This window comes from Mesorhizobium sp. M0276 (assembly GCF_040321755.1).
GTDB lineage: Bacteria > Pseudomonadota > Alphaproteobacteria > Rhizobiales > Rhizobiaceae > Mesorhizobium.
Genome location: NZ_JAMYSC010000038.1, coordinates 1 through 57,671, shown reverse-complemented (window position 1 = coordinate 57,671; position 57,671 = coordinate 1). Strand labels below are relative to the sequence as shown.

45 protein-coding genes and 2 pseudogenes (1 of these 47 running past the window's edge) are annotated in these 57,671 nt (G+C 60.7%); 16 read left to right on the top strand and 31 right to left on the bottom strand.

From position 1 onward, the window contains the following. A protein-coding gene (locus NKJ01_RS25715; protein WP_352732128.1) for a LysR family transcriptional regulator crosses the window boundary here: on the top strand, positions 1 to 475 show its final stretch. Its footprint begins 551 nt before the window's first position; only the last 475 of its 1,026 coding nucleotides appear in the window; the start codon falls outside the window, past its left edge; the stop codon is at positions 473 to 475. Positions 476 to 970: 495 nt separating this feature from the next. Here the strand turns inward: NKJ01_RS25715 and NKJ01_RS25710 are convergent, their stop codons facing one another. Further along, entirely contained in the window at positions 971 to 2,002 is a 1,032-nt protein-coding gene (locus NKJ01_RS25710; protein WP_352732125.1) for a LacI family DNA-binding transcriptional regulator, read from the bottom strand. A gap of 304 nt (positions 2,003 to 2,306) precedes the next feature. Continuing rightward, entirely contained in the window at positions 2,307 to 3,635 is a 1,329-nt protein-coding gene (locus tag NKJ01_RS25705) for a dicarboxylate/amino acid:cation symporter (protein ID WP_023770900.1), read from the bottom strand. A 1,267-nt stretch (positions 3,636 to 4,902) separates the two neighbouring features. Between NKJ01_RS25705 and nifA (NKJ01_RS25700) the strand changes: the two genes are divergently transcribed. The 3 genes from nifA (NKJ01_RS25700) to NKJ01_RS25690 all read left to right on the top strand — a co-directional run bounded on the left by nifA (NKJ01_RS25700) (position 4,903) and on the right by NKJ01_RS25690 (position 9,158). Beyond that, positions 4,903 to 6,669: a nif-specific transcriptional activator NifA gene (gene nifA, locus NKJ01_RS25700; RefSeq protein WP_352732122.1), complete on the top strand. Its 1,767-nt coding sequence runs from the start codon at positions 4,903 to 4,905 to the stop codon at positions 6,667 to 6,669. Positions 6,670 to 6,888: 219 nt separating this feature from the next. Then, complete coding sequence (hisC, locus tag NKJ01_RS25695) at positions 6,889 to 8,028, top strand: histidinol-phosphate transaminase (protein WP_352732119.1); 1,140 nt, start codon at positions 6,889 to 6,891, stop codon at positions 8,026 to 8,028. Between the two features lie 89 nt (positions 8,029 to 8,117). Then, positions 8,118 to 9,158, top strand: a complete 1,041-nt coding sequence (locus tag NKJ01_RS25690; RefSeq protein WP_352732117.1) for an LLM class flavin-dependent oxidoreductase — start codon at positions 8,118 to 8,120, stop codon at positions 9,156 to 9,158. 590 nt (positions 9,159 to 9,748) lie between these two features. On the opposite strand, the gene NKJ01_RS25685 is transcribed toward NKJ01_RS25690, so the two are convergent. From NKJ01_RS25685 to NKJ01_RS25610, 16 genes and pseudogenes are all read right to left on the bottom strand, one after another. Next, on the bottom strand, positions 9,749 to 11,641 hold the full coding sequence (locus NKJ01_RS25685) for an ABC transporter ATP-binding protein (protein ID WP_352732115.1): 1,893 nt from the start codon (positions 11,639 to 11,641) through the stop codon (positions 9,749 to 9,751). Beyond that, positions 11,641 to 13,509 (bottom strand): ABC transporter ATP-binding protein, encoded by a 1,869-nt coding sequence (locus NKJ01_RS25680; protein WP_352732112.1) that lies wholly within the window; start codon positions 13,507 to 13,509, stop codon positions 11,641 to 11,643. The genes NKJ01_RS25685 and NKJ01_RS25680 overlap by 1 nt, the downstream gene beginning before the upstream one ends. 72 nt (positions 13,510 to 13,581) lie before the next feature. Further along, a complete protein-coding gene (locus tag NKJ01_RS25675) occupies positions 13,582 to 14,487 on the bottom strand; it encodes an SIR2 family NAD-dependent protein deacylase (RefSeq protein WP_352732110.1) in 906 nt (301 codons plus the stop codon). 33 nt (positions 14,488 to 14,520) lie between these two features. Continuing rightward, positions 14,521 to 14,733 (bottom strand): putative nitrogen fixation protein NifT, encoded by a 213-nt coding sequence (gene nifT, locus NKJ01_RS25670; protein WP_023802030.1) that lies wholly within the window; start codon positions 14,731 to 14,733, stop codon positions 14,521 to 14,523. Next, positions 14,730 to 15,047 carry a nitrogen fixation protein NifZ gene (locus tag NKJ01_RS25665; RefSeq protein ID WP_352732107.1) on the bottom strand — a complete coding sequence of 106 codons (318 nt, stop codon included), beginning with the start codon at positions 15,045 to 15,047 and terminating at the stop codon, positions 14,730 to 14,732. The genes nifT and NKJ01_RS25665 overlap by 4 nt, the downstream gene beginning before the upstream one ends. A 96-nt stretch (positions 15,048 to 15,143) precedes the next feature. Continuing rightward, positions 15,144 to 15,338 carry a 4Fe-4S dicluster domain-containing protein gene (locus tag NKJ01_RS25660; RefSeq protein WP_023672218.1) on the bottom strand — a complete coding sequence of 65 codons (195 nt, stop codon included), beginning with the start codon at positions 15,336 to 15,338 and terminating at the stop codon, positions 15,144 to 15,146. A gap of 32 nt (positions 15,339 to 15,370) precedes the next feature. Next, positions 15,371 to 16,849, bottom strand: coding sequence for a nitrogenase cofactor biosynthesis protein NifB (gene nifB, locus NKJ01_RS25655; protein WP_352732105.1), 1,479 nt, complete (start codon positions 16,847 to 16,849; stop codon positions 15,371 to 15,373). 239 nt (positions 16,850 to 17,088) lie between these two features. Next, a pseudogene (gene nifA / locus NKJ01_RS25650) lies at positions 17,089 to 18,850 on the bottom strand (nif-specific transcriptional activator NifA). A gap of 179 nt (positions 18,851 to 19,029) precedes the next feature. Continuing rightward, positions 19,030 to 19,329, bottom strand: a complete 300-nt coding sequence (locus tag NKJ01_RS25645; RefSeq protein ID WP_023678245.1) for a ferredoxin family protein — start codon at positions 19,327 to 19,329, stop codon at positions 19,030 to 19,032. Positions 19,330 to 19,340: 11 nt separating this feature from the next. Further along, positions 19,341 to 20,648: an FAD-binding protein gene (locus NKJ01_RS25640; RefSeq protein ID WP_023766901.1), complete on the bottom strand. Its 1,308-nt coding sequence runs from the start codon at positions 20,646 to 20,648 to the stop codon at positions 19,341 to 19,343. 9 nt (positions 20,649 to 20,657) lie between these two features. Next, positions 20,658 to 21,767, bottom strand: a complete 1,110-nt coding sequence (locus NKJ01_RS25635) for an electron transfer flavoprotein subunit alpha/FixB family protein (RefSeq protein ID WP_352732103.1) — start codon at positions 21,765 to 21,767, stop codon at positions 20,658 to 20,660. Between the two features lie 17 nt (positions 21,768 to 21,784). Beyond that, the gene (locus NKJ01_RS25630) at positions 21,785 to 22,636 is read right to left on the bottom strand and encodes an electron transfer flavoprotein subunit beta/FixA family protein (RefSeq protein WP_352688699.1); all 852 of its coding nucleotides are present in this window, start codon (positions 22,634 to 22,636) and stop codon (positions 21,785 to 21,787) included. 188 nt (positions 22,637 to 22,824) lie between these two features. After that, a complete protein-coding gene (nifW, locus tag NKJ01_RS25625) occupies positions 22,825 to 23,205 on the bottom strand; it encodes a nitrogenase stabilizing/protective protein NifW (RefSeq protein ID WP_352732101.1) in 381 nt (126 codons plus the stop codon). Continuing rightward, positions 23,202 to 24,410: a homocitrate synthase gene (nifV, locus tag NKJ01_RS25620; RefSeq protein WP_352732099.1), complete on the bottom strand. Its 1,209-nt coding sequence runs from the start codon at positions 24,408 to 24,410 to the stop codon at positions 23,202 to 23,204. Before nifV ends, nifW begins: the two co-directional genes overlap by 4 nt. A gap of 25 nt (positions 24,411 to 24,435) precedes the next feature. Continuing rightward, a complete protein-coding gene (nifS, locus tag NKJ01_RS25615) occupies positions 24,436 to 25,602 on the bottom strand; it encodes a cysteine desulfurase NifS (protein WP_352732096.1) in 1,167 nt (388 codons plus the stop codon). 442 nt (positions 25,603 to 26,044) lie between these two features. Beyond that, a complete protein-coding gene (locus NKJ01_RS25610) occupies positions 26,045 to 26,365 on the bottom strand; it encodes a HesB/IscA family protein (protein WP_352581806.1) in 321 nt (106 codons plus the stop codon). 449 nt (positions 26,366 to 26,814) lie between these two features. On the opposite strand from NKJ01_RS25610, the gene hemP reads away from it, so the two are divergent. The 6 genes and pseudogenes from hemP to NKJ01_RS25575 all read left to right on the top strand — a co-directional run. After that, positions 26,815 to 27,057, top strand: a complete 243-nt coding sequence (hemP, locus tag NKJ01_RS25605; RefSeq protein WP_352581805.1) for a hemin uptake protein HemP — start codon at positions 26,815 to 26,817, stop codon at positions 27,055 to 27,057. A 27-nt stretch (positions 27,058 to 27,084) separates the two neighbouring features. Further along, positions 27,085 to 28,152 (top strand): hemin-degrading factor, encoded by a 1,068-nt coding sequence (locus tag NKJ01_RS25600; RefSeq protein WP_352732093.1) that lies wholly within the window; start codon positions 27,085 to 27,087, stop codon positions 28,150 to 28,152. An 860-nt stretch (positions 28,153 to 29,012) separates the two neighbouring features. Then, on the top strand, positions 29,013 to 30,230 hold the full coding sequence (locus tag NKJ01_RS25590) for a cytochrome P450 (RefSeq protein ID WP_352732091.1): 1,218 nt from the start codon (positions 29,013 to 29,015) through the stop codon (positions 30,228 to 30,230). A 39-nt stretch (positions 30,231 to 30,269) separates the two neighbouring features. Continuing rightward, positions 30,270 to 30,470: a ferredoxin gene (locus tag NKJ01_RS25585; RefSeq protein WP_023760380.1), complete on the top strand. Its 201-nt coding sequence runs from the start codon at positions 30,270 to 30,272 to the stop codon at positions 30,468 to 30,470. A gap of 332 nt (positions 30,471 to 30,802) precedes the next feature. Then, entirely contained in the window at positions 30,803 to 31,423 is a 621-nt protein-coding gene (locus tag NKJ01_RS25580) for a nitrogen fixation protein NifQ (RefSeq protein ID WP_352732151.1), read from the top strand. A 265-nt stretch (positions 31,424 to 31,688) separates the two neighbouring features. Continuing rightward, positions 31,689 to 31,796: pseudogene (locus NKJ01_RS25575) on the top strand (ABC transporter permease); the annotation flags it as partial. A 401-nt stretch (positions 31,797 to 32,197) separates the two neighbouring features. On the opposite strand, the gene NKJ01_RS25570 reads toward NKJ01_RS25575, so the two are convergent. Further along, the gene (locus NKJ01_RS25570; protein WP_352732087.1) at positions 32,198 to 33,079 is read right to left on the bottom strand and encodes a restriction endonuclease; all 882 of its coding nucleotides are present in this window, start codon (positions 33,077 to 33,079) and stop codon (positions 32,198 to 32,200) included. Positions 33,080 to 33,219: 140 nt separating this feature from the next. Then, the gene (locus NKJ01_RS25565) at positions 33,220 to 33,861 is read right to left on the bottom strand and encodes a hypothetical protein (protein ID WP_352732084.1); all 642 of its coding nucleotides are present in this window, start codon (positions 33,859 to 33,861) and stop codon (positions 33,220 to 33,222) included. Between the two features lie 215 nt (positions 33,862 to 34,076). Here NKJ01_RS25565 and NKJ01_RS25560 point away from each other — a divergent pair, with 215 nt between their 5' ends. Then, a complete protein-coding gene (locus NKJ01_RS25560; protein ID WP_352732081.1) occupies positions 34,077 to 34,427 on the top strand; it encodes a sunset domain-containing protein in 351 nt (116 codons plus the stop codon). Positions 34,428 to 34,808: 381 nt separating this feature from the next. Here NKJ01_RS25560 and NKJ01_RS25555 read toward each other — a convergent pair. Next, positions 34,809 to 35,752, bottom strand: a protein-coding gene (locus NKJ01_RS25555) for an IS630 family transposase (RefSeq protein ID WP_502905914.1) whose coding sequence is annotated in 2 segments (ribosomal slippage) — positions 34,809 to 35,434 and positions 35,434 to 35,752 — 945 coding nt in all. Because the reading frame shifts where the segments join, the coding sequence is not laid out codon by codon here. Between the two features lie 467 nt (positions 35,753 to 36,219). Continuing rightward, a complete protein-coding gene (locus NKJ01_RS25550) occupies positions 36,220 to 36,666 on the bottom strand; it encodes a Ros/MucR family transcriptional regulator (protein WP_352732079.1) in 447 nt (148 codons plus the stop codon). A 311-nt stretch (positions 36,667 to 36,977) separates the two neighbouring features. Between NKJ01_RS25550 and NKJ01_RS25545 the strand changes: the two genes are divergently transcribed. Together NKJ01_RS25545 and NKJ01_RS25540 are read left to right on the top strand one after the other, a co-directional pair. Further along, positions 36,978 to 37,442, top strand: coding sequence for a hypothetical protein (locus NKJ01_RS25545; protein ID WP_352732076.1), 465 nt, complete (start codon positions 36,978 to 36,980; stop codon positions 37,440 to 37,442). 92 nt (positions 37,443 to 37,534) lie between these two features. Further along, positions 37,535 to 37,681 (top strand): hypothetical protein, encoded by a 147-nt coding sequence (locus NKJ01_RS25540; protein WP_352732073.1) that lies wholly within the window; start codon positions 37,535 to 37,537, stop codon positions 37,679 to 37,681. A gap of 164 nt (positions 37,682 to 37,845) precedes the next feature. Here the strand turns inward: NKJ01_RS25540 and NKJ01_RS25535 are convergent, their stop codons facing one another. Further along, on the bottom strand, positions 37,846 to 38,451 hold the full coding sequence (locus tag NKJ01_RS25535; protein ID WP_352732071.1) for a hypothetical protein: 606 nt from the start codon (positions 38,449 to 38,451) through the stop codon (positions 37,846 to 37,848). 669 nt (positions 38,452 to 39,120) lie between these two features. Beyond that, complete coding sequence (locus NKJ01_RS25530) at positions 39,121 to 40,848, bottom strand: hypothetical protein (RefSeq protein WP_352732068.1); 1,728 nt, start codon at positions 40,846 to 40,848, stop codon at positions 39,121 to 39,123. 246 nt (positions 40,849 to 41,094) lie between these two features. On the opposite strand from NKJ01_RS25530, the gene NKJ01_RS25525 reads away from it, so the two are divergent. Both NKJ01_RS25525 and NKJ01_RS25520 read left to right on the top strand, forming a co-directional pair. Continuing rightward, the gene (locus NKJ01_RS25525; RefSeq protein ID WP_352732066.1) at positions 41,095 to 42,144 is read left to right on the top strand and encodes a DNA cytosine methyltransferase; all 1,050 of its coding nucleotides are present in this window, start codon (positions 41,095 to 41,097) and stop codon (positions 42,142 to 42,144) included. A gap of 59 nt (positions 42,145 to 42,203) precedes the next feature. Then, positions 42,204 to 42,758 carry a very short patch repair endonuclease gene (locus NKJ01_RS25520; RefSeq protein ID WP_352732064.1) on the top strand — a complete coding sequence of 185 codons (555 nt, stop codon included), beginning with the start codon at positions 42,204 to 42,206 and terminating at the stop codon, positions 42,756 to 42,758. On the opposite strand, the gene NKJ01_RS25515 is transcribed toward NKJ01_RS25520, so the two are convergent. The 5 genes from NKJ01_RS25515 to NKJ01_RS25495 all read right to left on the bottom strand — a co-directional run bounded on the left by NKJ01_RS25515 (position 42,679) and on the right by NKJ01_RS25495 (position 54,388). Next, on the bottom strand, positions 42,679 to 43,863 hold the full coding sequence (locus NKJ01_RS25515) for a PP_RS20740 family protein (protein WP_352732062.1): 1,185 nt from the start codon (positions 43,861 to 43,863) through the stop codon (positions 42,679 to 42,681). The two genes, NKJ01_RS25520 and NKJ01_RS25515, sit on opposite strands and share 80 nt — an antisense overlap. Further along, positions 43,863 to 45,770, bottom strand: a complete 1,908-nt coding sequence (locus tag NKJ01_RS25510; RefSeq protein WP_352732060.1) for an ATP-binding protein — start codon at positions 45,768 to 45,770, stop codon at positions 43,863 to 43,865. The genes NKJ01_RS25515 and NKJ01_RS25510 overlap by 1 nt, the downstream gene beginning before the upstream one ends. 90 nt (positions 45,771 to 45,860) lie before the next feature. Then, positions 45,861 to 51,362: a DEAD/DEAH box helicase gene (locus tag NKJ01_RS25505; RefSeq protein ID WP_352732058.1), complete on the bottom strand. Its 5,502-nt coding sequence runs from the start codon at positions 51,360 to 51,362 to the stop codon at positions 45,861 to 45,863. Beyond that, complete coding sequence (locus NKJ01_RS25500) at positions 51,363 to 52,247, bottom strand: hypothetical protein (protein ID WP_352732055.1); 885 nt, start codon at positions 52,245 to 52,247, stop codon at positions 51,363 to 51,365. It lies immediately after the preceding gene. After that, entirely contained in the window at positions 52,244 to 54,388 is a 2,145-nt protein-coding gene (locus NKJ01_RS25495; RefSeq protein ID WP_352732052.1) for a hypothetical protein, read from the bottom strand. Before NKJ01_RS25495 ends, NKJ01_RS25500 begins: the two co-directional genes overlap by 4 nt. Before the next feature lie 642 nt (positions 54,389 to 55,030). Between NKJ01_RS25495 and NKJ01_RS25490 the strand changes: the two genes are divergently transcribed. After that, positions 55,031 to 55,930, top strand: a complete 900-nt coding sequence (locus NKJ01_RS25490) for a DUF6615 family protein (protein ID WP_352732145.1) — start codon at positions 55,031 to 55,033, stop codon at positions 55,928 to 55,930. 184 nt (positions 55,931 to 56,114) lie between these two features. Here the strand turns inward: NKJ01_RS25490 and NKJ01_RS25485 are convergent, their stop codons facing one another. Beyond that, positions 56,115 to 56,912 carry a DUF2971 domain-containing protein gene (locus NKJ01_RS25485; RefSeq protein WP_352732049.1) on the bottom strand — a complete coding sequence of 266 codons (798 nt, stop codon included), beginning with the start codon at positions 56,910 to 56,912 and terminating at the stop codon, positions 56,115 to 56,117. Positions 56,913 to 57,286: 374 nt separating this feature from the next. After that, the coding region (locus NKJ01_RS25480; protein ID WP_352732047.1) for a hypothetical protein at positions 57,287 to 57,671 on the bottom strand (385 nt) is incomplete at its 5' end.

Below are 57,671 nucleotides of genomic sequence, written 5' to 3'. Positions count from 1 at the left end.
TACATTCGACCGATACTTGTCCATGGGGCATGTCGTGCTCAAATTCAGGCACACCCGGCAGCCCACCATGGAGGAATGGTATTTGCTCGAGCACGGTTTCGAGAGACGTGTCGAGGTCGTCGTACAGGGCTTTAGCCTGATCGCGCCCGTCCTGTCAGGCACCAACCGCATCGGGACCATGCCCTTACGGCTGGCGCAGCATTTCGCAAAAACAACACCCCTCCGGATTGTCCAACTTCCGCCGCCACTTCCTCCTCCCGCATTCACGGAGGCCGTCCAATGGCCTGAGCTTCACAATACTGATCCGGCAAGCATGTGGATGCGGGAAATGATGTTGCAGGAGGCATCTTGCCTGGCGCCTTTGCCTGAAATCATTGAGTGTGTCGGGCACGCCGATCCGACCTTGCGGTTGTTGGTACCGACTGCCACCGCGATTTCGCGTGCGAAGTCCCGGAAGATGTTAAGCCCCACTTAAACACCGGGCCTTTGACCAGCAGAGCGGCGCAGTTGCTTGTCAAGTACGAGGGCCAGGAACGAGCAGAACACACGCCCGGGGTTGCTACTGAATGACTGCCGCCTCCGATTTTGCTTGCGGAGTCCCAGAAGATGCTCAGCCCCACTTAAATGCCAACGTCGCAGGCCTTGCCGCGGCTTTTCACGCGCGGCCAGGCGAGGAGATGGCGCCGATCCAATCTGTGCCAGCCTCGCTCGGCTACTGGCGTTGACGACAGTGCCCTGCACCGAGAAAGTCGGGCACTTGGCAATGAAGCCGGTGGAGCTTGACGCTGCGGACCCAGGCAATTGACCCCGCGCTTCTGCCTGAACCCGTGGCCGATCCGTTCATCTAATCGGCGCTTCATCCTGCCCGGCTGAGGCCCGTGGGTGCGGCCACCCCGCGGGATGGGATCATCATTCAACTTTCTCTCGTTTATGAAAGGAAACTCCCCGCTCACGATAGAGTCCATGAGTTTCATATATTTTCCGGCAGATGGATGTCGAACGGGAGAAATGTCTGTCCGGGTGTTTCAGCGGTGCCGGTCTCGATAGCCCGCGTCATCAGCGTTATCAGCTCCTGGCAAAGTCGGCGCATTGGCGTGGCGACCGCCATCGTGACAATATTATCTGCGAGCGCGGCCCGAGACTCCGGCGTGATTTCATTCACGATCGCGACGAGATCGCGACTTTTGCCCTCTTCTCGGAGCGCGGAGATGGCGCCCTCCATGCCGCCGCCGGCGACATAGAAGCCGACGAGCTCGGCCTCTCGCTGCATGAGATCAAGCGTTGCCTCGTAGGTGATCTGCCGTTTCTCGAGGTTCATGACAGGATCCAGCACCTCGAACGTGGGCGCGTTCTCACGGCAATAGGAGCGAAAGCCGACGTCACGGAGCTCGTGCCCCTGGAAACGATGGCTGCCGACAAAAACCGCCACTTTGCCGGGCCGTTTTGCGACCTTCGACACCATCCAAGCGGCCGTGCGCCCCACCTTGCGGTTGTTAAGGCCGATATACCCCTGTCGCACGCCGGCGGCGAAGTCGGAAAGCAGCGAGAAAACCGGAATGCCTTTGGCCTTGAGGTCCTCAACCGCTGCTGTAATTTTCGGGTGGTCCGGTGCCACCATCGCGATCGCATGGCAGCGTGCGCCCAAATCCTTGAGCGGCGCGATCAGGTCGCTCGGCATATGTGACCGGGCGAATTCGACGAGCGGAATTCCGTGGAAGGACTGGGCCAAATTGACCGATGCTTCGACCTCGCGCGCAAAATCTTGGTAGAAATGCTGGGCCGGTTTTCTCAAGATGAAGCCCAGACGGTAGTGCGGTAGGTCTCGCCGCAAGCGCTGCTTGATTAGCCCGGCAGCATGATAGCCGATCGCGTGGGCGGCGTCGTGGACCCGCCGCGCGGTCTCCTCGCGCACCGGATGGCGGGCGTTCAGAACCCGATCGATCGTTGCTACGCTGACTCGGGCTTCGCGGGCGAGATCGGCAATTGTGGGGCGCTTGGTCATAGGTCCTATTCTGATCGGTTTTTGACGCGGGCCGGCTCTCTGTCGCCTAACGCGTTTCGGTTTCGGGTGGCAAAGTGAAGACGTCCCATACGAATGGCCAACAGCGTGTTGGACGAACATCATTCCAGACGTAAACCGGCCGGGTATACTGAAAGGCTCATTCGCTTAAAGGGCGGTGACGGTTTGCACTCACACATTTAGCGCTTCTGCTACATGGTCCGTGAGGAGCCGTTTAGAGGCTGCGGGTCGGTCGTTCAGTTCATGTGACCAGCTAGGCGACTTAACAGGTCGTGGGCCGCCCACCTTATTGGGAGGAGGGTAGCCGGTTTGATGCCTCGGCAAGCTGATGACCGCAGAAGGCGGCTTTCATCTGTGCTCGGTCCAATTCTCCTTCCCAGCGGGCGACGACGAGGGATGCCACTGCGTTGCCGACGCAATTCGTCAGCGCCCGGCATTCGGACATGAAGCGGTCGATGCCGAGTATCAGTGCCATCCCAGCAACGGGAACACTCGGAACTACGGCGAGCGTAGCCGCTAGGGTGATGAAGCCCGCGCCTGTGACACCTGCAGCGCCCTTGGAGGAAAGCATTGCTACGAGCAGCAGCAGCACCTGATCGCCGATGGACAGATCCGTGTTCGTCGCCTGCGCGATGAAGAGGGCCGCCAGCGTCATGTAGATATTCGTGCCGTCCAGATTGAATGAATATCCGGCCGGGATGACGAGACCCACAACCGAACGCCTGGCGCCCGCCTTCTCCATTTTCTGCATCAGCGAAGGGAGCGCCGCCTCCGAGGAGGACGTTGCGAGGACAAGCAGCAGCTCTTCCTTGATGTAGCGAATGAGAGAACAGATCGAGAAGCCGTTGTAGCGGCAGACCGCGCCGAGAACCCCGAACACGAAGAGGAAGGCGGTGAAATAGAACGTCGCGACCAGCATCGCGAGGTTGACCACCGAACCGATGCCATATCTGCCGATAGTGAAGGCCATTGCGCCAAAAGCGCCGATCGGCGCGGCCTTCATCAGAATTCCAACGAGCTTGAAGACAGGCGCGATGAGCGCCTGAAGGAAGCAAACGACAGGCTTGCCCGGCTCTCCGGCCATCGCAAGCGCCATGCCGAACAGAACCGAGAAGAACAGCACCTGCAGGATGTCGCCTTCCGCGAAGGCACCGACGATCGTTGGCGGGATGATGTTCATCAGAAAGCCGGTGACCGACTGCTCGCTGGCTTTTGCGGCATAGGTATTCACGGCCTGGACATCGAGCGAGGCCGGATCAATGTTGAGGCCGGCGCCAGGCTGGACGACATTGGCGACGATGAGGCCGACGATCAGCGCGAGCGTCGAGAAGGTGAGGAAATAGACCATTGCTTTACCAGCGACCCGGCCGACCTTATGAAGATCGTTCATGCCGGCAATGCCGGTGGCAATTGTCAGGAAGATGACAGGCGCGATGATCATCTTGACCAGCTTGATGAAGGCATCGCCCAGCGGCTTCAGGCTCTCGCCGGTCTCCGGATAAAAATAGCCAATTGCGACGCCGAGCGCGATGGCGGCAAGCACCTGGGCGTAGAGCTTGGTGTAGAAGGGTTTGCGGGGCGCGGGACTCGCGCCGCGGACTTGTGCAGCTGACACTGGTTCTCTCTCCCTGACCGGATCGAGGTGGCGTGACTTCTCCCTATCGCGGCGCTCCGGTCGAACGCTGCACCAACGCCGCCGCAATACCCATGCCAGATGAATCCGCATGACCTGAACTGACGTGGGCTCGCCAATGATGGAGGAATGCGGTGTCAGACCAGCGGGATAGGCCGCGGTCCGGCACGCCCTTGATGTCTCTGGCAGAGTGCTGCCGGTCGATCCCTCTGGCTAGCGGTTTGCTGCACAGAGCGTGGTGGGTTCCTCGTTTTAGCCGGCTTTGGACCGGGCCGCATCGCTGGCGCCAGCGCGTACCAAATAGGTCGCCTGTTCATAAGCCCGTCCAGATGACAGGCTAACTTACCCCTGTTCGGAAGCGCTGTGACAGGCGAGTTCCTCTCGCCGGAACGCCTGCGCCACATGACGAAATCCGTTGGTCTAGAGGAGGCCGAGAGCTTCGCTTTCCCTGACTAGCCGTGGCACCCATGATGGAATGAATGCGCTGGCACAAGGCGGGAACGACGAGGGTCCAGCACGACCCGTTGATGTTCACTGACAGAGTGCTGCCGGTCGATCCCTCTGGCTCGCGGTTCATCGGTGGCATCAGAGCCGAGAATGGCTGTGCTCTTTGCAGCGCTCCCGCTGCATGAAAGCCACGTCGAGACGTAGAGATTGACGCCGTTGGCGCTGACCACGACGATGCGATCTGGAAATTGCGAGCACCGCCTACCAAGCCGTACTCGACGCCAGCTTCGCGCCTTCACACGCGACACCGCCGCCGCATGATCAACTCGAGCAAAATGGCGGTTGCCGCAAACGACCAGTGCCGTTGGCGGTTATTATCACTTCCGCCCCTCCTTCGAGGGCGCTGGTGAATGGCACGGCCCGGCTTTTACACTCGGCGCGGTCAGCCGCTCGGGCACCGCATCGCCGGCGCAAGTATTTCCACGTTCAACGGCAAAAACAGAATTGATGAATTCTATCATATGCCGCGAGGTTTCCTTTCACGAATGAAAGAAAGCTCGATTGACTATCCCGCCTCGCTCCAGTCTGTTGAAAACAACGTCTGGTTGCCTTGGTGCAAGCCGAGACCATGGCCAAGCTTCGTGGAGGGGAGAGCCAAGCGATGCATCAGGGTTCGATCCGCTTTGCACTCGACCAAACGGCGGCGGCACGAGTTCACGTCGGAGTATTTTCGCGCTTGCTCGCGACGTCGCGGGCGCACATGTCGCCGGCCTACGTTTGATGGCGCGAGATCGAGGATCACATGCACCACAACATTCGCAAATCAGAACAAAATGCCAGCGAGTGCGGCATATCGCTGCCGGATGCGATAAGAGGTTGTCCAACGTCCGAGACGAATCCTGCGAATGGGGTATTGCACGAGCGCGCCCTCACCGGAATATTTGAAATATCGAAAATACTCACCGGTCCCGCCCGGCTCGAACTCACGTTGGCCAAGGTCGTTGATCTCCTGCACTCGTTAGTGCAGATGCGGCACGGCATCATCACTCTCTGCGATGCCGAGGCCGGACTGGACATCACCGTGGCCAGCGACTGCGACACGAACAGCAATGAGCCCTCCCGGTCGCGCGTGCCGCGCAACGCCATCGATCAGATTGTGACGACGGACACGCCGCTCATCGCCGAGGACATAGCGATGCATCCGGCCTTCACTGCCGCTGACATCGAGGTGCTTGGGGCCTCCGACACCGTGTCCTTCATCGGCGTTCCCATTCGTGTTGATGGGAACGCCGTAGGCGCGCTGACTATGGACAGGGCTTTGGAAAGCAGGTCAAGCTATCGGCTCGATTACGATGTCCGACTGCTCACCATGATTGCCAACATGGTGGGACAGACAGTCAAGTTGCACCGCTTCTCCGCGGGGGACCGCGAGCGACCGCCGGAGTTGGAAGATCGGCTGCAAACGAAATTTTCAGATGTTAAGCACCCTGCACCCCGGCGCAAAAAAGTTCATGTCGAGGGGATGATTGGTGACAGTCCGGCGATAAGCGCGCTGCTGGAGAAGATCGCGATCGTAGCCAAGGCAAAAACCACGGTTCTGTTGCGAGGCGAGTCCGGTACCGGGAAGGAGCTGGCTGCCAAGGCAATTCACGAGTTGTCGCCGCGCGCCAAGCGGCCCTTCGTTAAACTCAATTGTGCAGCGCTCCCAGAGACAGTCCTGGAATCCGAATTGTTCGGTCATGAGAAGGGTGCCTTCACAAGCGCATTCAATTCCCGCAAGGGGCGCTTTGAGCTCGCTGACAAGGGGACGTTGTTTCTGGATGAGATTGGCGAGATCTCGGCCTCGTTCCAGGCAAAGCTACTGCGCGTGCTGCAGGAGCAGGAGTTTGAGCGCGTCGGCAGCAATCAGACCATTAAGGTCGATGTTCGCGTGATTGCCGCCACGAACAGGAACCTGGAAGAGGCGGTTGCAAGGAATGAGTTCCGCGCCGACCTATACTACCGCATCAACGTGGTTCCCTTGCTGGTACCAGCATTGCGCCAGAGGCGCAGCGATATTCCGCTGCTCGCAGCTGAGTTTCTCAAGAAGTTCAACGACGAGAACGGCTGTACGCTTACCTTCGATCCGTGTGCGATTGAAGTGCTGATGAAATGTGAGTTTCCCGGCAACATTCGCGAGCTTGAAAATTGCGTGCACCGGACAGCGATCCTGGCCGAGGGACTATCAATCGGGAGAAACGACTTTGCCTGCTCCCAAGGCCAATGCTTTGCCGAGGCGCTGTGGAAGTGCAGATCGGGCAAGGCCGCGCTGCAACCAGCGCCGATCCTGCCGGAGTCAGTGAATCCGGCCACGCCGCCGGATGCGGCAGCCTGTTCGGCCGCGACCACAGTCCCGCGTGCCGGCGCAACACACCCAATTGGTGCGAGGACCCCCGACATAGAGCGCGTCATTGCTGCCATGGAAAGATGTGGCTGGGTGCAGGCAAAGGCAGCGCGCCTCCTTGGACTGACCCCGCGCCAGATTGGCTACGTGCTAAGGAAATACGGCGTCGAGATCAAGCGTATCTGAAACCGAGGAGATGAGCTGAGCTGCTTAGCGCCTTGCGGCAGCGATGCAGATCCGCGTCCGCGTCCACTCAATTCACCGAGGACAGCCTGGCCGAATTCCCGTGTCTGCGTTGCGACCATCGTGTGAGAGGCAACGCTTCCATCGTCAATCCCGTCCGCCATGTTGCTCTCGTTGCGAGCTCATACGGATGCCCCCTGTGTGACTGAAACGGAGTTAAATATGTCCGATGCAAAACTGCAAACTGTGCTTTCGGCTCTTCCGCCAGTGACGCGACAGTTAGATGCTCTGCCGTCCAACGGACCAGCGCCGGACGGAAATTTTGTCAAGCTGAATACGAATGAGAACCCGTTTCCGTTGCCGCCAATCATAATGCAAAGTGCAGTGGCGGCCCTCAAGTGCCAGTATCTATATCCGGATGACGATAACATCAGCTTGAGGGAAGCGGCGTCCAGCACCTATGGCGTTTCCAGGGATCAGGTCATCGCAGGCAACGGGTCGTCTGAACTGCTCGGACTCATCTACAGAGCTTTCCTCGCGCCTGGCGACAAGGTTGCGATGATGTCGCCAGGGTTTTCGTTCAACCGCAAACTTGCCATGATTCAGGGCGCCGAGTTTCTCGAAATCGGATGTCAAGCTCATTCCCTGCCAATGGAGCAATTGCTTTCCGGTCCGGCAAAAGACGCCAAGTTCATTATGTTGGCCAATCCAAACAATCCGACCGGAACATTCCTCCCGATAAGCGATATCGAACGCCTCGTAGCACAATCGGACCGCTTGGTTGTCCTTGATGAAGCCTACGTCGACTTTGCACCCGATCATGGCCTGCGCCTCATCAACCGGTATCCGAACGTTCTGATCTTGAGGTCATTCTCGAAAAGCTATGCCGCCGCCGGCATTCGCGTCGGTTTCGGTTTCGGTCACCCTGAAATTATTGGCAGGCTGCGAAACATCCAGAACGTCTTCAACATGAACGTCATCGGGCATGCCGTTGGTATCAGCGTGCTTGCGCATCGCGGCGCCTACGCAGAGAACCACAAGCACATCAAGGATGAACGAGAGCGAGTGACAGTCGCGCTGTCGCAACTCGGATTTTCCATAACGCCCTCCCGCGCAAATTTCTTGCTGGCCCGTGTGCCCGCGGGACAGGACGGCTCATGGTGGCAAGCAGCATTGGAAAGGCAAAAGATACTTGTCGCGTTTTTTCCGGACAAAGGCTTGGAACACTGCATCCGCGTCAGCATCGGCACAAAAGAGCAGATGGATGCATTTCTTGCTGCCGCTGGCGACATTGCTGGAAGCTTAACGGTGCCAAGCTCCAAGGGCAGGGAAGCGTCAGGCTCTGCTTCTTCGTTACGCTGACGCTAATCGGCGATCACACACATCTCTTCCGACTTGCTTGGTCATCCCAGCAAGAGAACAGCCTGCTTTTAAAATCGGGGACTTATCGAGTGACAAACGTCTTTCCTTCAAACTTAGCGTTCGGCATCTTCGATCATCTGGACGAGGATGGCCGCGACATCGGTCGGCAATACGAAGATCGCCTGATGTTAGCAGAGGCGTGCGATCAGCTAGGGTTCTATGCCTATCATCTCGCAGAACACCACTGTACTCCCCATGGGAGAGGTCCATCGCCGAATCTGTTCTTATCGAGCGTCGCCCAGCGCACCCGGCGCTTGCGTCTCGGACCCTTGGTGATGCTGCTTGCGCTTTATCATCCGCTGCGTGCGTTCGAAGAGATCTGTATGCTGGACCAGTTGAGCGGTGGCAGGCTCGAACTGGGCATAGGGCGCGGTGCTCTCCCGATCGAATTGGGCTACTTCGGGATTGGTGCGGACGCGGTGCCGGGCCGTTATGCCGAAGCCAGCGAAATCCTCATGGAAATACTTGTTAATCCGATGAAGGTCGGCACGCTATGCTATCAAGGCCGCCATTTTGATCTCAATGACGTTCCTTTGACGCTAAGACCTCATCAGCGTCCACATCCGCCGACATGGGTCGCTGCCAATCGACCCGAGTCCGCAGCTTGGGCGGCTGCGAATGGAACAAATATCGCGTGTGTAGGACCTTCCTCTTCTGTTCGCAAAACTACTGATGCGTTCCGCGCCTATCGAGAGGACAACGCTGGCGCGGGGGATCAGGCGCAATTTATCGGATTGCTCCGCATGGTCGTGGTTGGGCGTTGTGACACACATGCCTATTCGCTCGCGGCACCTGCTTACGAACGCTGGCTCAAGAGCTTCCAATTCCTTTACGAGCTTAACGCTATCCCCACTCCACCAAACCTGCCGCTGACCTTCGATGCGGCAGTCGAGAGTGAATTGTGCGTGGTAGGATCAGCAGAATCTGTGCGAAAAGCTCTGTTAGGTCAGTTGGAAGTGGCAGGTGCCAACTACCTGCTTTGTCAACTGGCATTTGGAAATCTGCCGCTAGATGCTTCCCTGTACACCGCGACGACCATTCAATCCGAAATCATGGCTCGACTTGGCTGACCATGAAATTCGCGGTCACAGCGCTCCCTCACATCCACGTGCTCGAGCGTGCACGTGATGGGGACGGGCAATCGGGAGGGAGGCCAAACTGACGACGAGCCGGCGGCACAGAATACCAGGTTTGTGCGTTGGCTGGCGTCTGGGCCATCGTGTGAACCTGCACGATCCTAAGGAGATGATGGCCGAGCGCGTCACGATGCAGGCACGCGTCTGCTCGTCGCGCTCGCGCTAGCCGTTGCCCATAGCCCGCCGCAGAGGTTCTTCTCGCCTGGGGCGGCGTCGGTGCGGCGCCCCCCATCCAGCTTCATCAGCGGCCCGGCGGTAGCAAAGCCGCCACTCGCTACGGCGCTGTTGAGGGCGCGCTCGCGAGCGGCTTTGCTGCGCCCAGCCACCAACGGGAGCGAGCTCGCCCGATGATGGGGGTGCACCGCGGTCGGGATACGATGCTGGAGGAAATCGTTCGCAGCCGGTCTTCACGAACTGCGAGGAGTGCTTGTCCTTGAATGCTGCCTGCTGGCCGTCTGCGGTGGCCTGAGTGGTCCGCCGACACGCCCGAAAGTCAACGCCACTACCACAAGGCCGCCAAAAACTCAGGTCTGGGAGCCAGCTTGGACGGTGGTCTCGTGTTCGGGAATGTCGTCGAAGGAGGCGTAGTTGAGATAGTAGAGTTTGGAATACAGGCCGCCCATAGCTATTAGCTCATCGTGGTTGCCAGTCGCAACAACTTGGCCATTCTGAAGCACGATGATGCGGTCGGCCCCCCGGATCGTGGCGAGACGGTGGGCGATGACGAGGCCAGTCCGCCCTTCAAGCAGCTTGATCAGAGCCTTCTGAATCTGCAATTCCGTGTAGCTGTCGATGTTGGCGGTCGCTTCGTCGAGCACGAGGATCTTGGCGTCAGCGACGAGGGCGCGGGCGAAACTGATAAGCTGGCGCTGGCCGAGAGATAAGTTGTCGCCGCGTTCGCCAAGTTGGGTCTCATACCCGTCGGCGAGGCTCATGACGAAGTCATGCGCGCCGACCGCCTTCGCCGCCTCGATCACCTTGTCGCGCGTGGCTTCCGCCTTCTGGTATCGAATGTTCTCGAAGACCGTCCCGGTGAACAGGAATGGCTCCTGCAGCACCATGGCGACCTGGCGGCCGAGCGATTCCTGGGTGAGGTCGCGCACATCATGCCCGCCGACCAGCACCTGACCCTGCTGAACATCATAGAAGCGGTGGACCAGGGCCATCGCACTCGATTTGCCAGAACCGCTCGGTCCGACCAGCGCGACCGTCTCGCCGGGATTGACCCTGAAGGAGACATTTTTCAGAACCGAACGGTTCGGATCGTAGCCGAAGGTGACGTCCCTAAACTCGACCGAGCCGTCCATTTCGGGCGAAAGTACCTCGGCATTGGGTTTGTCCTGAACATCGATCTTGACATCGAGCACATCGGTCAGGCGCTTGCCTGAGGCCATGGCGCGCTGCATGATCGAATATTGCAGGGTGAGTGAGCGGATCGGGTCAAAGAAGCGCTGGATGTAAAACAGGTAGGCTACCAACACGCCCACATCTATACGGCTATTCACGACCATCGAGCCGCCGACCACAATAACGGCGGCCAAGGCGAGGCCCGTGAGGCCATCGACGATAGGCACCATGACCAGTGCATATCTGGCAGCGATCAGTTGGGTCCTGAGGTTGGCATGGGCCCGGTCGTCGAAAAGAATGAAATTCACCTGCTGGCGATCCATCGACTGTATGGTCCGCACGCCGTGAATGGCTTCGGCCAGCGCGCCATTGACGACGGAATTGGTTTCGTGTGCAGCCATGAAGGCGTCGCGGGCACGCGGCAGCCAGACAATGCGGACGATCACCAGGATCGGCAGAACCGACAGCGTCAGGAGGCCGAGGCGAAAGTCGAGCCACAGCATTACGAAAACGATGCCGAAGAGAAGCGCAACATCGCCTAGGGAATATACCGAGGTTTCCAGGAACTCCTGTATGGAGTTAACGTCGCCTTGCAGGCGCGACATCAGGCGTCCGACCTCAGTCTTGTCCATGAAAGAGAGCGAAACCTTTTGCAGATGACCAAACATGGCGCGGCGGATGTCGAACAGGACAGTTTCGGCAATCTTCCCATCCAAGGTTTCCTGCATGTAACCGGCGGCGAAATTGACCAAAATCGCCAAAAGGAACGCGCCGACGGCCGCAAGCTGGGCTGAGCGATCGCTCCCTGCCGGGTTCATGCCGTGGTCGATCGCGTAGCGGATGATCAAGGGGATGAGAAGCTGCGTCCCGGTGAAGATCAGCATCGCGACAATCGTGACAACTACCTTTGCCCGATAGGGACGGACGAAGCCCCAGATCCGGCGGAGGATGCTCTTGTCGAAAGCCCGGCCGAACATCTCCTCCTCGATCCGGTGCGAGCCGACGACCGCGCGCGGAGGGCGTCTGCCGTCGTCAGGTTCGGCTTCGAGTTCGCCGGGGCCCTGGTCCATCAGCGGGCGCCCCCATACCGGGTCATAATGCTATCACCTGGGCGCGTCTGGAGATCGTAAAGGGCCCTGTAGCGTCCCCGCTTCGCCAGAAGCTCTTCATGCGTGCCGCGTTCTACGATTTCGCCGTTATCGACAAAAAGGATCTGATCGGCATGCATAAGCGCACTCAGCCGGTGCGCGATGATGATCGTCACCCGATCCTTGGCGAAGCGCCGCATCGCCGCGCGAATGCGCTGCTCGGTGCCGGCATCGATCGCGGCCATTGAGTCGTCGAAAACGACGACAGAGGGGCGCAGCATCATGGTGCGAGCAATCGTGAGACGCTGGCGCTGGCCGCCAGAGAGAGAAACGCCGCGTTCGCCCACGACCGTCTCATACCCTGCTGGGAGCCCTAGAATGTAGTCGTGGAGCTGGGCGAATACGCCAGCATGTTCAATTCGCTGTCTCTTCGCCCAAGGATCGCCATAAGCGATGTTGTTCTCGATCGTGGTGGTGAACAGGAACGCATCCTGCTGTACAACCGCGACCGCCTTGCGAAGGCTCTCGAGGGTGACATTGCGTATGTCCTGGCCGTCCAAAGTGATGGCGCCACCGGTCACGTCGTAAAAGCGGGGGACCAGATGAGCCATCGTCGATTTGCCGGAACCCGGCGGACCGACGATCGCGATCGTTTCGCCTCTCCGGGCCTCAAAGCTGAGGTTCTTCAAAATGGCGCGGTTTTCGGCGTTGGGGTACGCAAATGAGACATTGTGGAAGCGCAGAGTGCCGTCGCTTATCTCAAGCGGTCTGGCATTGAGAGCATCCCTGATTGTGATCTCCTGATCGAGGAGACCGAAAAGCCGCGAACCGCAGCTAGAAGCGCGGGCAAAGGCATTGACCATGAGGCCGATCTGGCGGACTGGCATTTGCAGGATGGTCATGAAGGTTAGGAAGGTCGCCATGGTTCCGACGCTGATCTCGCCAGCGACGAGCTTGTTGCCACCGATCCAAAGCACCAATCCCATTGCGAAAAAGAAGGACAAGGTCATCGCCGACGTGCTGGGTACGTAGATGTCAACGAGATCCTTGGCGAGGCCGAGCGCGTTCTTGGAAGCGCGGTCGAACTTCAGCATCTCATAGGATTGAGCCGCAAAAGCGCGGACCACGCGGATGCCTGCGAGATTTTCCTTCATCACGCGGCTTAGTACCGAAAGGCGCTCATAGAGGTCGAGCCAGGTGGCGCGCAGCCTAAGCTGTGTGGTCGATGAGCGCCAGGCGACAAAAGGCACGAAGCTCAGTGCGACCAGGCCGAGCATGGGATCGGTCGATATCATCATGTAGGCGCCGATCCCGATCAGCATGGTGAGCAGGACCACGCGAACGAGCGCGGTGGAAAAATACATCCGCACGCCTTGGAGATCGAGCATTCCGATGGTGATCAGATCGCCTGAATGGACCCGGTCGTGAAAGGAAAAGCTGAGACGCTGGATCTTGTCGTAGTAGGCGAGCCGCAGTTCGTACGCGACATGATGCCCGACGGCTTCGGCAAAATAGTTCTGCACCATCGTGAAAAGGCCGCGCAGCGCGCTGACGGCGAGCAGCAGGAGAGCCGGGGTCCAGAGCGCTTGCCCTGCCGCGCTCCCGGCGACACCGCCCCCGATGGCTGTCTGGGCCTGGTCGACAGCCCGGCCGAGAAGCTGGGGAATGAGCAACTGGAGGATTGCCGCCATGATCGTCGAGCCCATAGCGAAGGCGACCTGCCAGGGATGCCGAAAATTCATACGCGTTATGCGCAACAGCGTACTCAAATCCCGGCCCCAGCGGGCCGCTTCAACATGGGTCAACGAATTCAGAGCGTTCGTTGCGCTGCCGACAGCATCACTGTTCACGGGTGTATTCCCGACTGCATTTTGCGCCTTCGAGGAAAGCCGAAGGACGCATCATCAAAGGCGACCGCCATTTTAATCCTGTCCACAACCTGCAGCCTTGCCCGTTCCCAGAAGCCGAGCCGCCGCTTGACTAAGTGGCATGTCGATCACCGTGATTCCGCTTGCCGCAAGGAAACGCGCTTCGTTTCTGGTCAGGGTTTCCGCGTCCATTACAGTGCAGTAGGGACCGCGGGAGCGCTTCATGATCTGTCTGGCGTAGGTGCGCAGCATCTGATCGTTGAAGCGGCAGCCAACGAAGAAAAATCCACGGGTGATGCGCCGTTCCTTCACCACGTCTGGGATCGGTGTCTGGATATCAATTTCGGTCAGGACTTCGACGTAGTCGGAATCTGCGACGAGAAAGTTTTGCGAGGGCCTACTACTCCCGTGAGGTGCATAGAGGACCGTCTTTGCCCCCGATCGAGCATCGAGCTCCCTCCCGGACAAATCGTAGGTTTTTGTCCAAATGTTGCCGATTTCGTTCGCCCGCGTGACGCCTTGTATCTCAACGACGTCCGTTCGGCCGGTCTCCACGAGAGCGGTGCGCATCGCGCTGTCATACCAGCTGTCGATGATGAGGGAGAGCGGCAGCCTTGCGAGCCAGGCGTGGAGGAGGGTTGGCCTCACCGGCGCTGCGAATATCTCGGTCATCCAAGCTTGAAGCGTCCGGCGATGCCGGCGCTGTTCGATGAACTGCGCAACCGACCACATATTGGTGCGGATCCTGGAAGGGGCGGGCGCCCGTGCATTGAGTGCCGCGGCAACGACCTCCGGAGTATGCGGCACAGGCGGTTCCGCACAGTTCAACCCAAGAAGACCCGGACCGAGATAGGGGATCACCTCATCGGCGGCGAGCGCTTCCTTCGCCAAGTCAAGCAGCTTATCGGCAAAACTGTCCCGCACTATGACGAGGTGGTCCGATGTCAGGATCGTGTTCATGCTCGTTTCCTCGCGACGCACCTAGGGGCAGCATCAGTCCTCTTCGGAAACCTTCCTTGCCTCGACAGTGATCGGCAGACGCGTATCCCGTGGAAGATCGGGTAGGAGGAGCCGCCACCCGTTCCTGAGCGTGACCGTTCCGCCCCACAACTCTTCCTTCTCGAGCTTGACGATCGGCTCTTCGAGGTCTTTTTTGGGGACATACGCCGACAAGCCAGCATCGGTCCTGCGGATCATGACTTTCATCTGGCCGTCCCTTCATTGGTATTGCTTTCAGCACTGCAGGACTCGGCTTTGTCGAGACTCATCAGTTCACGCGCTCGCATGCCGACGACGGTGCCACGGTCGATCCACTCGACCGCATAGATGAAGAACTGCTGGAGAAAGGTGCCGATGTCGCGCACATATCCCTCGTCTCCCTTCCGCACGAGATTTTCCCCGATCTCCCTGCCGGGATATGTGCCGTCATTCTTTATGTGGCGAGTGGCACGTACCCGCTCTCCCGGCATGAATCGTGGAGGCCTGCGGATTTCGATCTCCTCTTCGCGTCCGAGCGACATGTCCGTTCCCTGATTTCTCGTGGGGCTGCAGATTGTGAACAAGGCGTTCCAGGCGTCTTGCGTAGGCAGCCCCAACCATGTCGGCAGCCCATGTGGTCACGCAGGAACGCAGGTCTTCGGCACCGGGCATACCGAGGCACATTGCTGCGCATCGAAGACCCCCTCGCATTCGGTGCACTTCTGTGACTCGATCACGTAGCTCTCGCCTTTGAACTTGATCGCGCCGGAAGGACATTCGAATTCGCAGGCGCCGCATTGGGTGCATTGGGATGCGATGATCTTGAAAGCCATTTTAACTCCTGGTCCGAATGAAATGAGACAGCTCAGGCCGTCGCCGCGAGTGCGGGAGTTCCAGATGCGGCGGCGCAAATCGCACTGATTGCGGTCTCGATATAGTCATGGGCATAAGCATCGGTGGCTCTGATTCCAGCCTCCGCGAGCTGATCCTGCGGGCAATTTCCAATCTTGGCGCACAGCACGACATCTATGCCTTCCAGCGCTGCGATGACGCCATCGAGGGTGGCCTCTGCGCTCCAGCCGCCGAGACAATACTGCTCGACCTTGCGATGCCCGACAAAGCTGATGCCTCTCGGCGAGGCTTCGTAAACCTGGAATTCCTTCGCATGGCCGAAATGTTCGTTGACGCGGCCGCCGCCCTTGGTCGCCACCGCGAAGAGGACGGATTTGCCGGGCCTCGCTGCCTTGACCAATCCGATCGCTTCACTTCTGGCCGCCACGTGATCACGGCGCTCCTGCGCGACCAGCTCCCGATAGGCGTTACGCTTGCTGGCATCGTAGGTGACCTCGCCGGGAATCCGGTCGGCCGTGAATTCCTGGCCACGATCCTCGCCAAGCATGCCGACGGCATCTGCCCGGCACTGCCGGCAGTGGCGCATCAACTGGGCGCCGCCTTCGAGACGATCCTGAAGAGCCTTCAGCTCCTTTGCGTTTGGGCCGCGCTGCCCACTCAGTCCGTAGTGCGTGCCGTGCGCCGGGTCCGAAATCAGCGGCATGAGGTTGTGCAGGAACGCGCCTCGCTCCTTGACGCATCTATTCACCTCGATCAGATGCTCATCGTTCACGCCAGGAATCATCACCGAATTGATTTTGGTGAGTATGCCGCGCGCGGTCAGCATCTCCAGGCCCAAGATCTGCCGCTCGTGCAGCATCCGGGCGGCTTCGATGCCGACGTAGCGGCGATGGTCGTAAAAGATCCAAGGATAGATCTTTGCACCGACCTCAGGGTCGACCATGTTGATGGTGATCGTCACGTGATCGACATTCATGTCGGCAAGCTCATCGACATGGTCCGGTAGCGCGAGCCCATTCGTGGAGATGCAAAACTTGATGTCTGGGATTTCCCTGGCGACCCTGGCGAAGGTCGCCTTCGTCTTCTTCCAGTCGTAGCAGGCGTCGCCCGGTCCGGCGATGCCGAGCACGGAAAGCTGCGGCACCTCGCTGGCGACCGCTATCACCTTGCGTAGCGCCTGGTCGGGCGTCAGCTTTTCAGAGGCCACCCCAGGCCGGCTTTCGTTGGCGCAGTCATATTTGCGATTGCAGTAGTTGCACTGGATGTTGCAGCCCGGCGCGACCGCGACGTGCATGCGCGCGAAATAGTGATGCGCCTCTTCTGAAAAGCAGGGGTGATCCTTGATCTTCTCCCAGACAGCCGGATCCGTGTCGTCGGGCTTTGTCGACGAGCCGCAGGACGAAGAGGCGCAGCCACCAGCTTTCATGGTGCCAAGCAACTGGTCACCGAATGTCGTGCTGAGGCTCTCAAGCGAAATTGCCGGTGCGGACATGAACGGCTCCGTTGCTGCGTGATGTCGCAGTCCAAAGCGCAAGAGCTATGCCAGCTCAAAGAGCTGTTTCGGTTCACGAATAGGCTTGTCGTGTCAGATTCCTTCGGATTGCTCCGACAAACCTTTGTCGGGCTTACGACAGTGGACAAGCAAATAGGGTCGCGAGGCTAGCAGCCTCGGGCGCGCAGAGTGTGAGCGAGACCACTCCGGGCTGCTTACGGTTGACGTCATCACGACGTCTAGAATTTCTTCACCACGATACCATGCCGGCGCAGGGCGTAGCCGACTTGCCGCGGCGTGAGGCCGAGGATACGAGCCGCCCTGGCCTGAACCCAACCGGCCTTGTCCATCGCGTCGATCACCCGGTCGCGTTCCGCCAGACGCGGGGGACAAGCGGGATCGTTCGGATCGCCGGCCGTAAGGGGAGATATCTTGCCTGCGGAGGCACCGATGCAACTGGCCGGCAGCCGCAATCCGACCGGCACTGCGTTGACCCGTGCGAGATCGTCGATGGCATTGCCGCCATTCGAGCGGTCGGCTCGCTTCCAGAGGAGCCAGGAAAGGCACTGGCCCTTCTTACAGGCGAAATCGGATGGAGTGATCGTCCTTGAGCGCGCAAGTGTGGCCGTCCTTTGGACGCAGTTCTCCAGCTCGCGGACGTTACCAGGGAAGTAACATTGCGAGATCAGGTCAAGCGCCGGCGCCGCGAAGGCTAGTGCGCGATCGTTCTCCTTGTTGAACCGGTTGAGGAAGGCGTTCGCAAGGCGTGGAATATCGCCGGGTCGCTCTCTGAGCGGCGGCAGGATAATTGGCACGACATTGATGCGGTAATAAAGGTCGGCCCTGAACTCCCCTTTATGACGGCCGTCTCGAGGTCATTGTTGGTGGCGCATATGAGCGCACGTCGACCTGTAGCGTTTTGGTGCCGCCGACTCGCTCCAACTCGCCTTCCTGCAAGACACGCAACAGCTTGGCTTGAAAGGCCGGCGAAATCTCGCCGATTTCATTAAGTAGCAGCGTTCCCTCATTTGCCAATTCAAAACGACCGGCGCGCTGGGAGATAGCACCCGTGAAAGCGCCCTTTTCATGCCCAAACAGTTCTGACTCCAGAACGCTTTCAGACAGTGCGGCGCAGTTCAATTTGACGAAAGACTTCTTCCTCTGGCGTGAGAGCTTATGGATGGCCTGCGCAAAGAATTCCTTGCCAGTGCCGCTTTCACCCCGCAGAAGCACGGTGGAATTGGTCCCTGCTACGACCGAGACGGTTTCGAGCACCTGCTTGAGTGCGGGGCTTTCCCCGATGATCCCGTCGATTTTGGCATCCGCATGCCGGGCAGGGTCGTAGGTCCTCCCCTCGTTGGGCGATTTCTCCGGTCCCGATTGCTCATTGCCACACCGCTGACGATCTGTACTCAGGGCGCGATGGAGGCGGATGGTCCGGCCGACAAGGTTGGCGACCATCGTCAGGAAATAAATGTCCTCGTCGTCGCGAAAGTCGGTGGCGCCGTCTCCGGCGCGGTCGATCGACAATGTCCCAAGGATATCATGATCAGCCTTTAGCGGGATTCCGATAAAGGCAATTGGGATGGTTCCGATGCTCGAAGACGTTTGAAGGTCAGCCTGAAATAGTTGGGACTTGCGCACGTCCGGTATGAAGAGCGGCGTCCCCGTAGCGACGATTTTATCTGTCACGGCCTGTGGTATGACGCGGCGAGTGCCTGATTGACGTACGTGGGTATTGCCGGCAGTCGCGGCAATCTCCAGCTCTCCTTCAGCGTCCAGGACGACGATTGCTCCGTGACCCATCTGCAGAAATGAAGGCAGGACGTTCACGACATTGGCGAGCGTAATCTCCAGCTCGCTGGGGGCGGTCAGCACCTTCGATATCTCGTAGAGTCCTCTGAGCGCGATATCTGATTGGGACATGCTTTTGATGGGCGGTTCAGGGCGGGTCTCCCGAGGTCCAACCTCGTCGACCCGATCTTGCGGTCCGTGGGTCATGGAAACACCTCAGGGGTTGTCGTCCAGAGTGCTCCTCCTTTTTTATCTGAATTCTGAAAGCACAGTATTCACGAGCTTCTCTTCGTCAAAGCGACGATCGAAGCAAAGAAAATAGACTTGGCGTTGGGCGAGACCTAAACTGTATCAAGATCAACCCTCTTAATACGTGCGTGCGTCGGTCATCCGAATTTGAAGAGGACTCCGAAACCGCCGCGTGGATAGTTCCACTCGATCTCGCCACTGGTCTCACACAAAATCCGGCAGGTGCCGCACTCCATGCAGCCGTCGGCAGTGATCTCCACTTGACCTTTGTCGTTCAACTCATAACATTTCGCCGGGCAGACGTGGGTAAGCGCGAGCAAGTTCGCGCTTGGCCTCTCGTGCGGTCGCACTTTGATATGCGGACGGCCGGAATCCACCAAGTAGCGGTTCTGGTAAAGCTTGTCCTCGACACGTGACTTTGTCACTGCGATCGTCATTTCGTCTCCCTTCAGCGCCACGCCAATGCAAGGCGGACCGCGTCGCTGAGCAGCCCCCAACGCGAGCGCGCCTTGATGAAGGCCGCCGTGGTCGCCTTTTCCTTCTCGATCTTCGGCGTGCCGTCGACACGCATGAAGTTCTGCGCGGCTTGCGACATCAACCGCGGATAAGTTGTGAAGTAATTGCAGGAATTGGTGTGGAGCAAGGCCGGCATATCTTTGTATTTCTTTAGGTCCTTGACCACGAAGGACTTGTCCAGCATGGCTTTGTAAAGAGCGAGATTTCGTTTGGTCATAGGAGCGTTGCGGCTGTTGACCTCGATGATTGCCTCAGCCGCGATGCGGCCGGAGGTCATGGCGAGGTTCGAACCCTCGCGGTGAATGGCGTTGTTCAGTTGCGCGGCATCGCCGACCACGACCCAACCATCGCCAAACAGCTGCGGAATAGCCTTGTAGCCGCCTTCGGGAATGAGGTGTGCGGAATATTCTTTCACTTCCGAGCCGGCGATCAGCGGCCGGATCGAAGGATGGCTCTTTAAGGCGTCGAGGAGAACGTAGGGGCTCTCGACCATCGCGGCGAAATCGGAGACGAGGCAGCCAATGCCCAGTGAGATCGACTCCTTGTTGGTGTAGAGGAAGCCGAGCCCGGCCATGCTGCGGGAGGTCGTGCCCACCGCCTCGATCACGCAGCCTTCATCGCCCTTGACGCCGAACCGCTGCTCAATGACCTCTTCGGGCAGGAAATGCATTTCCTTAACGGCGAGCGCCACGGTTTGTGGCTTCGGCATCTGCCGCAGGCCGGCTCGCGTGCCAAGCAGTCCGCAGACACCTTCTGCGAGAACGACCACGTCCGCGTAGATGGCTCCGCCGGCCCGGTCTGTGCGCACGCCAATCACCCTGTCCTTGGCGTCACGGATGAGCTCCGTCACGGTCGTCTCGCACAGAACCGTCGCGCCGGCCTCGCGCACCTTACGCGAAAACCATTTGTCGAACTGGGCACGGATGATTGTGTATCGGTTGGGCTTGGCCTCATTGAAGTCGTCCGACCGATAGTGAATCCCGGTATGGGATGTGTCGTCCATCACCCAAAGCCGCTGTTCAACCAAATGCCGCTCGAGAGGCGCATCGTCCCTGAAATCCGGGATGATCTTCTCCAGCATGTTCGCGTACATGATGGCACCTTGGACATTCTTGGAGCCCGGATATTCACCGCGCTCCAACTGCAGCACCTTTAGGCCATGGCTGGCCATGGTGTAAGCAGCTGCGTTTCCGGACATGCCTGCCCCAACAACAATGGCGTCGAAGTTTTCCTCGATCATGTCCGTCCCTTAGCTCGCAAGCTTATCGCGACTGTGGGGCGACAGCCGCCGGGTGAAGGCTTCCGTCAGTGCGGGCAGGAAGCGGATCGCGTCGGTGACGATTCCGAGGTGAGCGAAATCGAAAATCGGCGCGTTCGGGTCGGTGTTGATGGCCACGATGAGATCCGCCCCCTCGACGCCAACCCGATGCTGGACGGCGCCGGAAATCCCGGCCGCTATGTAAAGCTTCGGCCGGATGGTCTTGCCAGTTTGGCCGATCTGCCGATCAGCTGGCATCCAGCTCTTCTGGACCAACGGGCGCGAACAGCCGTGCTCGGCGCCGATTGCTCGCGCGAGGTTCTTCACAAGCTGCAGGTTCTCCGCCGCGCCAAGACCAAGGCCTCCCGCAACCACGACGTCGGCATAGGCAAGGTTTGCCTTTGCCGACTGATTGTCCGGCAGGAAGCCGAGGACTTTGGTAGCGATCTCGTCCTCGGCAAGCGAGAGCTTGTGCCGGATGACACGCCCGACCGGTTTATCCGTCCGCTGCGGCATGGGCATGACCCTTGGCCGCACTGTCGCCATCTGAGGGCGGAAATTGAGCGTATAGATCGTGCACAACAAGGAACCGCCGAAAGTCGGACGCGTGGCGGCGAGCGAACTGTCGGTATCCACATCGAGTTCGGTGCAGTCGGCCGTGAGCCCTGTCTGCAAGGTCGTCGCCACGGAGCCGGCAAGATCCCTGCCGAGTGTGGTGGCACCGAGAAGAAGGATTTCGGGTTTGTGGGTATCGACCAGATCCGTCATCGCCTTGGTGAAAGGCTCGTTCCGATAGTCGGCGAGCAGGGGCGCCTCGGCGATGTAGACAAGGTCAGCACCATAAGCGAATGCTTCGGCAACGGCGTTCCCGATGGCCTCTCCCGGCGGTCCGAGCACGACGCCTGCAAGCTGGACCTCAAGCTTGTCTGCTAATTTGCGGCCTTCGCCGAGCAGTTCGAATGATACGGGATGGACCTGGCCGCGTTCGAGCTCGATGAAGACCCAGACGTGCCGGTAGTCCTTGAAATGGGCGGGCAGCTCCTTCTTTATGCCGGCGCGGCCGGCGGCAGGGCGAGGGGTTTCTCGGTTCGGGGTCGACATCGTTTTACTCCTTGCCGTCACGCGCCGCCGTTGAAGGCGAGCTCATGTTCCAGCGCCGGCTGGCGGGTGAAGATTGCGGTGATGAGTTCGTCAGCGACATCGCGCAAGGCCTTCTCGGCGGTGTCGATTAGTGCCGCCTTTTCAGACCGCGCAGGGGGGGCGAAAACACGCTTGACGACGGTCGGTGAGCCGCGCAGGCCGCATTTGGTGAGATCCTCAATGCCGGCGTCGGCCGCACTCCATTTCAAGACCTGGCTACGCGCGGCGCACAAGGCGTCGTGGATCGAGCCCCGGCGGATCTCGTTTGTGCCTTCCAGCATGGTGATGAGACAAGGCAGCCTGCTCTTCAGCATCTGTGTGCCGCCTTCGGAGCGGCGCTCGACCTTGATCTCGCCTGCAGCAAGGTCAATAGAGGGGATCTTCGCAACATAGGTCAGTTGCAGGAGTCCGAGGCGCTTGGCGATGCCGGGCCCGACCTGGGCGGTGTCGCCATCGATCGTCTGCTTGCCGGTGAAGACGAGGTCTGGCGTGCCGAACGTCTCGCCGACCTTCGCGATTGCCTGGGAAAGGGCGAACGAGGTCGCCAGCGTGTCGGAGCCGGCAAAATAGCGGTCGGTCAAGAGCACCGCTCGGTCGGCGCCGTAGCCGAGTGCCTTGCGCAGCGCGTCCTCTGCCATGGGCGGACCCATGGTGAGCACAGTGACTTCGCCGCCATAGGCATCGCGCAGTCTGAGCGCTTCTTCGAGGGCGAACAGGTCGTAAGGGTTGATGATGGTCGGAACACCCTGGCGCATGATTGTGTTCGTCACCGGATGGACCCTTATCTGTGCCGAGTCCGGCACCTGCTTGATGCAGATTACGATGTGCATTGGCGGTTTCTCTAGGCTCCTGTCCGGGTGCGGGCATTGCGGTTATCTCCTTGATCCGCATAATTCGTGCCAAGTCTCTTGCGCTGCCCCCTTTCCTACAACTTCGGCTGTTTGCTTCTGACGGCGCTGTGGTGATGACCGGATTTGTCGGCTGCTCGACATTGTCGCGTCGCAACCCTTGTCGCCGCTCATTCCCGTCCGAACCGCTTCACTACCGAGTCGAACGGGACAAAGGTGTGACCCGGCGCGGCAGGTTTGTTCGGATCGTGGTCTTTGAGCACCTTGAAGACCCGATGCGTGAGCGGCGAGGAAATCGCAAAGTCCTCGTAAGCGCGTTCGAGCGTCGCGCGCACCCTCGCGGCAATCACCTGGTCGGGCAGACCGGAGAAATCTTCTTCGGCAAGGTATTGGCCCACGCGCTTCATTATATGGAGCCGCGAGACATTCAGCACCTTGGGGTCATAGGAGACGCCAAGGACTGAGAAGAACTCCTCCGCGGCCGACAGGCGCTTCAGTCGTGCGAGGATGTCTGTGACATCGATGGGGCGGCTGTCAGCGGAACAATTCATTGCATTCTCCCTGGTCGCAAAACTGTGGCCTTTGCGCGCGCGCGCACGGCTGACCTGGACCCGCACAGCTCGAAGAGGGACGCCTCGCTGCACATTTTATCGTAGAGCTCGACCAGTTGAGTTGCAGTGAGCGTCGATTTGGTCTCGGCCGCCTCGCGCCGGACGCGGGCCACCATCGCGGCTGCCAGATCCGGGTCGAGATCGCGACCGCTTTCGCTCAGCACATGGGCAATCGCAGTGGCGCCGGAATGCTTGCCGATGACGATCCGCCGGCAGCGGCCCACGAGAGCCGGATCAAGCCCCTGATAAGTACGCGAGTCCTTCAGCAGCCCTGCGACGTGAATGCCGGATTCGTGGGTGAAAACATCGGCGCCGACGACCGGCTTAGTGGCCGCGGTCTGCCGGCGGGCGGCCCAGGCCACCTCGGCGGCGAGGCCGGGCAATGCGGTCAGCTCGATGCCGGTATCTGCGCCGCCGAAGACCGCCATCGCGGCGGCCACCTCTTCCAGCGCGGCATTGCCCGCACGCTCGCCGAGCCCCAGGACGGTGACGGAGGCATGGCGCGCGCCTGCGCGGATCGCGGCTAGCGTGTTGGCGCCAGCAAGTCCGAGATCGTTGTGCGCATGAAATTCAAGGTCGATTGGAGACTGCGCCACGAGCTGGGCGACAAGTTCAAAGGCCGAAAACGGGTCGAGAACACCGACCGTGTCGGCTAGCCTGACGCGGCTTGCGCCGGCGCGTGCAGCCGTCTCGATGACGCGGGCGAGATGATCCCGATTGGCCCGCGAGGCATCCTCGCAGCCCACCGCGACAAAGAAGCCGGCGGCGGCGGCGCGCCTGACCATATGATCGATGACCTGGAGCGCCCCCGCCTTGTCGAGGCCGAGCTTGGCGGCAAGTTGGATGTCCGACCCTGGCAGCGATAGATTGACGGCGTGGACGCCGCTCTCGATCGCTGCATCGAGATCCAGCGACGTCATCCGGCACCAGGCCATGAGCCGAACCGGGAGACGCCGCGCGACCACGGCGCGAATTGTTTCGATCTCGTCGGCGCCCATGACCGGCGTGCCGATCTCGATCTCTGTGACGCCGGCCGCCGCAAGAGACTCGGCGATCTCCAGCTTTTCCGTCGTGGTAAAGGCGACGCCCGGCGCCTGCTCGCCATCGCGCAAGGTCGTATCGTTGAGAGAGACATGACGGGTCATGACCGGTAGCCTGTTCTTCTGCCGCTCACGCATAGACCGGATTACCCGGCCCAGAACCGAAAAAGCTGCGCAGCTTCCCCACGATTGCCGGCATGACCTCGAGCACCCGGTCGATATCCTCTTCGCTGTTGTCCCGCGCCAAGGAGAAGCGGACTGCCGCGTGCGGCGTTTTCATCGCGCTTAGGACATGGCTTGGTTCCAGAGAGCCGGAGGTGCAGGCCGAGCCAGAGGAACACGCGATGCCAATGCGGCTGAGGAGAAGTGGAATTCCATCACTGTCGACATGTTCGAAGGAGATGTTTGCGGTATTGGGCAACCGTTGCAGGGGATCACCAGTGACACAGGTGCTTGGGATGCACTGGAGGATCCCGCCCTCCAGGCGATCGCGGAGCGACTTCACCCGAGTGGTCTCGTCGTCCATGAATTTCAAGGCGAGTTCGGCCGCCGTCCCGAGCCCGGCTATGCCGGGCGTATTCTCGGTGCCGGCACGCCGGTTGTGTTCTTGGTGGCCCCCCTTGATCAGCGAATGGAAGTTCACGCCACGTTTTACGAAAAGCGCACCGATCCCTTTCGGCCCGTGCAGCTTGTGGCCGGAGAGCGACAGCATGTCGATTGAGGTCGACTTCAGGTCCATCGGAAGCTTGCCGACCGCCTGCACAGCATCGGTATGGAATAGGGCGCCCACTTCCTTGGCCAACTCGGCAAGCCTGGCCACGGGGAAGATCACACCAGTCTCGTTGTTCGCCCACATTATGGAAACGATTGCCACCTGTGGGGTGAGGGCGGCCATATAGGCGTCGAGGTCGAGCCGGCCACGGCAATCCACCGGGATCCTGTGCACCTTGACGCGGCGGGTCTTCTCAAGATGCGCGCAAAGCGTCAGCACGGCGGGATGCTCGACCGCGGACGTAACGATCTCGGTTCGGTTGGGCGCCGCCTCGAGCGCTGAAAGAAGCGCTGCATTGTCGCTTTCTGTCCCACCCGAGGTGAAGGTGATCTCATCGTCGAACTCCGCGCCGATCAGCGCTTGCAACTGCCTCCGCGCCTTTCTCACCGCCGCACTGATTGAGGCGCCAAGAGCGTGCGCCGACGAAGGGTTGGCGAATTGATCCCTAAAGAACGGCAACATCGCTTGCAGGACCGCAGGATCGACCCGTGTGGTTGCGTTGTTGTCGAGGTAGACAGGCTTCATAGGTGCGATCCTCAGTTGACCAGAATGACGCGGCGCGGACCGACTCGTTGAGCCTCTGGCGCATGCCGTTGATGATAATGGGCCTGAACTGGCAGCCCGCGCAGACGCCCGGAGTGTTTGACGCAGACCGGATCTCCGTCGAGATGGACATGTTCGCAGTGGCCGCCGTCAGCCCGCAGGTAAGGACGCCCGAACGCGACAACGTTATCGATGAGCCGAATTTGGCACAGCAGCGCGATTTGTCCGCAAGCAGCTCGGGTGACACCAGGACCCGAGCTGTTTCGGGAGGCAACGTTCTTTGCATCCTAGGGAAGCGAATGGCTGTCCCGAAATCGGCTTTGACCTTACCTTGTTCTTTAGGACGGGGACATCTGTCGTGCCGGCCATATAAGTCTCCTCTGCCGCAAAATGAGTCCGACGGCCGCATAGGCGCTTCGGGCGTTTAACTGAAGGACTTGCCGCAACCGCACTTCTCGCGCGCATTGGGGTTATCGAAGACAAAGCCGGAAGATTCGAGCCCGGTGAGGAAGTCAACGGTCATGCCGGCGACATGTGGTTGGGAGCCCGCGTCCACGAACAGCTTGATCCCATTTGTGTCAGTGATCGCGTCGCCCTCGCGCGACACGCTCTCCAGGCCCATTAAGTATTTGAAGCCGGCGCAGCCGCCGGCCTCGACCATAATGCGAAAGCCTTCCGCCGGCTCGCTGGCGCGGGAAAGAGCAGTCTTGAAGGCGGCAACAGCGTTGTCGGTGAGCGTAATCATGGCTCCATTCTCCTCAGTCCGGGACCTGCTTGCGCATCACGTCGCATGCACCGTGCCAAAGCGAAGAAACGTTTCAACACAGCGCGGCATCTCTCACACTGCCGTGCTTCTTGAGAGTGCATTGCTGCGAAGGTGTCGGCCAACGGACACGTTGTCGGGTTTGTCGGGTCCGCCCCACGGGGTGTGAGGCCCTGAGTTCTGGGCTGAATTCACATCAAACCAATGACCATCGTACAGAAGACTTCTTCTGAGCTTGCTTCGGCGCAATTGGCACGGTTTTTGAACCTCCATTTAGCGAGGCGGCAACGGACTGCCGATCCACAATCATGCCGTGGGTGCCCTCGCGATCGATGGGGCGAAGCAAGGGAGCAACATGTCAGGACTGGGTCAGATGCGCTTTGTTTGGCAAAGCAGCGGAGCCCGTGGCATCCGAATGCCGGATTGGCCGAGTGCGACGACACCCACAATCGCTCACCAGCGCCCAGTGGCCGCCGACCGGCTCGATTTCCATCGGCATGTGCCTGCTGGTGTCACTCGGGTCTCACCGCTCCGGCAGCACCCCCCGGTCTTCGCGCGGGTGCGACGACGCGCGCATGCTGTCCAGCGACACTTTGTTCACGGGCCAGCAGCAGATCAGGATCGAGCATTTCGGCGCGCCTTATCGGCTGAAGATTCCCGGGCAGGGCAGATGATCCTCTCGGTGGAAGCAGGGGTAAGACATGGACCAGCGCGAGAAACCGTCGCCCGACGAAATTCGGCGGGCGAGCAAAGACAATCCGAAAATCCGGGAGCATGATCTCGCAGCTCGATTGGGCATTTCGGAAGCCGAATTGGTCGCGGCGCATTGTGGTCACGGCGCGGTGCGCATCGAGCCGCGCGTCGATGATCTGCTGACCGGCCTCGAAGCGGTCGGCGAGGTGATGGCGCTCACCCGCAACGAAAGTGCCGTGCACCAAAAGATCGGCGTCTACGACAAAGTGGTCACCGGCAACCAGCATGCCATGGTGCTCGGCGACGAGATCGACCTGCGCATCTTCCCGAAAGCGTGGGCGTATGGCTTCGCCGTCGAGAAGCGCGAGGGAGCCGAGATCCGCCGCAGCCTGCAATTCTTTGATGCCGCTGGCGAGGCGATGCACAAAGTACATCTCAGGCCCGCCTCGAACCTGCACGCCTATCAGGATCTGACGGCAGAGCTCGTATCCTCCGACCAGGAGCCGATCATATCGGTCGAAGCGGGCGGTGCGCGCGATAACGCAGCGATTCCAGACCAAGCCGCCACGGCCGACGACCTACGCGAGCACTGGAGCCGGCTGAGCGACGTGCATCAGTTCTACCATATGTTGAAGACACTGAAGCTCAGCCGCTGCCAGGCAATGCGTATGGCCGACGAAGATTACGCTTGGCTGCTCAACAATGATGCCGTTGGCGCCCTGTTCCAACAGGCGGCCGAAGACGAGATGCCTATCATGTGCTTTGTCGGCAATCGTGGTTGCATCCAGATCCATTCCGGCCCGATCAAGTCGGTCAAGCAGATCGGGCCGCGGATCAATGTGCTCGACGAGACCTTCCATCTGCATCTGAGGACCCATCACATCCGCGAGGTCTGGGCCGTGCGCAAGCCGACGAGGGACGGTCACGTCACGTCCATTGAAGCCTATGGCGCCGACGGCAAGATGATCATCCAGTTCTTCGGCACGCGCAAGGAAGGCGAACGCGAGCGCAGCGACTGGCGGTTTCTGGCCGAGAGTCTGCCACGCATTCCCGGTCCGAGCGACAGGGATGTATAGAGTGCCGACAGGCCCTCGGATTGAACCGGCCGCCATAGGACTCGGCACCACGTTCCGACAGCGGCTCGCGAGGTCGTAGCGCATACGCGCGGTCAGGTGATGCACGCCGGAACGGACCGCATCGATACAGTCAAGGTCGTCGCCGGCCGGACTGCTGCGCACGAGTGCATCGCCGTCTGACCGAAAATCCTTGCAGCGCCTGCGAGCGATAAAACGCATACGCCATCAACGCCGAACCGAAGCGCGGCTCGACCTTGTTGATATTCCGATCATCGCGCGCAAGCGCCGTCGGGTCTTGTCGGACCGCAGCCGATCCTTGCGCTGGATCGCGTCGTTGCTCAATCCGGGCCGTACGAGCGATCTCCTCGCTTGTCGACCGGAACGCTGTGCAGCAGCAGCCAGGCCGAACAGCTTGATGTCGCGGACTCGACAAAACCGATCACGGATGTCGGTTGTCGGACGTTGTCCTAAGAATGATGGACAGGTGATCCCAGCGGCGGGCCCAGTGCAGGCTGGCATCGCTTGGTGCAGCGCCATCGGTACGCCTATCCGGCACGCGACTTGCTTCGACAATTTGGTCAGCGGGGCGTCAGCAGTGCGTCACGGAGCTCAGCGGTGATTGACCACCTCTCAACCCTATCGGGGATAAGCGGCGGCTTTGCTTCATGACCGCAGAGCGGCGGAGATGCCCCTTCTGATCGACTTCGCAACCGATCTCATCCGCGCTGGTGCAGGTGGGCTGTATCAGGCGACAGAATCTAGAAGGCGCCCGACAAGAGACGTGCCCATGCTGGAAATCGACTTTATGAACAGCCGTGCAATCTCAATCGAGCCATGAACGCCAATGTAGAGAAAACAATATGGCGACCAACCCCGTTCCAGATCATGTCCCACCCGAAATGGTGAGGGACTTCAGCCTGTTTACATCGCCAGGGATGCCACCAACACCCAACGGGGATCCACACGCAGCTGTCGCTTGCGTACATGACGGGCCTCCGATCTTTTACTCCCGCTACAACACGCAAGATGGCCGGGGTACCTGGGTCATCACCCGTGCCGCGGACCAGCGGAGGGTGCTGCAGGACGCAGAGACTTTTTCCAGCCATCGCAGCATCTTCTCCTCCATACTGGGTGAAAACTGGCCGACGATCCCGCTTGAGCTCGATCCACCGGCCCATAGCGTCTTTCGCTCACTGCTCAGTCCGCTGCTTTCGCCAAAGCGGGTGTTGGCTTTGGAACCGGCTGTCCGCGAACGGGCGGTCGAGCTGATCGAAAGGATCGCCGCGTCGGGCACAAGCTGCGACGTGATGAAGGATTTTGCATTTCCTTTCGCGGTGAGCACCTTTCTTCGCTTTCTGGGGTTGCCTGATGACCGACTCGATACATTCGTCGGCTGGGGGAAAGATCTGCTCCACGGCGACGATAAGGAACGACCTGTGGCTGCCCGGACGATCGTGGCATTCATCGACGAACTTGCAGCCATGCGCCGCCAGGAGGCGGTTGACGATTTCATGACCTTTATCGTGCAGGCACAGGTCGAGGGCCGCCGGCTGACGGACACCCAAGTCCGCGGCATCGGCGTGCTTGTCTTCGTCGCTGGGCTCGATACGGTCGCAGCAGCTATAGGCTTTGACTTGGCCTACCTCGCACGCAACCTCAAAGATCAGCAATTGCTGCGGAGCGAACCGGACCGCATCCCGCTCGCAACCGAAGAATTGCTGCGGGCCTATCCGCCCATTCAGTTGATCCGCGTGGCCACGAAAGATATCGACTTCGAAGGCGCGCCGATCCGGAAGGGGGACTATGTTTCCTGCGCCACTATGATTGCCAATCGTGACCCGGCGGAATTCGCATGCCCCAACACGATTGATTTGGAGCGGGAGGACAACCGCCACGCAGCGTTTGGCTATGGTCCCCACCGTTGCCTTGGCTCACACCTTGCCCGGCGGGAGATTGTCATTGGCCTGGAGGAGTGGCTGGCGCGCATCCCGGCTTTCAGGATCAAGCAGGGTACGGCGCCGATAACTTCTGGCGGCCATGTGTTCGGGATCGAAAATTTGATCCTGGACTGGTCTTAGGCCCGCCCCGAGCCGGGCACAAACAATGGAGGCACTGCCATGCGCATCATCGTCCAAAAGGCCAAATGCCAGGGCCACGCGCGATGCGCGGCGCAAGCGCCTGACATCTTCAAACTCGATGATGACGGTTACATCCTGCTTGGTGACATTGAAGTTGCGGAAGGGGAGGAACTGCCTGCATCACGAGCCGTGCGATCCTGTCCTGAACGTGCGCTGGAACTCACCCGCTGCGCGCTTTGAGGACTCATTCAACCGAGAGTCTGGCGGGCTTGAACCATGTGGCCGCACTCAGCACGCGACCTCTGTCCCGCACGGTTCACGTCCAACTCTGCAGGGGCATTTCCGGCGCCTGTGTTCCCCGTGAGGCGCAAACGGCAGGGCCCCGCGGTTCGCGAAAAGCCTCCTTCCAATCACAGAATTTGCGACAGAGCCGAGTGGACCAGACGAGAATTGCCGAACTACTCGACCGCGAGGCGATCCGCGACTGCGTACACCCGAAGAACTGCCCGACCCATGTTGCGGCAGGCCGGGTCTCTGCATGAATTGATAGGGACAAACCAGGAGAACGCACCATATTTGCTCAACATTGTGCCCGGCTCAGCACCGGCCAATGGCCGCAGATCGAGCTGGAGAGGAGGTTCGACCAGCATGTGCTTGCTTGTGTGCTTTCACGTGCGCTCGAGGAGATCGAGGCCGGCGAGGCGACGGCGACGGAGGCAACCGGACTCTCGCTCGCCGAGCTGCGCGATGTCCTGGCCCGCTGTTTCCCTGCTATTCCTATCAACGCGTTTGCCTTGAAAGAGGTAAGCGAGCCCGAGCCGGATCCGGAGGAAGAACTTCTGCATGGACTGCTGCTGGCGCATGCCCGACCTGGCGACCCGACGAGCGCCCGCTTCGCCAGGATCATCGCCCGGCGTGCCATGCGCAATGACCACCTCTGGCAGGACCTTGGCCTTGTTAATCGAACCGACCTCGGCCGCCTGCTCGCCTCGCATTTTCCGACGCTGGCGGCCGGCAACACCCAAAACATGAAATGGAAGAAATACTTTTACCGCAAGCTCTGCGAGGCCGAAGGTTTTTCGCTGTGCAGCGCGCCCAGTTGCCGGGAATGCGATGATTTCGAAAGCTGCTTCGGCCCGGAGGAAGGCGAAAGCCGCCTCACACGGATCAAGAACGGCGTCGCCTCGGATTGAGAGCCGCTTTCGTCAATTGTACAGCGCCAGCGCTCGCGCCGCGCCATATGTCTCTTGTCGAATGTCGACTGCCCCCTTCGGGGATTGAATGCTGTGCATGCTGTCCGATTACTCGCCATGCTCGCTTCGGCGGCCGCCGTCATGATGGCGGTGCAGGATGCGACCCGCACCGTCGCCGCCGAGCAACTGGTGTTCTCCGGGCCGTTGCTGCTCGCCTGCCTGGCGGTTGCGGCGCCTGGGCGGCCGCGGTTCACCGCCGTCATTGTTCGCACTGGTGCACAGTTTCGCCTCGATCACCCATTGGGGCGGCCAGATTGTCTCCGGCGTTGCCATCAATTTCGTTGCTGCCGGCTCCGCCATCATTCTCGGCCAGGTTCCGGCGGCGCGCGCTGGGGTTCCTGGAAGCTTTTCGAACTTTCTGGATCACGCCTCAACCCGAATTGCGTGGAGGAGGCTTCGAATTTCTAACGCTCGCGACCTCGCAGGTCGTTCACGTCAGCACGAAGGGCGTTTAACTCTACGTGTCGTATTGGCAGCTATGCGCCTTCTATCGGCCATTCAGTTGGCTTTTGGGGATCCCTCGAGCGGACACTCAAGTGAACAGGTCAGGTGGCGAGTCGGTCCCAACAAGCGATGGGTCGCTGACCACGTTCGCATTGCGTGGCTACCCGGCATTTCGTCCTGCTCCCAGCAGTCTGCGACTGACTCGTCCCGTTCCGGTCCGATTTGCGAAGCCGGCAGGGACGGCGCGACGATCGTGTCGATGAGCATCCGTCATGGGAACAGCTCGCGCACGGATACGTTCGGCCGCCGCTCTTCGATAGCGATGCGAAGCTTTTTGGCCACGATCTTTTCGAGCGAAATCCGGCGACGCAACGCCTCGACGACGTCCATGCCATCCATCATGACGATGCGCCTGGCGACGAAAGCTTGCAGGCCGTCCGAGGTGAATCCCGAATATGAAACGAAGAGGCCACGCGCGCCTTCGAAGTGTTGCCCGATCAACTCTTGGAACGACCGGAGTTCAGCAGCGCCGGTTTGGGCATTGCGCCATTTCGCTTCGAGAAAATAGACGGTGTTGCCGTGCAGAAAGCTGCCGTCGATCTGCTCGCCTTTGAGCTTGAAGGCTTTCCGCGGTTCTAGCCCCCATGCATCGAACCAGCGCTTCAGAAACCTCTCAAAGGCGTAGCCACGCGCCTGTGCTGCATCGTCCATCCCATGCAGGCCCATGAACTCGTTCTCAAGATCGGCTTGTGTAGATTCGGCCGGTCCGCAGCGTAGCGGCGCACTCGGCTCCGGGGTCTGGGTGGTCGTGCCGGGGAGAGGCCTGCCGCCCAGTCGCTCGATTAGTGTGCTCAGTCTCTCGCGGCTCCGGGGCACGCTATCTTCGTTTCCCGCAAGATAAGCCATCCGATATTCCCAAAGGCCATTTAGCGCCTTCACTATAGCGCCCTTCTGAGCCTTCTGCATGAATGCGCGTAAGCGCTTGCCCTTGCTGCTAGCGTTGTCGATGAGATAGGCGTCGTCGTAGATGTCGACGCCCACCTCGTCCCGGAAGAATTCTTGGTAGGTGCGGTTAGTGAAATCCATCACGTAGCCGTCGCCGAACAGATCGCCGACTAGCTTCAGATCCACCGCCTTGATTTCGCCGGCCATCGATTCGCCTGCGCTCCTGTTGCCGCTCTTGTAATTGCTCGCGAATGTACAAGGCAGCGATGCAACCCAACTTTTGGGAGCCATTTCGCATGGCCCTTCCGAATATGGCCTCCAGAACGAATTCTACCGCAGCGAGTAGGTCAGATCGACGGTCGGCCCTGCTCAGCTTCGCTGATCGAAGTGGAGCTCAGCAGCCCATCGAAAAGTTGATTGCTCCAAGCTCGGCGCTCGCTGAGCAGGGCCTCATACCGCTGGCACTTCCAGGAGATAAGGTCGCGACACATCTCGTCGAGCGACAAAGCGTCTCTCAATCCAAATTCCTGAATTGCGCTCATGCGGCCTGAAGGCGACACCGCGCCCCAGATCAGAATTGCGCCAGCGATCGGCATCTTCTGTTTGCGAACCCATACCTGCAAGTCTTCCGATGGTCGAGCTGACCGCAGGAAAACGTCGAAAGCCGACTTTCTGTGATGCTTGAGCTGCTCAGTGTTCGTCAGAATGAAGTATCGGAAACTTTGGTATTCGATCTCGCACTTCATTTCGGCAACGTACAGCGCACCGGTCTTCCGTTCTCGCAGGGTGAAGTCCAGCGTGTAACCCCGATCGGTCGTGCTAGTTTTTATCGTAGGGCGGCCGATGTCTTGATAAGGCGATCGCTCGTCATCACACCAAAGCGAGACAATCTTCTCGGAGAATATGCCGAAGATTCGCGACAGAAACTTCGCTCGTTCAGCTTCCGCCCGGCTATCGGGCTTGAAGATCGCGCTCAGCAGTTGGCTCATGAATGCAAGGCCGATCTAACGGATTGTGACCAAGCGAAAGCAAGAGCATCATTCCGTGCCCTGCTCAAGTTCATAGTGACCTGGCCGTTCACAAGTAGATCGCCGCAACGAATGTCGGGCACGCACACCAACTTCATAACCCAATAGACTTGTAGGTGTCCCGGCTGGACTTCAACCGGCGTTAGTCGCATTCTTCCCTCGAGGGGGGGAGGGGTATGGGCCTCCAAGGGCAAAAGGCTTCTCAGCCTAGAAGGCGGCGCAGACGTTCGTTGTTGGAGCAGCGGGCGCTAATCCCGGTTCTATTGTGCAGTGTTGCCGCTGCGAGCTACTTCGTCCCGCAGAGCGAGCAGCATCCCCTCCCGACTGTGCATCGGCTAGGCGGCTCCAGCGCGTCGGAAGGCTGCAACATCAAAGGCAACATCAGCGTCGAGACCGGCGAGCGCATCTATCACATGCCTGGTCAGCGATATTACAACGAGACGGTCGTCAATCCGGCCAAAGGCGAGCGCTGGTTTTGCTCTCAATGGGCAGCTTGGTGGGCCGGCTGGCGAAAATCAAAGGTGTAGGCATTCCCAAGGCTGGCGTGCTTGAATTTGGAAACAGGGCGGTCGTCGGCTGGCCCTCATCGGTGGAATGTCGCGTAGGAGAGTGCACGTTGTTACCGCCCAAGGCGCAATCCCGAGTTTGGAGCTACGCCTTCGCCTTCCGGTTAGCCGGTGCCTTCTTAGCTGGAGCAGCCTTGCGGCCAAGGCTGGTGACTCGTCGGATGAACGTGTTTGAGAATGTGATGGTCGGCTTCTCCCCCACGCGCCCAATTGAGTAGAAGTACACCTTAATTCTCCGAGCATCGAGCGCGGCTGCCATCTGCGGCCTGAGCGATGGCCGATCCGGAATTAGAATTATGGGCTCAAGGTCGTCAGGCAGCTTTATCAACGATGGGTAGAGCGCTAGAGCGGGATGAATTTAGGTGGGGCATAGCCGGCCTCAGTGAAGTAATTTCTGCATTCGGTTGAAGTGACGGTGCCGAGGATTTGGCCGATGGCGTCACAGACGGTCTCAACCGTTCGGCTTGCAGCCTTGCGCAGCCAATGCTTGAGCTTGGCGAAGAGCTTCTCGATGGGGTTCAGGTCGGGCGAGTATTTGGGCAGCAAGAACAGCCTGGCGCCGGCCGAGCGGATGGCGCGGCGCACGGCCTTGCCCTTATGCGAGCCGAGATTGTCCATGATGACGATGTCGCCGGGCTTGAGGATTGGGACAAGAACCTCATCGACATAGAGCTGGAAGCGCTCGCCGTTGATCGGTCCGTCGATCAGCCATGGCGCTTCGACACGGTCGTGGCGCAGCGCTGCCAGGAAGGTCATTGTCTTCCAATGGCCATGCGGCACCTTGGCTTTGATCCTCTCGCCGCGCGGCGCCCATCCCCTGAGCGGGGCCATGTTGGTTTTGGTCCAGGTCTCGTCGATGAACACCAGACGAGAAGCATCGATGCGATCCTGATACTTTGCCCACTGTGCCCGCCGGCGTGCTACATCCGGGCTATCCTGCTCGGCCGCGATCAGCGTCTTTTTTTCTGGCTGAGCTTCTCGGCGTGGACGAACTCCCACACCGAACGGTAATCGACCTTCAGGCCGCGATCGCCAAGTTCGGCCACAAGACCGCGTAGCGTGAAGTCCGCAGCCCGGCAGCGCAGCAGCAACCATTCCCGATGGCCTCCGGCAATCTTCTTCGGCCTGTGCCCACCCATCTTACCGGGCGCAAGACTGTTCGTTTCGCGCAACCGGCTTACCCATCTGATGACGGTGCTGATCCCAACCTCAAAGCGTACTGCCGCCTGCCGCCGCGACAGGCCACCCTGCTCAACTGACGCAACAACCCGTTCGCGAAGATCCATCGAATAAGGCTTGCTTAGCTGCCCCACAGCCTCGTAGATGTCATGAGCGAAAACTCCTGTCTTGATCTCAATCAGAGCCTTGGCCGTCTCAATCATCGCGTCGACCGTATACCCACAGTTGGTAGGCTTTGTCAGGGACTTCCCGACAAGTCTCTTTAGCTGAGCCCAAACATGCCCTTGCATGTCTTCGACCTCCTTGGTTCCACCTGTGATCGTCACCTTCTTCGTGCGCCCCTTTTCGTCCAGCCCAAACCGATATGTCTCAGGTTCGGCGACTACAAGAGTCCCGCCGCCAGCCATCGACCGGGCCATCGAACAGGCATTTACGAAGGCGGCCGCGGATTTTAGCCTGTTCTAATGTATCTTTGCTTTCCTGGGGGTGTTGGGCCAGGGGCTGGGCCGTCGTTTGTGGGAAAACGACGGCCTTTCTTTTCGAGCGCCACCGACGGGGCGAACCGTGTTTGGAACTACGCTTTCGCCTTCCGTTTAGCCGACGCCTTCTTAGCTGGAACAGGCTTGCGGCCAAGACCGATGGACTTCGCCAAAGCTGACCGCGTCGCGGCATAGGTCGCTGCCACCATTGGGTAGTCGTGCGGCAACCCCCATTTGGCGCGATATTGATCTGGCGTCATGCCAAGCAGGCCTAAATGGCGTTTAATCGACTTGAATTTTCGACCGTCTTCAAGGCTGACGATATAGTCAGGAAACACGGACTTCTTCGGATTAACCGCAGGCATCTGTGGCTCTACTACTGGCGTCGGGGGCTCTCTGAGGCCGGACAGCGACTGATGAACCGACCCGATCAGTTCGGGCAGACTCGATACAGGTACCGAATTATTGCTCACGAATGCCGATACTATATCGGCGGTCAATTCGGCCAAGTCTGCTGCGCGGTCATCAGTTTCGTCAATCATATATCGGTTCTCCAATGCCCGGTGCCCGCTTCGTTATCCACCGCCGGTGGTTTCAGCACAATATACTGGGGCCGGCTAATTGAGTATCCTTTGCCAATCGTATGGCTCAAGCCTTGTCTGGTCGGCAGAGTGCGATCATTGAAGCGGGAAAAACACCTGCGCCATGCGATGTCTGCATGAGATGCGCGACGACTATCTGGCGCTCCATCGTCGATCTTGAACCTACCCCACAATTCGCCCGCCACTTACTACGGATTTGGCCGAGCCCGACGAAGTTCCCCCAGCGGTGCCGTCGGCAGGGTGTCTTTGGATTGCGCGTATTACTGATCGATGTCAGCATTTCTCCATCAGCTAAGTCGGCCAGCAAACAAGGCGTGACCAGGCACACCGACATAGAAAGCGTAATGAATCGCAACGCAAGGCGTGCTGCGCAAGCGCAGGCACGGACGAGAACGATTGACCGTATCACGGCAGTGCACGAGGCGGGCCATGCAGTTGGCCGACTTCTTACCGCCGAGGACATGGGCGTTCCTTTCGATCAGGCAGTGCACAGCATCGAAATCGGAGCCGGGCCCAGTTGGCGCAGTGCAGATGGTAGAATCGTGCTGGACTCCGAGGCGATCTGCTATGGGCCAGCCGTATCGCGAGAACTGCAAGTGGCCTACCGACAGGCGTATCCGGGCTGCGAGCCGATCTCGGTGGATGAACTCAACGCGCGTCTGTTGAACATCGGTACCGCCCCGAACAGCGAGCCGTTTCAGCGCGTGCAAAGATGATCATAGCAGCCATGGGCGCAGCTGCCGAATCTCGGCTGAGCGGTGCCATGTAGGGGGATGTTTTCTTAAGCGATGCCTGCCTTGCCGATCGAATGGATTTCAATCGCGCAACGCGGCTTCACGGCCTTGGTGATGACGACATGGGCAATGCGCTGCGCGATGTAGGCTCCAAGGTGGTCGAACTCGTCTGGGGGTCGGACGTCTGGAGCGCCATTGGAGCGATAGCAGCCGCACCATGAAGGGAAGCCTTTCGGGAAAGCAGGTCGCGCTGCTGGCGGCAGCCTTTTTGGCAAGGACAGCCGATAATCAGCATCTCGCATGAGTGTATAGGTTGAAGGCTGATCGGCAGTAGGCGACCCACGCGAGACGCGAGAAAGTCGCCACACTGGCCCTCGATAAGGCGTTATTCGTGCAATCCCCAGTTCCGCTCGGGGTCGTTCCGGCGGTTGTCGGCCTCCGGCGGCACTTTCTCGATCAACCGCTTCTGGCCGTCACTGGCCGTCCATGAGAACGAAACCCGCCATCCGGTCGTCTTGCCAGAATTGCTCGAGTAGCCAACTAGGCTCTTGGTCACAATAATCCCTGCGAGGACGAGGGTGCCGTCGCCGGAGCCCTTGAGGGCAAAGAACAGGCGATCGAGGAGGCGATAATTATCGAGGTCTGACTCCCGGAGGACTGATGGATCCCTGACGGCCCTCTCGAGGCGTTGCCGTTCCGCGATCTCGGCGCGGTATCGAGGTGCGTCTGCCAGATAGGCTTCGGCCTCCGGAACCGCGGCAGGACGGAACGAGGCCTTTTGCATCGGCAGCTTGCCTGCCTTGTAGATTTCCACGATTGCGGCCGCGGCATCGGGGCCCACCTCCAGCAAGGTGTCGAAGACGTTGAGATCGCGCATGCGGATGTCCTGGCGCTGCTCGTCGGTCAGCAACGATCCCTCGAGGATCAACTGGCGGGCTTTCAACGGCTTGATGTCAGGGAGGAGATTCAGAAAAACTGTGAGGCTGAGCATAGGGCATCCAGATTTCGGGGTGGATCGTGAAGAATCCCGGTCTCAACCGCCTGATCGCAATTTGCAAGGGGTCATGAGTAATGCTGCGCGACATCACGATCTGGGTTCGTTGTCTCACATTCCCGGATCGTGATGTGCCGCCATTCGCTGCAAATATTTGCTTTCCAGTCATCTGACCCGTTCTTAAGGTCATTCAGCAAATCCGACAGTGCCTGGGCATTCCCATTCTGCATTCCTGTCGGTGCCTTTCAACCGTCCGATATACCGTTCCCTCGATGTCTCCTGGCCACAGCGTCCCGGGCTTTCCCGATGATCGCGTTCAGTCGTCCCGGAATCGCTACTTTTGAAGCATCCGCTGTGAAGGCTCGCTGGCCTCGAAGGGGTCAAAGCTTGTTAGCTGGGAAACTGGGAAACCCGTGCGGCGACCTTTGAAGTCAACCTGTCGTTTCCGCTTTCCGTATAACCGCAATCTCGGTTAGAGGCAGGATCGTCGCAGGGTTGGCGACCCAGCTCTGTGCCCCATCTCGGCCATTTGGCTAGGTTCAATTTCACCTCGACGACCGCGAATGCACGCTGTGGCCTCCCGCCGCACCACCTCCGAGCTGCCGTGTAACCTCGTCGTCAGTTGCTTGAGGCAGTCATATGCCCTCAGTAGTTCTGAGATAACGCTCAATTCCGCTCCTGTTCGATCGTGAAGCGCAAGCTTCCAACGGTCCAGTCGCTGGGAGGCTCGGGGAGATAGTCTTCCTCCTCAAGAAGGCTCAAGCCTCTCAACTCCTTGATAAGATCATCCATCGCGAGAACAGAACCTTTCCGCTCTCGCAGTCGTGCAACCGCCGTGACCAACTGAGTCCAATTGGAAAAAGCCGCATCGTCGCCGCCGACGACCGGGCGGAGCGAATGCGCGTAGTGGCGCGTCAGGACCAAAAGGCTAACCGTCGGCCTATTCACGGAGGATGGGAGCCGTAGGGTCGCTCGGACTTCGGAGGTGTCCGCGGCAGCAAGCCATGAGCGCACTTTGGACAGCCAGTCTCCGACCTGCTGATTCAGCCGCCCAGTCCTTGCCTGCTTCGTGGCGAGATCATCACCGTACGGGTCTTGGTGCTTTAGCTGAATGAGGATCACGCGACCTGTGCGCTGCTCCGCAAGCACCAAGTCGATATCCGTCAAGACCTTCCGGCCACGCCTCAACTTAATGTTTCCTCGATACTCCAGCTCGGGGAGCACGGACCGGAGAGCTCTCTCGACCGCGCGCTGCATGACACCCTCGCGCGCCCGCTGAGCCCGATCGTAGTCCGTCGGGAAATTGTACTGAAGCGAGGTGAGGAGGAACAGCATCACGTTGTCGGCGGTCGCGCCGGCCAAGGGTCTTATCACATGGTGATCGGAGCACCGGATCAGGGGAGGTATCGGCGCGCCGGGCCGATCCAACAGTGCCAGGTTGCGTCGACTAACAGACAGGACAGCGAAGATTATGCCAACGCCTTCTTCCGTCACCGGCACGTGGGCTTCAAATTTCTCGCCGACCTGGTTGATGAATTCTCGAAGGCCCTCGAGGAAGCTATGCGTGGTGACTGACACCGTGAGGACATCCTCGATCCGGATCGTAGGCACCTTCTCCATTAGCGCTTGCACGTAGGCCCGATGCTTCATTCCCACCGACACTATGAACATGGCTGCCAGTTGATAGTGCTGGAAGGTCATGTTGCCGAACGTTGTGGCGAAGTGGAAAGTGTCGAAGCCTTTGGAAATCTGGATCTCGTTATAGGCATGTCCAAAGAAGTATAAGTCGAGCGTAGGGTCGGCTTCGTAACCTATGAAGTGCGTGTGAAACGGATAGACGAGCGCGGTGAGCAGCGACCTCACCTCGTCGCCCACCTGCACATCCACGAGCGCCTCGTATCCTTGCGCAAAAATTTCTCGTTGCCGCCTGACATGGTATCGATCTAGCTCACGCTCATGCAGCTCGAGATCGATTAGATTGGCCGGAAGGACGATGCGGAAGCAGTCCGGCCGCCTCTCTATCTTGCCGGCTTCCGCGGCAAGGCTCTGCGCCACCCGTCGGCCGTGCTCAATGGTTCCGACCTTGTTGATCAATGAAAGCACAGGAAGCGAATATGCCAAGTCGCGCTGGAACGTCAGCGTGGGAGCCTCGAACTGTGGATGCGCCTGCATCGCCAGCTTGATAATGCGGATCACGCCCATCCGCATGAGATAGGCGCGCTCATCATCGGCATCACCAACCGTCCCGCCCCTTTTCATTGCCTCGAAGTCGAGATCAAGCTCGTTGATCGCGACGCGCATCAGAAGACCTAATCCATCGGTCGCGATCTCGGTCGCGAGTTCTGCCTCCTCGCGGTTGAGACAGTCGTAGAACTCTCGCAGATCACTGGCCACGAATCGCTAACCTCTCAAGCATTGCATGCAGGGTAGTGTATCCACGGTTCAGCCGTAGGCGATTGTCATGTTGCCCAGTCTCGGAGGGAGGCGACCCAGCCCGACTCCAGTTGTGCGTACACTGGGACTGAGAACGCTTTCTCCTCGACATTCTGGTCGCAATGAGCGATGACGGGCAGTGTCGGCGCGCGCATGCTTGCGCGGGGGTGCTGTTGACGATTGCTGCCATTTCCGAGGAGGCATTTTATGCTACTCAGCCTCTTCTGCGGGGCAGGTGGACTTGATTTGGGATTCGAGGCTGCGGACTACGAAATCGGATTGGCTTTCGACCTTCGTACCGACAGCGTCGCGTCCTACAATCATAACCGCAAAGGGGCGCACCGCGGCCACGTCGGTGATGTCTCGAAGCTGACGCTGGCCGAGCTCGACCGACTGCATGGGGCGACCTTCGAGCCTGAGGGCATCATCGGCGGACCTCCGTGCCAGAGTTTCAGCCGCGCCAATACCGTGTACCTTGAAGCCGATCCGCGGCATTCTCTGCCGTTGGCATACGCCCAACTCCTGAAGTCGCTCAATCAGCGCAAGCCGGTGAAGTTCTTCGTCATGGAGAACGTGACCGGCTTGATGAGCGACCGGCACGCGCATCGGCTCCGACAAATTGAGAAGGCTTTCGAAGATGCCGGCTTCTCGCTCAGCCGTGCCGTCCTGCTGGCGACCGACTACGCCACGCCCCAAATACGCGAGCGCCTCTTCGTGGTCGGCCTTAACCGGGATCTATACGGCGACGCTGTCTGGTCGCCACCGGCCAAGGTTGTCAGCGCAGAGGGGCGACGTCCGGATGTCCGGGGTGCCATCGGCGATCTCCCCGATGCTACGTTCTTCGACCGCGACCTCAAGCCGTTCGACATTGCACACCATCCCAACCATTGGTGCATGCGCCCGAAATCACCGAAGTTCACGACACCGGGAGCGCTTCGGCAAGGCGACGGACGCCACCGCAGCTTCAAGACGCTACACTGGGAATTACCAAGCCCAACGGTCGCATACGGACACCGGGAGGTCCACATCCATCCGGATTGCCGCCGTCGGCTGAGCGTTTACGAGGCGATGCTGCTTCAGGGTTTCCCCAAAAAATACGAGCTCCTCGGCAGCCTCTCCTCTCAGATCATCCAGGTGAGCGAGGCGGTGCCTCCGCCAGTGGCCAGCGCAGTCGCAACCTCTGTACAAGTGCAGGTCGCAGACCTAGATGCCCACATTGGAGCCGCGCACGCGGAGAAGCAGCGCGCACGCGGTTGAGCGCTCCGATAATTGCCTCACGACTTGACGATTTCAAGCTCGGTGCAGAGCTTAGGGTAATGCAGGTAACGAAGAACGTGCTCGACGATGCAGCCCGTCGCAAGATGATGGCGCAATTCCGATCGAAGGACACCAAGCCCGAAATCACGGTGCGCCGCGCGCTCCATAGGCTCGGGTACCGCTTCCGGCTGCATCGCCGTGATCTTCCCGGCACGCCGGACATCGTGCTCCGAAGGCATCGGACCATCATACTCGTCCATGGGTGCTTCTGGCACCAGCACGATGGCTGCCGGGATGCGCGAATGCCCCGCACCCGGCAGGACTACTGGTCAGCGAAGTTCCAGCGCAACAGCGAGCGCGACGCGAAGATCACCGCTGCCCTCACGGCGCTGGGATGGCGGGTCTTGGTCATTTGGGAGTGCGATGCAAGGAAACCGGAGCTGGCAAGCCATCTCGCCTCCGTGCTGGGACACGCCCCAGGCCACGCAGGACTACCGAGCGTGAAGAGACCGCGACGGCCTGACGGGCCGCGCGCTACGCCGCATCGACCTCCAACCAGCCGCGGTATCCAGCGGTCCCATCCACGTCGTAGTGTGCCGACCGGAGCAGATTAGAGGATTCGACCGTCAGAGACTCGAGCAGCTGAGCTTCCCGCCCAAGCATCTCGTCGAGATCGAATAACTCGTCGGTCGCGTCGAGCAGGCGTAGCCCATGGTCCACTTCGTTTGCGACGGCGACCTCAGTGCCCCCTCCGACCAAGCGATAGCGGTCATGCGCAGGTGCCTGCACAACGTCGCAACGGAAGCCAAGCGACAGCATGTCGGGATGATCTGGGAGCACCGCATAGAAACAGCCCGGCAGCATTTGAAGGGTGCGTTCCGGGTGAGCCGCTCCGACGAATCGGAGCAGCCACTTGCCGAACCCGAGTGCGAATAAGTTCATGAAGGCCCGCGGGTCCAGTGAACCTGGATCGGCTAGCACGGCACCGAGCCTGTCGCCCTCGGCACGGAGCAGCTCCCCAGTCCTTCGTCCGAATTCGTCGCTCGCTGCTACATTGTCCGAGATAGCCTTGATCAACGCGGCAAGGTTCCGAGCGTCGATACGGTCCGGTGACACGCGTGTGGTGATGAACAGCAGCCATGGATGGATCGCATTGGTTAGCTGCAGCTGGATGACCTCGGCGAGCGCGTCGATCACGGTCGCCTGCCCGGCACCAGCCGCGCGAAGCGCGATGTGATCGCACAGGTCGATGTTCACTGCATGAAAGGGCCCGCCGCCTCGCACCTCGGCGTATGCAAGCGATCCCCGGTTCGCGATAGATTCGAACCGCTCGCGCAAGATCATCGAGCCGCTGTGGATTCGCGCGAGACCTCGGACCTCGCTCTCTGAGATGTTCAGCTGCACATCGTCGGCAGACCCCCGCCGCACCGAGTTGAGGCCTGTGAAGCGGAGATCGAGGCCCGCCTGCTCACATGCCTCCCGGAGCACGCGCACGTCCAGGAGATCCTCGCCGGGAAGGCTGAGATAGCGCAACGTCCTCGCGTCGCCCGGAAAGTGCGTATCACGCAGCATGTCGACAAGCGAATCGTGCCACTGGTATCGTCGGACCCACTGCTTGCGCGGCCGGTGCCAGGGTTTGAATGGACGCTGAGAGGTCTCCTCGACGGTCGGTTTGCGCAGGATCTGGCCGAGAATCTCGTCGTCGTTGAACTCCTCCATCAGGGGCGAGCTCCGAACACTGCTGCGATGTCCGCGACAAGCGACTGCTGCTCCTCCCACGAGAGGTTCTCGAGCAGGCCCCAGGCGCTCAGCACCTTCACCAGTGCTTCGAGTTGGGTGTTCTCGACGGTGCTGTCGCGTGCCGCCGCCTCAGCCTCGAGAGTGTCAGCGTTGAACACCAGTATGCCGCGTTCGCGGTCCGCGAGGAGGGCTTGGCCGCCCGGCGCTAGCCGGACCTCTGGTGGGGGCTCGGCATCCAAGCCCTTCCGATCGCGCCAGACGCGCTCGACGAGGTTCTCAAGGTGCGAGACACGATGACCGGCCGCAGCCGCCCGCCGCGTCTCAAGCAACTCCTTATTGAGCTGCTTGAGCCGGTTCGTCGTCTGGCGGACGGCGAAATGCACCCACTTCTGGAGATACTGGTAGTGCGGATGGCTGTAGTTGAAGGACTCGCGGTCAATGTTGAGCGCTGCGTCGAGTCCCTCGGTGATGAAGACCTCGGACATGAGCTGACGCAAACGGGTGAGTTCGGAGACCTGGTAGCCCAGGAAGGAGGGATCGAAGAGGACACCGCTCGCGTTGTTCACGCGGACGAGGCAGCCGTTGTTCTCTTTGGGAGTGATCTTCTGGTTCCAGTATAAATATGCTTCGAAGGATAGCGCCCCTCCACCAATATCGGGGGGGACCGCTCCCAGACCGGATGTCACCTTGCCGAAGAACATCAGCGGGCGACCGATCTCGCTAGTGCCGTGGAGATCCCTGTCGAACGATATTGGCCGCAGCAGCTCGACATCGTCGAGGAGCACGCGGAACAAGCCGACGGGGTCGACGGTGCTCGTCAGCCCAAGCCGCTGCCCGATAGTCTCTGTACCCGTCAGCTCCACTGGCTCCGCCGACCTGCTAGTGAGGCTGTAGAAGCCGATCCCATCTCCGGCCGTCAGCTCGAATGGATGCCGGTCAATGTAAGGGACGGGCACCGCTAGGCTAAGCAACCAGATCATTCCGAGATAGTGATCGAGAGACTCCTCGATGTTGGGCGTAGCCTTGCGCGTGCGGACTTCTTGGCGCACCGCTGCATACAGCTTCCGGAACCTAGCACTCGGAGCGTCGGACACGTCCCATGGCAGCCGGGGCTGCTCGAGATATACATCGGCATCGTCGCGTGCCACGCGCCCGATATGGTAGCTCGGTGGCATCGGGGGAGCGCCATCCACGTCCCCGGCCTCTGCGCGGTCAAGAAAGGTCCACCTGTCCAGGCCCTGGAGCAGCTCGCGCGCCTGTGGCGTAATCTCCATCAGGACAATCTCGGTGCCCTGCGTCTCGATGTCGGTCGCGGGCTCGCTCGTGATCGTGACGGTGCCCGTCTCGAAGGCATGCTTGTCGGAGGCGGCGGCTAGCATCTCCTCCGTGTGTGTCTTCAGGATAACGACCGCAGAGGTCCGGAAGTCGTCCCCGCGACGCTTTGTGATCACTTGGAAATGCTGCGTCAGCTGTGCGACCGAGAAGAGCCCGATCCCGATCTTTCCAATGAGCCGCCGCCCGCCGGGGGAGAGCGTTGGGTCCGATGGGTTCGCCGTCCCGAGACGCTTACCCTTGGCGGTCCGCTTTGAGCTGCCACCAATGTGGGTCACGAGATCGGCCAAGACCTCCGGCGACATCCCGAGGCCGTTGTCTCGGACGACAATGCGCTCGAAGCGCGGCGCATCGGTCTGCAGAATGACCTCGGTGGCATCCGCGTCGTAGGAGTTCGAGATCAGTTCGCGGAACGCGGACGATGGCCGGCGGTAGATGCCGTCGGTGACGCGGGCGAGTACGCGATCGTCGACGCGAAGCGTCGTTCGGACGACATCTCCGCTCTGACGGCCGCGCCGTATCTCAAGCGCCAGCTCTTCAGCGCGATCCTGCATACATCCCCCTTACCCGTCTGGGCGCGCAGCAATCGCAAGCGACCCACGAGTGCTGTTTTGTCGACGCACCGCGCCCTGCGTCGAGCAGTATCAGATCGGCCTCCTGATCGCCATGAACGTGGACCGGAACTCGACGGCCAGCCCATTTTGCCTGCCCGCGACCTCGGCGGCGGTCAGCGCAGGATGGGTCATGCCAGGGCGGACATCCCAGAGCGGATGTCCTATTACGATCGCGCGGCTCGCGGCGATGACCGCCTCCAACCCTGCGATGGTCGTCCGCGACGATCCCGGAAGCGCTGCATGAACCCGGTCCGCAGCGTGTTGCGCAACGCCGGCCCAATAGGCTGGCGAGAAGTCGATGGGAGCCGCCGCATCGAGGCATAGCCGCGCGACATCCACCGCGAGACGCCAGTCCAAGATGCTGTGGTAGGCCAGGTTTCCGTAGTCGCGCATGCACTCGTGGCAAGATGTCTGGCACACCGTGCCATGGTCGTGCGGACCGGCCATGACCTGGAACCGGCCGAGGAGGCCGGGTCCAAGAACATCCTGCAGCACCGCTTCAAATTCGGCAGGCGCTCCCAGGAAGGTGCTGTAGCCGGCACCGTTCTCGAGCGTGTCCGAGAGGAACACCTGGCCTACAACGTTCCCCGCCGCAACTGTCGTGCGCAACCCGACCTTGAGCTCGTTATCACTGACATCCAAGCGCACCGCCGCAGCCCGCCTCAGCAGGAACCCGAACGAGTATAGTGCCGCCCGTCCCTCGACACGTAGTGGATCGGCAAACACGCCGGATGGCCACACGTCGACCCCGGCGACGAGCACGTCGGTGCGGCTTATCGCGGCCAGCGCCCGGCGGTCGGGACCGCCCGTGGGTTGGCTCCGAGGTATCGCGTTGACTTTGCTAAGGGCCTGACGCGTTGCCCAGGTCTCATCCCAGAACCTCTCGAACTCGAACAGCTGCCCGTTGTTGTCGTTGATCACGTGGACCGTCTGGCCGCCGCTGTGGATGCCGAAATTGCAGTGCGTCGCGAGCGGAGGTCCCGAAAGGCCAAGCTTTGGCCGCGTCGCGCGCGGGGTCCACTCGAAGGTCCCATCATAGTCCCGCTCGGACCCGAAGCGTGTTCGGAAGCCGCGCGGCTCCGAGAGATCGACGACCTGATAATCGGCGGCCCCGGCGCCGCACACTTGACAGGTGAACGCGGGGACGGCGGCCGCGTCGATCGACTGGCACCGGCGGCAGATGCCCGTGGGGATCGGCGGTCCGAGTGGGTTTGCGATCTCGGTGGGGATGCCTCCCCGAAGCTGATAGTCCACCACGCCGATTGCCGTGTGGATCATGCCTTCCTTTACGGTCTCCGACCCAGGAGCGAACTGGCTGATCGCGAGATCGAGGGGGCGATCAACGACATCGGCTGGCGGCCACTGTCCCCGGCCCGGTCTACCGTGAAATAGATAGCGCGTCCTGGTCGGGAAGCCGAACATCGGAAGAATGCCAGCATTGGCCAGCCGCTCGCTGAGCTGCGTCTGCATCAGGTGCGGGCTGGCCACCGCAGCGTCGATCTCCGCCACGAGGTTGGCGGCCGCCCACGCTTCCAAGCCGCTCTGGTTCGCCTGAAGAACAGGAGCTGCGGCTTGAAGAAGCACACTGCAGATCGCGGATATCCTAACTCCGTTCGCACCGATCCAGGCGGAGACCTGCGCACGAACTGTCGAGCCAGCCCCACCGCCAAGACCAGCTGCGGGCTGCCCCCATGCGGCGGTTTCCCCGAACTCTCCATGCACGCTGTCTCCGGATGCCGCGGGAAACAGCTGGAGCGCCGCGAACGCCTCGCGGAGAACTTCTTTCGCCAGCACTCGCCGGACTATCGGCTCCACTGTGAGGTCGACATATGGCTGCGGCGGAGGATCGGCTGTGATCTTCTCGGGCCGCTGGAAGTAGTAGTCGTCATGACTCCGACCGCGGCAGAGCGTCAGCGCGATGGAGAGTGCGGTGCCGCGTCGGCCGGCGCGACCGACCCGCTGCTGATAGTTAAACCGCAGCGGCGGCATGTTCGCCATCATGACTGCAAGCAGCGATCCGATGTCGACACCAGCCTCCATCGTCGTCGTTACACTGAGGAGATCGATGGTGTCTACGAGGGGAATCTCCTCGGGAGCGGGAAGGCAGACACCTTGGAAGAGCCGTTGACGCATGCGCGCCTCAGCCTTGCCGGTCTGTCCCGTCATCTCCTCGCAATTGAGGCGGAAAAGCGGTCCGGCATCCCGCGCCAGGAATAGGTAGTAATCCATTGCCGTTGCGCCGGCCCCAATAGCCTGGGGGCCTACCAGCTGGCCTTGGCAATCGGTGCATACCGACGCACTCGGATGGAGATGGACGCGCCGGCAGGCATCGCATTCCCACGATCCCGCACCGGCACGGGCGATCCGTAGTCGGTTCGGCTGAATCAGCCAACTCGTGACTAGGCCGCCATGGGAGAGCCGGTTCTCAACCGCCGCCACCAATGCCGCGGCCGGCCGAGCGTTGACCCTCGCGACCTCGTCTAGATAATCTCGGACGAACCCTGGCGCGGCCGGTGCACCCAGCGCGGTGTAGGGCTCGCCATCGATGCGGCGGCGCTCGCCGAGAAGCCGAAGCGTGCCGTCTGCTGCTTGGACAACGACCGCGTCGCCGTCCCCCGGTGCCCCCGACCCGACGGCGGCGTGTGCGATCTGAAGCGCTTCCAGTCCGCGGCGTCCCGAGGCGAAAATCACGTTCAGCACCGCCGCATGAGCGCTGCGGCGCAGCCGCCGAAGATGCTCGTCCTGCTCGACGGACAGCCCTCCCGGTAATGGCGACGGCGGCGTTGTTGCCCAGTCGAAGAGCTCCCGCCAGCTGCCCGTCTTCCGATCTGGAGCGGTCCAAAGGCTGTCTTGGGCGTACCCTCCTGGATTGATTCCGGCCGCAAGAAGCTGGAGTTCTGCATCGCGAAACACGTCGCCGACGAGAAACGGACCCGCTGTCCGGGCGAGGATCGCCGCCGCCGCCTGCGCGAAAGTGGAGCCGGGCGAATAGGGGCACGGCTGCCCCGCCAACGGACCGGCTGCAAATCCGATGACCATCGCGTCCTGCGGTGAGCTTAACACGAAGGCGGCCGCTGCCGCGGCCTCCTGTGGTGTGAGCTGTGCGCCAGCGATCTGGCTTTGGAAGGCGACGGGTCCTTGGCCTGCCACTTCCAGTGCAGCCACCACTGCCTGGCGAACTGCGTCGAGATGGTGGGCCTGGCGCATCCCGGCTGAGAGCTTGGCCGCGTCCTGTCTGCTATCGGAAAAGACGACAAGCTTCCGGTTCTGCTCGCTGCCCGGAGGAGCGATGTCACGCAGGAGCGAGTCCGCAAGTACTTGGGCGACCTTCTGGAAACCCGTGCGCTGCCCTCGAATTGGCGAGCCGACGTTGCGGCCTGCCCAGTCCGCGTCGCAGCGCGGGCAGCGAGAAGGAAATGCTCCCGCTGTCGGCAGAGCTGCGCCGCCGGCGCGCTGCGGCTGGTGCTGGGTAGGAACGTAGTAGACATGCCCATTGCCAATCACGCCCGCTGTCAAAATACCGGAGCGCGGATCCAACCGCGCCCGCCGCCATTCTCGCAGGACGTTCGCCTGTCTCCAGCTCGTCGATCGCGGGGTGCGGCCGGCGGATGGCCAGAACACCGCGTAGTTGCCGTAGTCGCGCTCCGCGCCGGCCCGGTCCGGCACCTGCTCGAGATCGGGGAAGTCCGGTGTCAGCCGCCACTGGTTCGGATTGTTGGTATCACCTCGATATCCGCCCAGGAATACCTCGCCGCACGGCTCGCAATACAGGAGCTCAAGCACACGCGAACCGCATCCGCATCCAGAGGCCGGAATGTGATGGAGCGCTCCGACAGGTGGGGCGTCAGGGCGCTGTGGGATGTGCCCACAGGCGGGGTCGACACAAGCCCAAAGCCCTTGCACGTTCCGGAACATTATGTGGGCGCGAACCGGTAGCAATGGATCGGTGTTCGGCAGTTCGGCGCTCGCGAGCGCAGTCACCAGGCCCTCGGCCGCAGCCGTCGCTACCTGCCGAGACTCCGCGGGAAATAGGCGGACACCGATGTCGGCGGTCTGTCTTGGCTCCAGTCTGCCAGAGCCATCGTCGGATCTGCAGACCGATCGCAGCGCGTCCGCCGCCTCAACGCGCGCGAGCGCGCGGCCAAGCCTGTCCCCGGCCAGAAGATGGCCATTCTGGCTGACTCCGACCGCGGCTTCGAGCGCGCCGACCGCTCCGTCGATCCCTGTCGAGGCGGCCGCCGCGGGAAAGGCGGCAAACGCAGCCGCGTGCGACGCGATGGATGACACCGCCGTCGCTGACAGCGGTCGCTGCGTGCCGCCGATCACGGCGAATCGCGACCTGTCGCGGCCAAAGAACCCGTGCAGGTAGTCGCGCCCGGCGACATCGTCAGAAAGAGAAGCGGACGACGCGATGATACGGAGCTGATCGTGGTCCGGGCGAAGCCCGAGGCGATCGAGCAGCACCCGCAGAAGATACGCCACCTCTGTTCCAGGCGTGCCGCGATAAGTGTGCAGCTCGTCGACTACGAGATGGAACACGTTCCGCGTGTCGAGGCTCAGCCAATGACGGGTGGCATCGAAGATGGGTGCCTCAACACCTCTCATCAGCATGATGTTCAGCATGCTGTAGTTCGTGATCAGGATGTCAGGCGGGCTGTCTTGCATGTCCCACCGGGACCACATCTCCGCACCGTCCATGCTCTGGAAGAAACGGACAGCTTCGGGTGATCCGGCGACGGCGAGTGCATCCCGCTCGAGCGATGCAAGCTCGCGCCGCAGTTCCCCTTCCTTGCTCGTGGAAGACGGATCGCCCGAAACCGGCGTGCGACCAGTGTAGCGACCAAAATAGAGTCGGTTGCCATGGCGGTGACTGTCGAGCCAGTTTTTCGCATTGATGCTGTCGAAGCCCAGGCGAAGGCGGACGAGTTGGTCCTCCGCCAGCGCGTTCAAAGGGTACATTACCAATGCGCGCATCGCTGGCGGGCGCGCGACGGGATCCTCGTGACCTCGCTGAGAGACGCGCGGGTGGTATCGCCGTCCGGGCGGGCCGTCGTGGTTCCACCAGTCGCGCTCGGCCGGTGGGGCTCCTGGAGCTCCCCAGCGGGCGGATTCGGCGACAAGTGCCGCGGCGAGCGGGAGGAGGAAGCATTCGGTCTTGCCCGAACCCGTGCCGCTGGTGACGATGATGTCCCTGCACTCACGCATCGACGCATCGAGTGCCCTGAATTGGTGCTCGTAGAGCTCGCGCCCGGCAGGGAACAGACCCTGTGACACGAAATCCGATATGTCGGTGATGAGCGGGGGCGATACGAGTCCGCCGAGAATGTCGGCCGCCGCGGAGGCGAAATTGCGGCCGCTCATAGCGTACGGCGGTGCCGGTTCGATAAGTGGGCGGCGGTAGAGGCGCCCATCGGTATCGAGAAGCGCTCGGCGCTCGGCGACCAGGCTGTCATAGCGGAGGTCGAAGGGGCTATCTAGGTAGCGCAGATAGATGTCGCGCATGCCCTCGAAAATCGAAACCGGGTTCGTCAACTAGTTAGCTCCCTCTCCAATGTTTCGCAGGGCGGCCGATACTCCCGTAGCAACCGGGGAGGTCACCCCGGAGTAAACGAGTTGTCGCTCGGCCACGGATGGCAGTACGCCCGAGCAGACCACCAGCGCGCGGTCGAGGAGGCCTGGCGGCCGAACCGTGATCGGAAAACTGGCAATACCCTTGGACAGGTCGAGCCGCATCGCACGCTGCCGGCGGCCTAGGACCCAGAACTTCGCCACGACGGGAGGCACCTCGCGGGAGATTCCGCCGTGCCTGAAGATATGGCGGGAGCCGTAGTCGGAGGTGAATCGGAAAAGGCCGCGCTGCGTGCTGCCGGCCTCCGCCACTGTGGAGGCCGTCCAGACCATTTGCGAGCGGGAGAAACGAAACACCTTCCACCCGCCACTGGGCAGCGCCGTCTCCGGAAAGCTCTCAGGCGAAGGGGCTCGATAGGCTGCGAGCACGGCCAGCGCGGCGTTCCATTGCACGGGGATGCCCATTTCACGTGCCAAGCCGATCATCTCTCCGGCCGATGCCGCTTCGACGCGCACTAGATCAGGGGCGCCTCTCTGCGGAAGCGTGAACATCCTTCCCGCTGCAGCGGAAGCCAGGCGCGCGAGGAGCGCGTCGCTGCGCGCACCGCACAGTACAGCGGTCGCCGATGTCGCGGGATCGCCTGCGGCAAACACCGGCGGTGCCACGCGCCACCCGCCTCCGGCTGCCTGGCCGAACTCACAGTGTGCCAGGCTGCCGAACGCCCACATCGCCCGGTTGTGCGCGGCTGGCCCGCCGCGCAGGGAGGGAAGCAGCTCCGCTGCTTTGCGCTTGAAAGTAGCGTCGGTGCCGGACGCGACCGCCGACACCCAGAGGAGAAGCTCGTTCATCGCGGCGGCCTTCGTTTTCTTTTGGCGACCGCCAGGTACTGGTCCCACAGCTGCCGCTCCGCCGATCCGTGAGCACCGCTGCGTCCAACGGAGCAGATGGTCCGTGCCCACAGGGAGATCGTCGAAGCCACCGCGCGGGCCGGGGTAGAGGGAGCGAGCGGCACGCTGATCAGAGAGGGTCTTGAGTTTCGCATGCCCGCAGCGCGCGCCAGAAGCCATACCGGGGCGAATTCCGGCTGAGCGACGTAGATGCCGCCGATCGCTGCGCTGAAGTTGCATATCTCACCGGGCATCGCGCCGATGAGATGCGCGGAGGGATCGGTGTGGAAGTACTCGCTTCCGCTCGTCGAGGCGAGCGCACCTGCCAGAGCGGTCTTCTCACGCCAGGCGGGCCACCAATCCCAAACGAAGGCGCCCGGTGCGACCTCGTAGCTGGCAGTGATGCCGCCATATTCGATTCGATGACCACCTCGGCGGTCCCAGCCATCCGCAGTCCAGGCACCATCGCCATCGAGCGATGCGGGGCGACCGTCGATTCGCACGGGTTCGTCCGGCTCTACCAGCCCTAGTAACCGGATCGAAGGCGGGTGCCCTTCCAGCCACCTTCCGCGATCAAGCTGTAGGCCTCCCGCCAACTCGATCGAGATGGCGGGCAGCGGATCGAGTGCATGCAGGATCGCCGGGCCATCCTGGGGCGCTGAGGGCCGCGCCGGGCGTATGCCGCGCCAGCAGAACCAATCGGCAGGAACTCCCGGACCCTCGATCCTCATGGGAGCGTTGGCGCCTGTGGCTGCGATCTGAGCGAGTGCCACGCCCACGAGCTCGTCCTTGCAGATGACCACGTTCTCGCGCCCGATCGCGACACGAGGCTGGCTGACGAATCCTGCGACGCTTGGATGCTCCCCGAAGATGTGAATGTCCCGCGATGAGCGATGCCACCGGATGGGCAACCCGACGGCCGCGATCGACAGCCCTTCCGAGAGCACACGGGCACCATCCGCTAGCGCAAGCGGCTCGAGGAGCCGGTCATCCAGCGCGCCCAGCCAAGTCTCGTCTCCGCCTTCCTGTACCGCGACTTCTTCAGCGCCGACCGGCTGGCGCAGCAGCGCGCTGAGTTCGATTCCCCAATCACCTGGGCCGAATAGCAGCTGAAGGTCCGCTTCTAAATCCTGATACTCACGGTCCGCATTGGCAGCCGAAAGCCGGGTCTCGCGCCTGGCCCGCGACCGTTCCAGCCTTGGGTGGTAGATCGGCGGTCGGCCAGCCCCCGACTCTCCGCCGGCTTCATTCTCGCCAGGCACCACCCGGCCTTGGGGGGCGGACCGCTCGGGTCCTGAGGACGTTGGCTCGATGATGTCCGAAGCTATCTCCGCATGAAGCGTCTCGATTGCATCAGATTCGGCACCGGATAACGTCACGGCCGGGGCAACTCCGTCCGATGGAGCACCGGGCCTCCTGCCAGGCGACGCGGCCTCTTGAGTTTCCCCGGCCATTTCCGTTCTGGTGATCGCAAGTCGCCCGGCATCCCCGGCGGCCGGCTGGCGTGGGTCACTCGGGGGGATGATGTGGTCGCCCTCATCGGAAATGTCGGGTAAATCGGCGCAGGACGCAGGATCGATCGCTGGCCCGTCGTCCGGACCCTTGGTGCTGGCACTCTGGGGAGCATCGGCTGCGTCCGCAGATACCTCTTCCATCACGCCAATGGGAAGTGGAGCGGTCAAGGTGACATCCATCGGCACGCTGCAGGCAACCTCGGAGCTTGCGATCGCGGCTGCAGCGGGAGGCGGCACCTCCCCGCCTCCGATGCATTCAGCACTTGTGACGCTTACCGACTCACCTAGAGAGGGGCGGGCATCACTCCCGGGCGTGAGCCACTCCGCCTCCGGCAGCACACGGGGTGCAGCGATGACGGCGAGATCACACGCTGTCTCATGACCCCGCCGCCCTCCAATTTCGGCTTCCGCAGCCTGAGCCTGCTCCTCTCCGGTCGAGTCGTGATAGGCGTTGGTCGGGATGTCAGACTCGGCCGCATCCATTGGCCCTGCGTCGGCCGAAGTGATGCCGACCGATGCTATGTCTTCCATAGAGTCCGCGATGACGGACACGTCAGCAATCTCGATGACATCTTCCTTGCTGCTCAATTCGCCCCGCGTCAAACCTACTGCCGATGGCTCGACGTGGGCCGGGTGAGAAGGTCCTTCCGGCTTCGCTATCGCCGCCGCCACGACCTCACGGGCTGGATCTGGCGCGAACGGCACAGTTTTCCGACCGCCGAACATAGTTAGCGTGCGACGGAGCAGCACCCCAGCGAAACGGCCGGCCGAACGGAGGAACTCCAGCACCCGTCAGCTCCGTGCCTCGGCGGGGCAGCGTAGCGCGGGTCGCAGTTGTAAGATGGTAGGAACCGACTGAATCCCTCTGGAGAAGCTGACACAGCCCCGAAGATTCGCTTCGGCATTTTCCTCCGACATCCCCAACATTCCGACAATCTCCCCCAACCGAGGCACAACCTAAACCAAACCTCACGTCGCGCAATACTACTTGGACATTACTAATCGTGTACGCGGCCAAAATGTTTCTAAATGCGGTCCGCAACCTGTTCACCACTTGGTTGGAGAGGGCGATTTGCATCGCATCCGAGAAGGTAGCTCAGGCCGAGAAGGTAGCTCAGGCCGTACTTTCTGTATTGCTGGATGGCCGTGAAGCTGTTTCTGACTGGACCGAGACGACAGTCTCGGGATCGCGACGATGGCAAGAGAGCGAGGGACTAAGTGTCTACAACGATGTGCGATCTAGCAAAGACGCTGCCGCTGCTGATCGGCCGTCTCCTGGACCGAGAGGCGAAGCTTAGTCGGGGGCGGTTCCGCGAGGAGACGATGACTGACATCTTCACCGGCGCGCTTGCGGCATTCGCCGGACCTGAACTGGTCATCCAGTATCCGGACGAGGCCGTGACAGGCGCCGACCTTGATCTGAGGTTCTGGCACGTAGCGACCGGCCGCGAACTCCAATTGAGGATACAAGCCAAGCGCCTGAGCGCCGCCTACAACGCCAAGAAGGCAGTGAACATTGAGCACCGCTCCTACCATGAGTTGTTGCACAAGCCCGCGCGTTCGGCCAAGTTCCAGTTCGAGAGCCTTGCCGACGCACCCGCGCCTTGGATGCCTCTTTACATGTTTTACAATCACCAATCTGCGGCGGATGACCTCTTCTTCGCGAGTGTCGGACCGATGGTGAGCGGGGTGAATTTGGCCTTTGCTGCCGATGTCGCAAAGGAGTTGACGGTCAAGCTCAAGGCTGCGAAAGCCACGCCGATGTCTGTCAAGCATCACAAGCGGCTAAGCCATCTCCGCAAGCATCTATTCGGCTTAGAGGCAATACTGTGCCCGAGTGGAGATTGGGAGGGAGCAGGCGTGCCGCCGCCGGACCTGGTCTCCGCCTCACTTCTCGATCGCTGGGAAGTGAGCGGTAAGGGAAATGCACGGACGAAGGACGAGGACATTGCCCTGCGCATCCGGTCAGAGCCATTAAGTGGATCTCCGGACGGGCACTTCAGACGACGTATTTCCGATGGTCCTTCCATAAGGGTAGATCATACTGTCGAACGTCCAGTAGTCACCTTCATCACTGGCCGAACCGGCGACGACCGTACGCCCATCATCACCGAAGATACCGAGGGATAATGGCGCTTGCGACTGGGTCTCTAGTCGTCAACAGAGCGGCCGCTTGCTGGTAACTTCGTCCCGATGGATGACTGTGAGCAAACGGCCGCGTACGGGACTCCGTAGCCGACCAGACACTGTTCAAGTGATTGGAAACGGCATCGAAGGTTTGATCAGCGACTCAGGACCACCTCGCAGTTCATGGCTATCGAGTCGCCTTGTGCTGTCTTCGCGGTGTTCGGGGCGAAGGAGTTTCCCGAGTATTAGTCTTCGATGCCGGCTTCTGCTTACCGTGCACCTTTGGTTTCCCGGCCGTCGCCAGTGTTAGTGGTGGAAGATCCGCATTCCCGGCTATCCTCTCGGCGGCTTTGCGCCAGGTTGTGCTGTCGGTCAGTCGCGACGGCTTGACCTTCAGCTTCTTGCAACCGGGTACCTCCCTGATCGTCTCGATCAGGCTCTGCGCTTGGTTCTCATAGAGCCAGGGATTGATGTAGACGGTGTCGATCCACTCGTGCGGGCAGTCGATGAAGATGATTTGCTGCTGTTCGGCTGCTGTCTCGATTACGATCCGATATTCGTCTTCGTCTTTGAAGCCGTAGCGCTTCACGAAGGGGAGATCCTCGATATCGGACGGCGAGAGTTGCGTCACCTCATCAAGCTTCAGGTATTCGACCTCTTCGTACCTAATCTTCGTGCCCGGTTCCGGTAGATGGCTGTCGAGATAGGCTTCGAGCGGCCGCCGTTTCAATACTAGGCACGCGCCGGATGCGCCGCCCGCGAAGATCTTCCAATGGTGATAAGTCTCGCCGCAAAGTGCGGCGCACATGCCATACAGGCCTCCCGCGTTCTTGTGGTTCTTGTACACACGCATGAACAGGCGATCGTTTCGGTCATCCCAGCTCTCGGGGTTCAGGATCGCCAGCTCCTGCCGCCGCAGCGTGTCAAGCAATGCCGCAATTGACATGTAGCGTCGGATGCGCGTCCTTTTCTTCTTCTTCGACATCTACCCCTCCACCGATCTCCCGCTGCGGAAATAGCACGATCCTGAGCCCGCAACTTAGTGAAACTAAGCGGACTGTCCCGGAGGCATCTAAATGCCCACTTCAGTAGTCGCGTCGCTCCGTTCCGCGGTGTCATTCCTCTCCCGCTACGGTATCCTTCACACGGCTGATGTCGATCGCTACCGTGCGCAATGCCGGAATGCAAAATGGTGTCCCACGGTATCGGGCATCGTTTTCGGAAGATGACTGCGGCAGGCGCGCCCGATAACCGGAAGAGCGGTTAGGAGACCCGACTTGTAGCTGGCCTGCCGTCCAGCGCCATTCGAGATCAAACTTCCGATAGTCGGTGTCCGAGGCAAGAACCTCGTAGGGCTGGCTAATCCTTCGCCTGCTCGGCATCGAATGGTGTCTCCATCCCGATCTCGCGGAGCAGCATCTGACCGAGGTGCGACACCTCCAAACTGTGCTTGAAATCTCCAGTGAAGGGATCGAAATCTGGAAACTCTCCCTTCTTTACGGTGCCAAAGCTCTTTTTGAGGAGGCCGAGGCGGATGAGATGATTTTCCCCGGCCTGATAAAGTTGGTTGTGATCGAGAGCTGATCGTGAAGATTGGAGATGTGGAGGGGCGGGGCGGTTGACCTTCTGGAACGCCCCGTCGTCTGCACGTAGAGCGTGGCGATCTGGCGCACGGCGGCTTCGGCGATCGGGGACTTGGTGTTGCGCGCCAGCTTCACAAAACGTCGGCGCAGGTGGCTCCAGC

Coding starts and splice junctions, on each gene's coding strand:
- NKJ01_RS25510 (WP_352732060.1), bottom strand. CDS start 45,770: ATGCAGGATCGCGCTGAAGAGCTGGCGCTTGAGATACGGCGCGGCCGT.
- NKJ01_RS25665 (WP_352732107.1), bottom strand. CDS start 15,047: ATGTCGCTCGGACGCGAAGAGGAGATCGAAATCCGCAGGCCTCCACGA.
- NKJ01_RS25675 (WP_352732110.1), bottom strand. CDS start 14,487: ATGAACACGATCCTGACATCGGACCACCTCGTCATAGTGCGGGACAGT.
- NKJ01_RS25570 (WP_352732087.1), bottom strand. CDS start 33,079: ATGGCCGGCGAAATCAAGGCGGTGGATCTGAAGCTAGTCGGCGATCTG.
- nifV (WP_352732099.1), bottom strand. CDS start 24,410: ATGACCCGTCATGTCTCTCTCAACGATACGACCTTGCGCGATGGCGAG.
- hisC (WP_352732119.1), top strand. CDS start 6,889: ATGTCCGATGCAAAACTGCAAACTGTGCTTTCGGCTCTTCCGCCAGTG.
- NKJ01_RS25500 (WP_352732055.1), bottom strand. CDS start 52,247: ATGAACGAGCTTCTCCTCTGGGTGTCGGCGGTCGCGTCCGGCACCGAC.
- nifA (WP_352732122.1), top strand. CDS start 4,903: ATGCACCACAACATTCGCAAATCAGAACAAAATGCCAGCGAGTGCGGC.
- NKJ01_RS25660 (WP_023672218.1), bottom strand. CDS start 15,338: ATGGCTTTCAAGATCATCGCATCCCAATGCACCCAATGCGGCGCCTGC.
- nifT (WP_023802030.1), bottom strand. CDS start 14,733: ATGAAAGTCATGATCCGCAGGACCGATGCTGGCTTGTCGGCGTATGTC.
- NKJ01_RS25590 (WP_352732091.1), top strand. CDS start 29,013: ATGGCGACCAACCCCGTTCCAGATCATGTCCCACCCGAAATGGTGAGG.
- NKJ01_RS25485 (WP_352732049.1), bottom strand. CDS start 56,912: ATGTCGAAGAAGAAGAAAAGGACGCGCATCCGACGCTACATGTCAATT.
- NKJ01_RS25565 (WP_352732084.1), bottom strand. CDS start 33,861: ATGAGCCAACTGCTGAGCGCGATCTTCAAGCCCGATAGCCGGGCGGAA.
- NKJ01_RS25525 (WP_352732066.1), top strand. CDS start 41,095: ATGCTACTCAGCCTCTTCTGCGGGGCAGGTGGACTTGATTTGGGATTC.
- NKJ01_RS25540 (WP_352732073.1), top strand. CDS start 37,535: ATGGATTTCAATCGCGCAACGCGGCTTCACGGCCTTGGTGATGACGAC.
- nifS (WP_352732096.1), bottom strand. CDS start 25,602: ATGAAGCCTGTCTACCTCGACAACAACGCAACCACACGGGTCGATCCT.
- NKJ01_RS25585 (WP_023760380.1), top strand. CDS start 30,270: ATGCGCATCATCGTCCAAAAGGCCAAATGCCAGGGCCACGCGCGATGC.
- NKJ01_RS25710 (WP_352732125.1), bottom strand. CDS start 2,002: ATGACCAAGCGCCCCACAATTGCCGATCTCGCCCGCGAAGCCCGAGTC.
- nifW (WP_352732101.1), bottom strand. CDS start 23,205: ATGAATTGTTCCGCTGACAGCCGCCCCATCGATGTCACAGACATCCTC.
- NKJ01_RS25550 (WP_352732079.1), bottom strand. CDS start 36,666: ATGATTGACGAAACTGATGACCGCGCAGCAGACTTGGCCGAATTGACC.
- NKJ01_RS25685 (WP_352732115.1), bottom strand. CDS start 11,641: ATGGACCAGGGCCCCGGCGAACTCGAAGCCGAACCTGACGACGGCAGA.
- NKJ01_RS25490 (WP_352732145.1), top strand. CDS start 55,031: ATGTGCGATCTAGCAAAGACGCTGCCGCTGCTGATCGGCCGTCTCCTG.
- NKJ01_RS25560 (WP_352732081.1), top strand. CDS start 34,077: ATGGGCCTCCAAGGGCAAAAGGCTTCTCAGCCTAGAAGGCGGCGCAGA.
- nifB (WP_352732105.1), bottom strand. CDS start 16,849: ATGTCCGCACCGGCAATTTCGCTTGAGAGCCTCAGCACGACATTCGGT.
- NKJ01_RS25610 (WP_352581806.1), bottom strand. CDS start 26,365: ATGATTACGCTCACCGACAACGCTGTTGCCGCCTTCAAGACTGCTCTT.
- NKJ01_RS25600 (WP_352732093.1), top strand. CDS start 27,085: ATGGACCAGCGCGAGAAACCGTCGCCCGACGAAATTCGGCGGGCGAGC.
- NKJ01_RS25635 (WP_352732103.1), bottom strand. CDS start 21,767: ATGTCGACCCCGAACCGAGAAACCCCTCGCCCTGCCGCCGGCCGCGCC.
- NKJ01_RS25645 (WP_023678245.1), bottom strand. CDS start 19,329: ATGACGATCGCAGTGACAAAGTCACGTGTCGAGGACAAGCTTTACCAG.
- NKJ01_RS25515 (WP_352732062.1), bottom strand. CDS start 43,863: ATGGAGGAGTTCAACGACGACGAGATTCTCGGCCAGATCCTGCGCAAA.
- NKJ01_RS25630 (WP_352688699.1), bottom strand. CDS start 22,636: ATGCACATCGTAATCTGCATCAAGCAGGTGCCGGACTCGGCACAGATA.
- NKJ01_RS25520 (WP_352732064.1), top strand. CDS start 42,204: ATGCAGGTAACGAAGAACGTGCTCGACGATGCAGCCCGTCGCAAGATG.
- NKJ01_RS25535 (WP_352732071.1), bottom strand. CDS start 38,451: ATGCTCAGCCTCACAGTTTTTCTGAATCTCCTCCCTGACATCAAGCCG.
- NKJ01_RS25640 (WP_023766901.1), bottom strand. CDS start 20,648: ATGATCGAGGAAAACTTCGACGCCATTGTTGTTGGGGCAGGCATGTCC.